The organism is Sphingomonas sp. GC_Shp_6, from assembly GCF_026540835.1.
In the GTDB taxonomy this organism is placed as follows: domain Bacteria; phylum Pseudomonadota; class Alphaproteobacteria; order Sphingomonadales; family Sphingomonadaceae; genus Sphingomonas.
Map to the genome: position 1 here is coordinate 55,100 of NZ_JALNUO010000009.1, position 54,991 is coordinate 110,090.

At 67.7% G+C, this 54,991-nt stretch carries 56 protein-coding genes and 1 tRNA gene (2 of these 57 cut by a window edge); 30 read left to right on the plus strand and 27 right to left on the minus strand.

What is annotated here, in order from left to right:
* The 8 genes from OXQ95_RS11815 to OXQ95_RS11850 all read left to right on the plus strand — a co-directional run.
* Positions 1-114 carry the end of an AtpZ/AtpI family protein gene (locus OXQ95_RS11815; protein ID WP_242096785.1) on the plus strand. It extends 171 nt beyond the left edge of the window, so the window shows 114 of its 285 coding nt (coding positions 172-285); the start codon falls outside the window, past its left edge; it ends in the stop codon at positions 112-114.
* 27 nt (positions 115-141) lie between these two features.
* Positions 142-927 carry a F0F1 ATP synthase subunit A gene (locus OXQ95_RS11820; RefSeq protein WP_242096786.1) on the plus strand — a complete coding sequence of 262 codons (786 nt, stop codon included), beginning with the start codon at positions 142-144 and terminating at the stop codon, positions 925-927.
* A 62-nt stretch (positions 928-989) separates the two neighbouring features.
* Positions 990-1,202, plus strand: coding sequence for a F0F1 ATP synthase subunit C (locus OXQ95_RS11825; protein ID WP_010164404.1), 213 nt, complete (start codon positions 990-992; stop codon positions 1,200-1,202).
* 19 nt (positions 1,203-1,221) lie between these two features.
* Entirely contained in the window at positions 1,222-1,716 is a 495-nt protein-coding gene (locus OXQ95_RS11830) for an ATPase (protein WP_267381696.1), read from the plus strand.
* The gene (locus OXQ95_RS11835) at positions 1,709-2,266 is read left to right on the plus strand and encodes a hypothetical protein (protein WP_242096788.1); all 558 of its coding nucleotides are present in this window, start codon (positions 1,709-1,711) and stop codon (positions 2,264-2,266) included. Before OXQ95_RS11830 ends, OXQ95_RS11835 begins: the two co-directional genes overlap by 8 nt.
* 41 nt (positions 2,267-2,307) lie before the next feature.
* Positions 2,308-2,628, plus strand: coding sequence for an SMR family transporter (locus OXQ95_RS11840; protein ID WP_242096789.1), 321 nt, complete (start codon positions 2,308-2,310; stop codon positions 2,626-2,628).
* Between the two features lie 98 nt (positions 2,629-2,726).
* The gene (locus OXQ95_RS11845; RefSeq protein ID WP_267381697.1) at positions 2,727-4,661 is read left to right on the plus strand and encodes an SPOR domain-containing protein; all 1,935 of its coding nucleotides are present in this window, start codon (positions 2,727-2,729) and stop codon (positions 4,659-4,661) included.
* Positions 4,658-5,821 carry a deoxyguanosinetriphosphate triphosphohydrolase gene (locus OXQ95_RS11850; RefSeq protein ID WP_242096791.1) on the plus strand — a complete coding sequence of 388 codons (1,164 nt, stop codon included), beginning with the start codon at positions 4,658-4,660 and terminating at the stop codon, positions 5,819-5,821. The genes OXQ95_RS11845 and OXQ95_RS11850 overlap by 4 nt, the downstream gene beginning before the upstream one ends.
* A gap of 18 nt (positions 5,822-5,839) precedes the next feature.
* Here OXQ95_RS11850 and OXQ95_RS11855 read toward each other — a convergent pair whose 3' ends face one another.
* Positions 5,840-6,139 carry a hypothetical protein gene (locus OXQ95_RS11855; protein WP_267381698.1) on the minus strand — a complete coding sequence of 100 codons (300 nt, stop codon included), beginning with the start codon at positions 6,137-6,139 and terminating at the stop codon, positions 5,840-5,842.
* Positions 6,140-6,329: 190 nt separating this feature from the next.
* On the opposite strand from OXQ95_RS11855, the gene argS reads away from it, so the two are divergent.
* The 8 genes from argS to tatC are packed head-to-tail and all read left to right on the plus strand — an operon-like array spanning position 6,330 to position 12,575.
* Positions 6,330-8,054 (plus strand): arginine--tRNA ligase, encoded by a 1,725-nt coding sequence (argS, locus tag OXQ95_RS11860; RefSeq protein WP_267381699.1) that lies wholly within the window; start codon positions 6,330-6,332, stop codon positions 8,052-8,054.
* Positions 8,054-8,779: an SPOR domain-containing protein gene (locus tag OXQ95_RS11865; protein ID WP_267381700.1), complete on the plus strand. Its 726-nt coding sequence runs from the start codon at positions 8,054-8,056 to the stop codon at positions 8,777-8,779. Before argS ends, OXQ95_RS11865 begins: the two co-directional genes overlap by 1 nt.
* A 52-nt stretch (positions 8,780-8,831) precedes the next feature.
* Positions 8,832-9,836 (plus strand): glycoside hydrolase family 3 N-terminal domain-containing protein, encoded by a 1,005-nt coding sequence (locus tag OXQ95_RS11870; protein WP_267381701.1) that lies wholly within the window; start codon positions 8,832-8,834, stop codon positions 9,834-9,836.
* A 4-nt stretch (positions 9,837-9,840) separates the two neighbouring features.
* Positions 9,841-10,569 (plus strand): ScpA family protein, encoded by a 729-nt coding sequence (locus OXQ95_RS11875; RefSeq protein ID WP_267381702.1) that lies wholly within the window; start codon positions 9,841-9,843, stop codon positions 10,567-10,569.
* Positions 10,566-11,129 carry an SMC-Scp complex subunit ScpB gene (scpB, locus tag OXQ95_RS11880; protein WP_242096797.1) on the plus strand — a complete coding sequence of 188 codons (564 nt, stop codon included), beginning with the start codon at positions 10,566-10,568 and terminating at the stop codon, positions 11,127-11,129. The genes OXQ95_RS11875 and scpB overlap by 4 nt, the downstream gene beginning before the upstream one ends.
* Positions 11,130-11,157: 28 nt before the next feature.
* Complete coding sequence (locus OXQ95_RS11885; protein ID WP_242096798.1) at positions 11,158-11,397, plus strand: Sec-independent protein translocase subunit TatA; 240 nt, start codon at positions 11,158-11,160, stop codon at positions 11,395-11,397.
* 33 nt (positions 11,398-11,430) lie between these two features.
* Positions 11,431-11,811 carry a Sec-independent protein translocase protein TatB gene (gene tatB, locus OXQ95_RS11890; RefSeq protein WP_267381704.1) on the plus strand — a complete coding sequence of 127 codons (381 nt, stop codon included), beginning with the start codon at positions 11,431-11,433 and terminating at the stop codon, positions 11,809-11,811.
* Positions 11,808-12,575 carry a twin-arginine translocase subunit TatC gene (gene tatC / locus OXQ95_RS11895; RefSeq protein ID WP_242096800.1) on the plus strand — a complete coding sequence of 256 codons (768 nt, stop codon included), beginning with the start codon at positions 11,808-11,810 and terminating at the stop codon, positions 12,573-12,575. Before tatB ends, tatC begins: the two co-directional genes overlap by 4 nt.
* A gap of 66 nt (positions 12,576-12,641) precedes the next feature.
* On the opposite strand, the gene OXQ95_RS11900 is transcribed toward tatC, so the two are convergent.
* The 3 genes from OXQ95_RS11900 to OXQ95_RS11910 form a co-directional block, all read right to left on the minus strand.
* Positions 12,642-12,782: an entericidin A/B family lipoprotein gene (locus tag OXQ95_RS11900; RefSeq protein WP_267381706.1), complete on the minus strand. Its 141-nt coding sequence runs from the start codon at positions 12,780-12,782 to the stop codon at positions 12,642-12,644.
* A gap of 271 nt (positions 12,783-13,053) precedes the next feature.
* Entirely contained in the window at positions 13,054-14,577 is a 1,524-nt protein-coding gene (locus OXQ95_RS11905; RefSeq protein ID WP_267381810.1) for a sensor histidine kinase, read from the minus strand.
* 98 nt (positions 14,578-14,675) lie between these two features.
* On the minus strand, positions 14,676-14,957 hold the full coding sequence (locus OXQ95_RS11910) for a NepR family anti-sigma factor (RefSeq protein ID WP_267381707.1): 282 nt from the start codon (positions 14,955-14,957) through the stop codon (positions 14,676-14,678).
* A gap of 131 nt (positions 14,958-15,088) precedes the next feature.
* Between OXQ95_RS11910 and OXQ95_RS11915 the strand changes: the two genes are divergently transcribed.
* From OXQ95_RS11915 to OXQ95_RS11925, 3 genes are all read left to right on the plus strand, one after another.
* Positions 15,089-15,895, plus strand: a complete 807-nt coding sequence (locus OXQ95_RS11915; protein WP_242096803.1) for a response regulator — start codon at positions 15,089-15,091, stop codon at positions 15,893-15,895.
* 70 nt (positions 15,896-15,965) lie between these two features.
* Positions 15,966-16,103, plus strand: coding sequence for a hypothetical protein (locus OXQ95_RS11920; RefSeq protein WP_242096804.1), 138 nt, complete (start codon positions 15,966-15,968; stop codon positions 16,101-16,103).
* Positions 16,104-16,196: 93 nt separating this feature from the next.
* Entirely contained in the window at positions 16,197-16,844 is a 648-nt protein-coding gene (locus OXQ95_RS11925) for a sigma-70 family RNA polymerase sigma factor (RefSeq protein ID WP_242096805.1), read from the plus strand.
* A gap of 9 nt (positions 16,845-16,853) precedes the next feature.
* On the opposite strand, the gene OXQ95_RS11930 is transcribed toward OXQ95_RS11925, so the two are convergent.
* Positions 16,854-17,030: a hypothetical protein gene (locus OXQ95_RS11930; protein ID WP_242096806.1), complete on the minus strand. Its 177-nt coding sequence runs from the start codon at positions 17,028-17,030 to the stop codon at positions 16,854-16,856.
* Positions 17,031-17,096: 66 nt separating this feature from the next.
* Here OXQ95_RS11930 and OXQ95_RS11935 point away from each other — a divergent pair, with 66 nt between their 5' ends.
* From OXQ95_RS11935 to OXQ95_RS11965, 7 genes are all read left to right on the plus strand, one after another.
* Complete coding sequence (locus OXQ95_RS11935; RefSeq protein ID WP_267381709.1) at positions 17,097-19,772, plus strand: bifunctional [glutamine synthetase] adenylyltransferase/[glutamine synthetase]-adenylyl-L-tyrosine phosphorylase; 2,676 nt, start codon at positions 17,097-17,099, stop codon at positions 19,770-19,772.
* Positions 19,765-20,220, plus strand: a complete 456-nt coding sequence (locus OXQ95_RS11940) for a peroxiredoxin (RefSeq protein WP_267381711.1) — start codon at positions 19,765-19,767, stop codon at positions 20,218-20,220. The genes OXQ95_RS11935 and OXQ95_RS11940 overlap by 8 nt, the downstream gene beginning before the upstream one ends.
* 208 nt (positions 20,221-20,428) lie before the next feature.
* Positions 20,429-21,178 (plus strand): M23 family metallopeptidase, encoded by a 750-nt coding sequence (locus tag OXQ95_RS11945; protein ID WP_242096809.1) that lies wholly within the window; start codon positions 20,429-20,431, stop codon positions 21,176-21,178.
* A 53-nt stretch (positions 21,179-21,231) separates the two neighbouring features.
* On the plus strand, positions 21,232-21,570 hold the full coding sequence (gene erpA, locus OXQ95_RS11950) for an iron-sulfur cluster insertion protein ErpA (RefSeq protein WP_267381714.1): 339 nt from the start codon (positions 21,232-21,234) through the stop codon (positions 21,568-21,570).
* Positions 21,571-21,578: 8 nt separating this feature from the next.
* On the plus strand, positions 21,579-22,349 hold the full coding sequence (gene xth, locus OXQ95_RS11955) for an exodeoxyribonuclease III (RefSeq protein ID WP_267381715.1): 771 nt from the start codon (positions 21,579-21,581) through the stop codon (positions 22,347-22,349).
* Between the two features lie 43 nt (positions 22,350-22,392).
* Positions 22,393-23,190: a transporter gene (locus tag OXQ95_RS11960; RefSeq protein ID WP_242096812.1), complete on the plus strand. Its 798-nt coding sequence runs from the start codon at positions 22,393-22,395 to the stop codon at positions 23,188-23,190.
* Between the two features lie 17 nt (positions 23,191-23,207).
* Complete coding sequence (locus OXQ95_RS11965) at positions 23,208-23,510, plus strand: hypothetical protein (protein WP_242096813.1); 303 nt, start codon at positions 23,208-23,210, stop codon at positions 23,508-23,510.
* Positions 23,511-23,711: 201 nt separating this feature from the next.
* Here OXQ95_RS11965 and OXQ95_RS11970 read toward each other — a convergent pair whose 3' ends face one another.
* Positions 23,712-24,863: an N-acetyltransferase gene (locus tag OXQ95_RS11970; protein ID WP_242096814.1), complete on the minus strand. Its 1,152-nt coding sequence runs from the start codon at positions 24,861-24,863 to the stop codon at positions 23,712-23,714.
* Positions 24,864-25,021: 158 nt separating this feature from the next.
* On the opposite strand from OXQ95_RS11970, the gene OXQ95_RS11975 reads away from it, so the two are divergent.
* Positions 25,022-26,122 (plus strand): fatty acid desaturase, encoded by a 1,101-nt coding sequence (locus tag OXQ95_RS11975; protein ID WP_267381718.1) that lies wholly within the window; start codon positions 25,022-25,024, stop codon positions 26,120-26,122.
* 19 nt (positions 26,123-26,141) lie between these two features.
* On the opposite strand, the gene lptG is transcribed toward OXQ95_RS11975, so the two are convergent.
* The 13 genes from lptG to hspQ all read right to left on the minus strand — a co-directional run bounded on the left by lptG (position 26,142) and on the right by hspQ (position 37,626).
* Positions 26,142-27,242, minus strand: coding sequence for an LPS export ABC transporter permease LptG (gene lptG, locus OXQ95_RS11980; protein ID WP_267381721.1), 1,101 nt, complete (start codon positions 27,240-27,242; stop codon positions 26,142-26,144).
* Positions 27,239-28,432 (minus strand): LPS export ABC transporter permease LptF, encoded by a 1,194-nt coding sequence (lptF, locus tag OXQ95_RS11985; RefSeq protein WP_242096817.1) that lies wholly within the window; start codon positions 28,430-28,432, stop codon positions 27,239-27,241. The genes lptG and lptF overlap by 4 nt, the downstream gene beginning before the upstream one ends.
* An 81-nt stretch (positions 28,433-28,513) precedes the next feature.
* Positions 28,514-30,451 (minus strand): ATP-binding protein, encoded by a 1,938-nt coding sequence (locus tag OXQ95_RS11990; RefSeq protein WP_267381723.1) that lies wholly within the window; start codon positions 30,449-30,451, stop codon positions 28,514-28,516.
* A 51-nt stretch (positions 30,452-30,502) separates the two neighbouring features.
* Positions 30,503-31,765 carry an aminotransferase class I/II-fold pyridoxal phosphate-dependent enzyme gene (locus tag OXQ95_RS11995; RefSeq protein ID WP_267381725.1) on the minus strand — a complete coding sequence of 421 codons (1,263 nt, stop codon included), beginning with the start codon at positions 31,763-31,765 and terminating at the stop codon, positions 30,503-30,505.
* Position 31,766: 1 nt separating this feature from the next.
* Positions 31,767-32,009 (minus strand): acyl carrier protein, encoded by a 243-nt coding sequence (locus tag OXQ95_RS12000; RefSeq protein ID WP_267381727.1) that lies wholly within the window; start codon positions 32,007-32,009, stop codon positions 31,767-31,769.
* 57 nt (positions 32,010-32,066) lie between these two features.
* Complete coding sequence (locus OXQ95_RS12005; RefSeq protein WP_267381730.1) at positions 32,067-32,966, minus strand: NAD(P)-dependent oxidoreductase; 900 nt, start codon at positions 32,964-32,966, stop codon at positions 32,067-32,069.
* Positions 32,963-34,063, minus strand: a complete 1,101-nt coding sequence (gene proB / locus OXQ95_RS12010; protein WP_267381731.1) for a glutamate 5-kinase — start codon at positions 34,061-34,063, stop codon at positions 32,963-32,965. The genes OXQ95_RS12005 and proB overlap by 4 nt, the downstream gene beginning before the upstream one ends.
* Positions 34,064-34,067: 4 nt before the next feature.
* Positions 34,068-35,114 (minus strand): GTPase ObgE, encoded by a 1,047-nt coding sequence (gene obgE / locus OXQ95_RS12015; protein WP_267381732.1) that lies wholly within the window; start codon positions 35,112-35,114, stop codon positions 34,068-34,070.
* A gap of 53 nt (positions 35,115-35,167) precedes the next feature.
* Positions 35,168-35,749: a TetR/AcrR family transcriptional regulator gene (locus tag OXQ95_RS12020; RefSeq protein ID WP_242096824.1), complete on the minus strand. Its 582-nt coding sequence runs from the start codon at positions 35,747-35,749 to the stop codon at positions 35,168-35,170.
* A gap of 49 nt (positions 35,750-35,798) precedes the next feature.
* Positions 35,799-36,320, minus strand: a complete 522-nt coding sequence (locus OXQ95_RS12025; RefSeq protein WP_267381734.1) for a GNAT family N-acetyltransferase — start codon at positions 36,318-36,320, stop codon at positions 35,799-35,801.
* A 185-nt stretch (positions 36,321-36,505) separates the two neighbouring features.
* Positions 36,506-36,775 (minus strand): 50S ribosomal protein L27, encoded by a 270-nt coding sequence (gene rpmA, locus OXQ95_RS12030; protein WP_242096826.1) that lies wholly within the window; start codon positions 36,773-36,775, stop codon positions 36,506-36,508.
* 14 nt (positions 36,776-36,789) lie between these two features.
* The gene (rplU, locus tag OXQ95_RS12035) at positions 36,790-37,128 is read right to left on the minus strand and encodes a 50S ribosomal protein L21 (protein ID WP_242096827.1); all 339 of its coding nucleotides are present in this window, start codon (positions 37,126-37,128) and stop codon (positions 36,790-36,792) included.
* Between the two features lie 117 nt (positions 37,129-37,245).
* Complete coding sequence (gene hspQ / locus OXQ95_RS12040; RefSeq protein ID WP_242096828.1) at positions 37,246-37,626, minus strand: heat shock protein HspQ; 381 nt, start codon at positions 37,624-37,626, stop codon at positions 37,246-37,248.
* Positions 37,627-37,748: 122 nt separating this feature from the next.
* On the opposite strand from hspQ, the gene OXQ95_RS12045 reads away from it, so the two are divergent.
* Positions 37,749-37,838, plus strand: a tRNA-Ser gene (locus OXQ95_RS12045).
* Positions 37,839-38,088: 250 nt separating this feature from the next.
* Here the strand turns inward: OXQ95_RS12045 and OXQ95_RS12050 are convergent.
* From OXQ95_RS12050 to OXQ95_RS12075, 6 genes are all read right to left on the minus strand, one after another.
* The gene (locus tag OXQ95_RS12050; protein WP_267381735.1) at positions 38,089-40,497 is read right to left on the minus strand and encodes a TIM-barrel domain-containing protein; all 2,409 of its coding nucleotides are present in this window, start codon (positions 40,495-40,497) and stop codon (positions 38,089-38,091) included.
* The gene (locus OXQ95_RS12055) at positions 40,494-42,743 is read right to left on the minus strand and encodes a glycoside hydrolase family 3 N-terminal domain-containing protein (RefSeq protein ID WP_267381736.1); all 2,250 of its coding nucleotides are present in this window, start codon (positions 42,741-42,743) and stop codon (positions 40,494-40,496) included. Before OXQ95_RS12055 ends, OXQ95_RS12050 begins: the two co-directional genes overlap by 4 nt.
* Positions 42,740-44,230, minus strand: coding sequence for a glucoamylase family protein (locus OXQ95_RS12060; protein ID WP_267381738.1), 1,491 nt, complete (start codon positions 44,228-44,230; stop codon positions 42,740-42,742). The genes OXQ95_RS12055 and OXQ95_RS12060 overlap by 4 nt, the downstream gene beginning before the upstream one ends.
* An 11-nt stretch (positions 44,231-44,241) precedes the next feature.
* Entirely contained in the window at positions 44,242-45,792 is a 1,551-nt protein-coding gene (locus OXQ95_RS12065; protein ID WP_267381739.1) for a tryptophan halogenase family protein, read from the minus strand.
* Positions 45,793-45,935: 143 nt separating this feature from the next.
* Positions 45,936-48,995 carry a TonB-dependent receptor gene (locus tag OXQ95_RS12070; protein WP_267381811.1) on the minus strand — a complete coding sequence of 1,020 codons (3,060 nt, stop codon included), beginning with the start codon at positions 48,993-48,995 and terminating at the stop codon, positions 45,936-45,938.
* 255 nt (positions 48,996-49,250) lie between these two features.
* Complete coding sequence (locus OXQ95_RS12075; protein ID WP_242096833.1) at positions 49,251-50,288, minus strand: LacI family DNA-binding transcriptional regulator; 1,038 nt, start codon at positions 50,286-50,288, stop codon at positions 49,251-49,253.
* A 399-nt stretch (positions 50,289-50,687) separates the two neighbouring features.
* On the opposite strand from OXQ95_RS12075, the gene OXQ95_RS12080 reads away from it, so the two are divergent.
* Positions 50,688-51,839: an MFS transporter gene (locus OXQ95_RS12080; RefSeq protein WP_267381740.1), complete on the plus strand. Its 1,152-nt coding sequence runs from the start codon at positions 50,688-50,690 to the stop codon at positions 51,837-51,839.
* 17 nt (positions 51,840-51,856) lie between these two features.
* On the opposite strand, the gene OXQ95_RS12085 is transcribed toward OXQ95_RS12080, so the two are convergent.
* Complete coding sequence (locus tag OXQ95_RS12085) at positions 51,857-52,759, minus strand: LysR family transcriptional regulator (protein ID WP_267381742.1); 903 nt, start codon at positions 52,757-52,759, stop codon at positions 51,857-51,859.
* Between the two features lie 88 nt (positions 52,760-52,847).
* On the opposite strand from OXQ95_RS12085, the gene OXQ95_RS12090 reads away from it, so the two are divergent.
* A complete protein-coding gene (locus OXQ95_RS12090) occupies positions 52,848-53,720 on the plus strand; it encodes an aldo/keto reductase family oxidoreductase (protein ID WP_267381744.1) in 873 nt (290 codons plus the stop codon).
* A 239-nt stretch (positions 53,721-53,959) separates the two neighbouring features.
* Here OXQ95_RS12090 and OXQ95_RS12095 read toward each other — a convergent pair whose 3' ends face one another.
* A protein-coding gene (locus OXQ95_RS12095) for an autotransporter outer membrane beta-barrel domain-containing protein (protein ID WP_267381746.1) crosses the window boundary here: on the minus strand, positions 53,960-54,991 show its end. It continues 4,905 nt past the right edge of the window; 1,032 of the gene's 5,937 nt are visible here — the last part of the coding sequence; the start codon falls outside the window, past its right edge — the gene reads right to left on this strand; it ends in the stop codon at positions 53,960-53,962.

A 54,991-nucleotide genomic window follows, 5' to 3' on the forward strand; every position in this document is an offset into this window, starting at 1 on the left:
GCGCTGGACCGGTGGCTGGGCACCTCGCCCTGGTGCCTGCTGGTGCTGGTCGTGCTCAGCTTCGTCGTGGCGTTCCGCAACATCTACCGCATCTCGAAGGAGCGCGCCGAATGATCGCGGCTCCCTGCACAGTACGAGGACATGGCCGTGGCCGGTAAGATCGATCCCATGGAGCAGTTCCAGGTCGAGCCCGTGCTCGGCCGGCACCTGATGATCGGCGGGTTCGACCTGTCGTTCACCAACTCCGCGCTGTTCATGGTCGTGGTGTTCGTGCTGCTCGCGGTCTTCGTCTCGGGCGGCCTCAAGCGCCAGCTCATTCCCGGCCGCTGGCAGGTGATGGTCGAGGGCGCGGTGGGCTTCATCGACGACATGATGCGCGTGAACATCGGGCCCGAGGGCAAGGCGTTCGCGCCTTATATCTTCTCGCTCTTCTTCTTCATCCTGTTCGCCAATTTCATCGGCGTGCTGCCGCTCGCGATCCTGCCGCACCTCCATACCTTCGCGGTCACCAGCCACATCACGGTCACCGCGGTGCTGGCGTTCGTGTCGTTCGCGATCGTGCTGATCGTCGGCTTCGCGCGGCACGGCCTCAAATTCTTCTCGCTGTTCGTGCCGCACGGCGCGCCGGCGTGGCTGATGCCGATCATCATCCCCGTCGAATTCGTGTCGTTCATGGTGCGCCCGTTCAGCCTCGGCCTGCGTCTGTTCGTCGCGATGACGGCGGGGCATATCCTGCTCGAGGTGTTCGGCAGTTTCGTGGTGCAGGGTTTCAACGCCGGTGGCACGCTCGGGCCCGTCGTCAGCGTGCTCAGCTTCGTGATGATCGTCGGCGTGTCGGCGCTGGAGCTGCTCGTCTGTGCGATCCAGGCCTATGTGTTCGCGCTGCTCACCTCGCTTTATCTCAACGACGCGGTGCATCTGCACTAGGTCGCGGTTTTCAATATCCATTCGGTTTCAACAGGAGTTTCGACATGACTGATCTTGGTGCAATGTACATCGGTGCCGGCCTCGCGGCGATCGGCGTTGGCCTGGCCGCGCTCGGCGTGGGCAACGTCTTCGGCTCGTTCCTCGAGGGCGCGCTGCGCAACCCGGGTGCCGCGGACGGCCAGCAGGGCCGCCTGTTCATCGGCTTCGCGGCTTCGGAGCTGCTCGGCCTGATCGCGTTCGTCGTCGCGATCCTCATCCTCTTCGTCGTCAAGTAAGCGAAGGGCGAGCGCTTCCATGCCGCAGCTATCCCAAATCGGTGCGATCTACGCCTCGCAGCTGTTCTGGCTCGCGATCGTATTCGGGCTGATCTATTTCGGGATCGGCAAGGCGATGGTGCCCAGGATCGAGCGGACGATCGACGATCGTTCCGCCCGGATCGCGGGCGACCTCGCTGCGGCGGAAGCGGCGCGTGCGGCGGCGCGTGCGGCGGACGAGGCCTATGAATCGGGCCTCGACGCGGCGCGGTCGACCGCGATGCATAAGGTCGCCGATGCCCAGCATGTGGCGACCGCCTCGCTCGAGGTGCGCATGAAGGCGAGCGACGCCGAGATCGCCGACCGGCTCGATGCCGCGACCGCGCGGATCGGCGACACCAAGCGCCAGGCGCTGGGCGAGATCGAGACGATGACGGTCGACGCGGTCGAGGCGATCGTCGCCAAATTGGCGGGCGTGACGGTCGATCGTGCCGCCGCCGAGCATCAGGTGAAGGCGGAATTGGCGCATGGCTGAGGCGAACCACCCGGTCACGCTGGCTACGACGAGGGGCACCGTGGAACTCCACACCGAACCGTCCGCCTTCGGCATCACCGCAGCGGGCTTCGTCGCGCTTTCCATGCTGGTGGTCATCGCCATCATCATCTGGAAGCGCGTGCCGGGCATGATCGCGGGCATGCTCGATGCCAAGATCGCCACAATTCGCGCGCAACTCGACGAGGCTTCGCGCCTGCGGGCCGAAGCGGAGGCGATGCTGGTCGCGGCCAAGGCGCGCGATGCGGCGAGTGCCGGCGATGCGGCGTCGATCGTCGCCCATGCCGAGGCCGAGGCCAAGGCGCTGATCGCCAAGGCGGAAGCCGACGCCAATGATCTGATCGCACGCCGTGGCCAGATGGCGGAAGACAAGATCGCTGCGGCCGAGCGTTCGGCGCTCGAAGAGGTGCGCACCACCGCGGCCGATGCCGCCGCGCGGGCCGCGGCGACGCTGATCGCGCAGGCGCATGGCGCCGACAGCGACCGCGTGCTGGTCGATCGGGCGATCGCCGGTCTCGGCCGTCCCAACTGACGCTCCGGTTCTGCGGAGCCGGGTGCGGATAAGGATCGATCATGCCCTGGCTGTTCCTCGGCATGGCCGTCATCTCCGAAGTGGCCTGGGCGCTCAGCCTGAAATGGGCGGCGATGCTGGGCACGTGGCAAGCCGCGAGCGCCCCCATCCTCATCAGCTTCGTCACCATGGGCCTGCTCGCGCTCGCCATGCGTGGGCTGCCGGCGGGCACCGCCTATGCGATGTGGACCGGATCGGGCGCGATCGGCGTGATCGTCGGCGGCGTCATCCTGTTCGGCGAGCGGGTGAGTCCGGTGCAAGGCGGCTTCATGGCGCTCACCGTGCTGGGCATCATCGGCACCAAGCTGTTCGCGCAGGGCTGAGCAGGTCGCCACTCGTCGTCGCTGCGTCTCACTTGGCCGCAGACCGGCGGCAGGGTCATTGCCGCTTTCCCCGCACTCGGGTCTAGGACGGGCTTCCGATGCCACCATCCTCATCCCTGATCGCGTTGGCGCTCGCGCTGGCCGCCACGCCGACCGTTGCCGGGGCACAAGCCATGGTCCAGCCGCTGCCGGCGCGCACGGACGCCGATCGGCTGGCCGACACGATGCGCCAGCTGGCGGTCAGCCCGCAGGACGTGAACACGCTGGCGACGGCCGGCGAATTGTCGCTGAAGCTCGACGATCTCACCGCAGCGGCGGGGTTCTTCGCGCGCGGCGACAAGGTCGATCCGCGCAACCCGCGGGTGAAGGCGGGCGAGGGCGCGCTGATGGTCCGCTCCGAGCGGCCGGGCGAGGCTTTGCGCTATTTCGCGCAGGCGGAAAGCTATGGCGGCGACGTGCGCGGCTTCGCGGCGGATCGCGGGCTGGCCTATGATCTCGTCGGCGATCAGCCGCGCGCGCAGCAGCAATATCGGATCGCGCTGAAAGCCGATCCACAGGACGACGAGACCGTGCGCCGCTACGCGCTGTCGCTGGGGATCGCGGGCAAGCGCGACCAGGCGATCGCCGTGATCGAGCCGCTGTTGCGCAAAAACGACCGTGCGGCGTGGCGATCGCGCGCGTTCATCCTGGCGATGGGCGGCGATCAGGCGGGCGCCGAACATATTGCGACGACGATGATGCCGCCGGGCATGGCGCAGGGGCTGTTGCCGTTTTTCCAGCGGCTGCCGACGCTCTCGGTGGTCGATCGCGCCTTCGCGGTCCATTTCGGCGAGGTGCGGGCGAGCGCGGAGCGGATCGCGGACGCGCGGATGGCACCGGCCGCGGGGCCATTGGCGCCCGAACCCGTGGTGCAGGTGGCGGCGCAAAGTGCGCAGCCCGTGCTCCAGCCCGTAAAGCCGAAAAAGGATCGCCGCTCGAAACGCGAGCGTGAAGCACAACCGGTTGCGATCGCCACCGCGACGACTCCGGTGCTCCCGCCGCCACCGGCCTATCGCGGCCAGAACGGCGTGGTGCTCGCGAGCACGGCGATGGCGCCGCCGCGCGCAGTGGTGCAGCGGCTTCCGCAGGCGACCGTCCCGGCGGTTCAGCCCTATCGTGCGCCCGTGACCACGGCGCCCGTCGTCGCACGGATCCAGCCGGTCCCATTCCAGCCCGTCAAGCCGTTGTCGGTGGTGGTGGCCAGCCAACCGGCGATTCCCGTGGCGCCCGTGGCGCCCGTGGCGATCGCCACGGCTTCGCCATCGGTGTCGCCGACGCCGGCATCGGAGGTCGCGGTGCCGCTGCCGACGCCCGGCTTCTCGAGCGTGGCGGCAGCGCCGGTGCGTTCCGTCTCTCCGACAGTGACGCCGCCCGTCCACCACGTCGCGCGCGCGAGCGAAGACACGATTCTGGCTCGGATCATCGCGGGGCTGTCGATCCCGGCGGCCGAACTCGACGCCGCCGCGCCGCCGCGGCCGGGTGCCGCCGCACCGGTTGCGGTAGCCGCCGCCGACGACACCGAGCGGCTCGCCGCGCAAGCCGAGGCCGAGAAGGTGGCCGCCGAACGCGTCGCCGCGGAGCGCAAGGCCGCGCTCGACAAAAAGGCCGCCGACCGCAAGGCCGCTGCCGACAAGAAGGCGCTCGCCGCCAAGAAGGCCGCCGCTGAAGAAAAGGCGGAAGCCGCCAAGGAAGCCGCCGAGCAGCGCAAGCTGGAGCGCGCCAATCCCGAGCGCATCTGGGTTCAGGTCGCCGGCGGTGCCAACGAGGACGATCTGCCCAAGGCGTGGAAATCGGCCAAGGCCAAGGCGCCCGACATCTTCGGCAGCCGCGGCGGCTGGAGCACGCCCCTGCGCGCGACGAACCGCGTGCTGGCCGGGCCGTTCAAGACGTCCGATGAAGCGCGCGATTTCGTCAACGATCTGAAGAAGAAGGGCGTCTCCGCCTTCACCTTCACCAGCGAGGCGGGGCAGCCCGTCGTCAAGCTGCCCAAGTGAGCGGCCACGCGCCCTGGGCTTCGGACCCGGCGCGCAGCAAAGGACGGCTTCACGAGGAACAGAACGGGACCAGGGGCCCGCGCGACTCGTTCCAGCGCGATCGCGACCGGATCATCCACTCGATCAGCTTCCGCCGGCTGCGGCACAAGACGCAGGTGTTCATGGCGCCCGATGGCGACCATTTCCGCGTGCGGCTCACTCACAGCCTGGAGGTGGCGCAGATCGGCCGGACGATCGCGCGCGCACTCGGGTTGAACGAGGATCTGACCGAGGCGCTGTGCCTGGCGCACGATATCGGCCACCCGCCCTTCGGCCATGCCGGCGAGGATGCGCTCAAGGCGGCGCTGGCGGACGCTGGCGGGTTCGATCACAACGGCCATACGCTGCGAACGCTGACGCGGATCGAGCGGCCCTATCCGCGGTTCGACGGGCTCAATCTCAGTTGGGAGGCGCTGGAGGGGTTGGCCAAGCATAATGGGCCGATCCGCCATCCGGGATGGGCGCTGGCCGAAGCCGATGCGGACTATCCGCTCGACCTGACGAGCTGGCCGAGCCTGGAGGCGCAGGTGGCGGCGATCGCGGACGATATCGCCTATGACAATCACGATATCGACGACGGTCTGCGCGCGGGCCTGCTGACGCTGGATCAATTGTTGGCCGTGCCCATCGTCGCGCGCGGATGGGACGCGGCGTGCGCGCGCTTTCCCGAAGTGGCGCCGAAGCGCCTCGCCAGCGAATTGGTGCGCGGGCAGATCGGCCTGATGGCCAACGATCTGATCGCCGAAACCCGGTCGCGGATCGCGCGGAGCGGCGTCGGCGACGTGGCCGACGTGCGTGCCGCCGGCGAATGTCTGGTCGGTTTTTCGGACGCGATGCGGCGCGAGGAGCGCGACCTCAAACGCTTCATGTACGCCAATCTTTACCACCATCCGGTGCAACTGGCAGCGGCTGAGGCGGCGCACGGCATCGTCGCCGGGCTGTTCGCCGCCTATCAGGGCGATCCGGATGCGCTGTCGGAGGAGTGGCGCGACCGGCTGCCCGAGGACGAACCCGGCCGCAGCCGCCACATCGCCGATTTCATCGCCGGCATGACGGACCGCTATGCGATTACCGCCTATCGCCGGGTGGTGGGGCCGATCGATCTGCCCGAAGGCTTTTGACGACCGGCCCAGATTCGCTCAGCGTGCCGAGATCTCGACGCCCGCGGCGCTGCTCTGCACATCGGCGAGGCGGAACGAGACGGGCATGCCGCCAGCCGTGCCGCTGACGCGATCGCCGCGCACGACCAGGTGGAAGGTGCTGCCCGTCGAGCTGCGGCCATCGATCACCTGCATCGCGCCGGTGCCCTTGGCCGCGGTATAGACATAGGTCTGGCCGTCGCGGGTGAAGCGCTGCTGGCCCTCGGGCGCATGCGCCATGCCGATCGTCGAGGTGAGCGCGGCAGCGGCAGTGGCGAGGATCGCGAGGGTCTTGCGCATGATCGTGTCTTTCGCAGGAGGGACGTTCCGCACCGGAACCTTGGGCTAGGAAATTATTGCGATGCAGCATCAGTTGCAAATGCAAACCCATCTTCGCTGCGTGCATTCGGTGCAATCGCGTGAGCGCATGATTTGAGTAGCGGTGGCGCTTGGGCTAGGGCGCACGCATCCTAGCCAGCCTGGAATTCGCATGACGCTCTACACCCGTTTCGCCGCGCACATCGATGCGGCGCTCGACACGCTCGTGACCGCGGGGGCGCTGCCCGCCGATATCGCGCGCCGGAACGTCACGGTCGAGCCGCCGCGCGACGCCACCCATGGCGACCTCGCCACCAACGCCGCGATGGTGCTGGCCAAGCCCGCGAAGGCGAACCCGCGCGCGCTTGCCGAAGCTTTGGCGGCCGAACTCGGCAAGCTGGACGAGGTGGCGAGCGTCAGCGTTGCCGGACCGGGCTTCATCAATCTCGTCCTCACCGACGATAGTTGGCGGGCCGAACTCGCCGCCATCACCGATGCCGCCGCCGATTACGGCCGCTCGAACGTCGGGGGCGGGCAGACCGTCAACATCGAATATGTCTCCGCCAACCCGACCGGGCCGATGCACATGGGCCATTGCCGCGGCGCGGTGGTGGGCGATGCGCTGGCGAACCTGCTGGAGTTCGCCGGTAATCGCGTGATCCGCGAATATTATGTGAACGATGCCGGCGGGCAGGTGGACGTCCTCGCCCGCTCGGTCCATCTTCGCTACCGCGAGGCGCTGGGCGAGACGGTGACGATCCCCGAAGGCCTCTATCCCGGCGACTATCTCGTGCCCCTGGGCCAGGCGCTCGCCGCGGAATTCGGCGATCGGTTCGTGGGCGAGAACGAGGGCGAGTGGCTCGCGCTGTTCCGCACGCGCGCGGTGGCGGCGATGATGAACCTGATCCGCGCCGATCTCGCGCTGCTCGGCATCCATCACGAGACCTTCGCATCGGAGGCCGCACTGCAGGCCGCGCGCAAGCCCGAGGCGGCCGAAGCCGTGCTGCGCGCGCGCGGGCTCGTCTATGACGGCGTGCTCGAAGCGCCGAAGGGCGAAACGCCCGACGACTGGGAGCCGGTCGAGCTGCCGCTGTTCCGCTCGACGCGCTTCGGCGACGATCAGGATCGCCCGATCAAGAAGTCCAACGGGCAATGGACCTATTTCGGGGCGGACCTCGCCTATCATTTCCAGAAGGCGGAACGTGCCGATGCGCTGATCGACATCTGGGGCGCGGATCATGGCGGCACGGTCAAGCGGATCGTCGCCGCGGTCGAGGCGCTGACCGAGGGGCGCACGCCGCTCGACGTCAAGCTCGTGCAGATGGTCCGCCTGCTCCGCGGCGGCGAACCGGTCAAGATGTCGAAGCGCGCGGGCAATTTCGTGACGTTGGCCGATGTGGTGAATGAGGTCGGCAAGGACGTGGTGCGCTTTACCATGCTGACGCGGCGATCCGATGCGCAGATGGACTTCGATTTCGCCAAGGTGGTCGAGGCGTCGAAGGACAATCCGGTCTTCTACGTCAATTACGCGCACGCCCGGATCGCATCGCTCCACCGCCGCGCCGCCGAGGCGGGGATCGCCGACGGCGCGCCCGACCTGTCCCGGCTTGATACGGAAGAGCTGGCGCTGGTGAAGCTGGCGGCGCAGTTCCCGCGCATCGTGGAGACCGCGGCCAATGCGCGCGAGCCGCACAGAATAGCGTTCTATCTATACGACTTAGCTGCCGCCTTTCACGCGCTGTGGAATGTCGGGAACGATCGGCCCGACCGTCGCTTCCTCGTCGTCGAGGATCCCGAGGCCACGCGTGCGCGTCTGTTCTTGGCGTCGGCCGTCGGACAGATTATCCGTAACGGACTCTCGATCATGGGCGTCGAGGCGGTGTCGGAGATGAAGTGATGGCCGAGGACATGCACCTGCGCGAGGAGGACCGGCTGCCCTGGCTCGAAACCGTCGAGCCGGACGATCACGCCGGGCCGCCGATCGGCCGCGTCGTCGGTCTGGTGATCCTGGGCCTCGTCGTGCTCGCTGGGATCGTCTTCGGCATCTACCGGCTGCAGCGCCATCCGGTGAACGGCAATGGCGAGCTGATCGCGGCGCAGGAGGGCGATTACAAGGTAAAGCCCGACGATCCCGGCGGGCTGAAGGTGGAGGGCGAGGGCCAGTCGGCGATCGCCACCAGCGCGGGCAAGGGCGCGGGCAACGGCGCGATCGACCTGAAGGCCGTACCCGAGGCGCCGGTGGCAACGCACCGCCCCGCCGCCAAGCCCACCGCCGTGGCCGAGGGCGGCCGCAACGCGGTGTCGCAAGTGCCCGAATCGCACAGTCGCCTCGTCGCCGCCGCACCCGTCACGGTGGTGCGTCCGCCCGCGGCCGGTGCGGGTGGCGGCGGTTCGCTCGTCCAGCTCGGCGCCTATCCGAGCGAGGCAGCGGCGAACGCCGCCTGGACGACGGTGTCGAAGCGGTTCGGCTATGTCGCCTCGCTCGGCAAGTCGGTGCAGCCGGTCGCCACCGGCGGGCGCACGCTCTACCGGCTGCGCGTCAACGCCGGCAGCGCGAACGCGGCGGCGGATATCTGCGGGCGGCTCCGCGTGGCGGGCGAAAGCTGCTTCGTTGCGAGCTGACCGGCACGCGGAAGAGGTGGCGGGGCGTTCGCCGGCGCGATAGACGATGGGCATGAAGCCCGTCATCTTCGGCCTGTCCGGCCCCGTCCTCACCGCCGACGAGCGCGGCTTTTTCGCCGAGGCGGAGCCGGCGGGCTATATTCTGTTCCGCCGCAACGTCGAAACGCGCGCGCAGCTTCGCGCGCTGACCGACTCGCTGCGTGCGCTCGCGGGCCGCGACGATCTGCCGATCCTGATCGACCAGGAGGGGGGCCGCGTCGCACGCATGGGGCCGCCCGAATGGCCGGCCTTTCCTGCGGGCCCCCGATTCGATGCGTTGTACGAGATCGCGCCGATGTCGGGCATCGAGGCGGCGCGCGCCAACGCCCATGCGCTAGGGCTGATGCTGAGCGAAGTGGGGATCAGCGTCGATTGCCTGCCGCTGCTGGATGTCGGCCAGCCGGACACGACCGACGCGATCGCCACGCGCGCCTATGGCCGCGAGCCGATGCGCGTGGCGGCGATGGGGCGGGCGACGCTGGAGGGACTGGCGGCCGGCGGCGTGGTGGGCGTGGTGAAGCATATGCCGGGGCACGGCCGGGCGCGGGTCGACAGCCATTATGCGCTGCCGACCGTGACCGCATCCGACGCCGAACTAGCGGTGGATTTGGCGCCGTTTCACACGCTCAATCAAGCACCTATGGGCATGACCTCGCACATCGTCTTCGAGGCTTGGGACGCCGATCGCCCCGCCACGCTGTCGCCGACCGTGATCGCCGACATCATCCGCGGGCGGATCGGGTTCGACGGGCTGTTGATGACCGACGATATCGACATGAAGGCGCTGAGCGGATCGGCCGCGGACAAGGCGGCAGGGGCGATCGCGGCGGGTTGCGACATCGTGCTCGATTGCTGGGCGCGGATGGACGAGATGGTCGCGATCGCCGATCGGCTGGGCGAGATCGCCGATCGGTCGCGCGAGCGCCTGACGCGCGCGATGGCGAGCGTCGGCGTAGGCCGGGGCGATTTCGCCGAACAGATCGCCAAGCGCGACGCACTGCTGGCGCTCGTACCCTAGCGCCATGGCGGCCACCGACGACAGGCTGACGCTGGATCTGGATGGCTGGGAAGGGCCGCTCGACCTGCTGCTGGCGCTTGCCCGCGGGCAGAAGGTCGATCTGCGCGCGATCTCGATCCTGGCGCTGGTGGAGCAATATCTCGGCTTCATGGAGCGCGCGCGGGCGTTGCAACTGGAACTCGCCGCCGACTACCTCGTCATGGCGGCGTGGCTCGCCTATCTCAAGTCCGCGCTGCTGCTGCCGCGCGATCCGGCGGTCGAGCCCGATCCGGACGAACTCGCGCTGCGGCTTCAGCTCCGGCTCGAGCGGCTCGATGCGATGCGCGACGCTGGGGCGCGGCTGATGGCGCGCGATCGGCTCGGTCGCGACGTGTTCGCGCGCGGTGCGCCCGAAGGACTGCACAACGTGAAGACTGCGGCATGGCAGGTCGGCTTTTTCGACCTTGCCACCGCTTATGGGCGGGTCGCGGCGCGCACCCGGCCGGTGTTCCACGTCGTCGCCGATCGCCAGGTGATGACGCTGGAGACTGCGCTCGAACGGCTCGTCGCGCTGCTGGGCGTCCAGATCGACTGGCAGCGGATCGAGCGCTTTCTTCCGGACGGCACCGATGGGCTGCGGCGATCGGCGCTGGCGTCGAGTTTTCTAGCCGCGCTCGAACTCGCGCGACAGGGCCGCGTGACGTTGCGCCAGGCCGAGCCGTTCGCGCCACTCTATCTCAAGGCGGGCGCATGACGTCGCCGGGTGATGCCGAGCGCGCGGTCGAGGCGGTGCTGTTCGCCGCGACCGAGCCGATGACCGCCGATGCGATCCGCGCGCATGTTGGCGTCGACGTGCGTGCGCCGCTGCTGGCACTGGCGGCGCATTACGCGGGGCGGGGGGTAAATCTCGTATGTCGCGGCGAGCGCTGGCATTTCCAGACCGCGCCCGATCTGGCGCATCTGCTGCGCCGCGATCGCGAGGAGCCGCGCCGCCTGAGCCGCGCCGGGGTCGAGACGCTGGCGATCGTGGCCTATCACGAGCCGGTTACGCGCGCCGAGATCGAGGCGATCCGCGGCGTGGCGGTGGCCAAGGGCACGCTGGACGTGCTGATGGAGGCAGGGTGGGTGCGCCCGGCGGGCCGCCGCGAGGTGCCGGGACGGCCGCTCGTCTATGCGACCACGCCGCATTTTCTGGCGCATTTCGGGCTGGCCTCGCGCCGCGATCTGCCGGGGATGGAGGATCTGCGCGCCGCCGGTTTGCTCGATCCGGTCGATCTGGCGTTGGAGGTGGAAAAGACGCGCGAGGAGGACTAGATAGACTTGAAGTTTCGGGAGAATTGTCATGGGCGGTTTCAGCCCCATCCACCTGCTCGTCCTCGCCGTCGTGGCGATCCTTCTGCTCGGCGGCGGCCGTTTCTCCAATTTGATGGGAGACGTGGCCAAGGGCGTGAAGAACTTCAAGAAGGGCATGTCGGAGCATGACGACGACGAAACCAAGCCCGCTGCCCGGATCGAAGCCAAGAAATCGGCCGATCCCGCGTTCGATCGCGATGGCAACCGCGTCCGCGACGATCGCCCTTGATCCGGCGCGCAGCGGTCGGCGGGGAAGGCTGAGATGTTCGATATCGCTCCATCCGAGTTCATGCTGGTGGCGTTCGTCGCGCTGATCGTGATTGGGCCCAAGGACCTGCCCAAGGCGATGCGGTTCCTCGGCCACTGGGTGGGCAAGGCGCGTGGCGTCGCCCGCCAGTTCCGGTCCGGCTTCGACGAGATGGTGCGGGAGGCGGAGCTTGCCGACATGGAGAAGCGCTGGGCGGCCGAGAACGAGCGGATCATGCGCGAGCATCCGGCGTCCGACGTCGCGGTGGCTGAGCCGGCGATGACGGATCACGGCATCGTCGATCACAGCGACGTTCCCGTCCATGTCGAAAAGCCGGCGATCGTCGCAGCGGCGCCCGGATCTCCCGCGCCGCATCCCGACGGGGCGCCGTCATGAGCGAGATCGACGACAGCCGGGCCCCGCTGCTCGATCACCTCATCGAACTGCGCCGGCGCCTGCTGTATTGTACGGCGGCCATCGCGGTTACCTTTTGCGCCTCGCTCTATTTCTCACGCGAGATCTTCGGCTTTTTGCTTCACCCGCTGAAGGCCGCGGGTCAGAATACGGTGATCTACACCCAGATCTTCGAGGCGTTTTTCGTTCAGGTGAAGGTCGCGTTCTTCGCGGCGATGATGCTGTCGTTTCCGGTGATCGCCAACCAACTGTGGCAGTTCGTGGCGCCGGGCCTTTATCGCAAGGAGCGCCGGGCGCTTCTGCCGTTCATCTTCGCGACGCCGGTGCTGTTCCTGTCGGGGGCGGCGCTCGCCTATTTCGTCGCGGTGCCGATGGCGCTTCACTATCTGCTCGGCTTCCAGGGCAGCGTCGGTGGCGTGACACAACAGGCGCTCCCGGCGATCGGCAATTACCTGTCGTTCATCCAGCAATTTCTCTTCGGTTTCGGTCTGGCGTTCCTGCTGCCGGTGTTGCTGATGCTGCTGGAGCGCGCTGGGATCGTCACGCGCAAGCAACTGGTGGGCGCGCGGCGCTATGCGATCGTGGCGTCGGTCGCGATCGCCGCGGTGCTCACGCCGCCCGATCTGATGAGCCAGGTGCTGCTCGCGGTGCCGCTCATCATTCTCTACGAGGCCGCGCTGATCGGCATCTGGTTCACCGAGCGCAAACGCGCCAAGGATGCGGCCAAGGACGTAGTCTCCGCCTGAACCGCATATGCGAAAAGGGCTCCCGCATCGCTGCGAGAGCGCTTGGTCATGCGCTCCGGTGTAGCCTTATTTGGCGCCCGAATCGTCGGCCGCCTTGGTGACCGTCTTGCCTGCCGAGCTGACGTCCTTGCCGGCGCCGGCGACGGTGTTGCACGCGCTCACCATCAGCATGCCCGCGACCATCGTCAATCCAACCAGTTTACGCATGTTCGATCTCCTAAAAGCGTGGGTAACCCCGCGAATTAGTGCACGGAACGACCGTCCTTCGTCAATCATGGCGAAGTCGTCGACGGGCGCCTGCTTTAAATGTGAAGACCCGGAAACGTCACCGGGGGGGAGGGTGGACGCTTCCGGGTCTATGGCTGGATAGCGAAAGCGGGGGGCATAAGGTCGCTATCCGAAGGTCATAACGGTGATCGGGAAAGGAGGTTCCGGCGGGGCAGGGGTTTTTCTCCGCGTTGCCGAAAACGCCCCGTCGTCAATCGCGCCCCGTCACGCTGATCGCGATCTCATAGGCGCCGACGAGCGGGTCATGGTGCAGGGGCGCGCGCAATTGGCGCGACAGGCCTTCCATTACGCGGCCATAGCGCGTGCCGGCGAGATCGCGGAGTTGATCGCTATCCACCAGCGACCGCGAGACGACGCGCAGCAGCGCCTTGCCGGGGTCCTCGGCGGGCTTCACGGCCACGCGGATCTGGGCGGATGGGTCGCAGTTGATCGCCAGCTCGATCGTCTCGGTCACGAGGAACGCCACGGCGACGGCGACGTCCTGATTGACGAGATAGGGGTCGATATCGATCGCGATACCGATTGCCGTCGATCCCTCGGGTGCGGTCGCGCGGATATTGGCGGCGAGTTCGCCGATCACCGCGCGCAGGTTCAGCCCGCGATTTTCCTCCATTTCCGCGAAATGGTTGCGATGGACGACCGCGAGCGCGTCGACGCGGCGCTGGATCGAGGAATAGGCCGCCGTCGCATCTGCGCTGCGCGCGCCGCGCGCATGGAAGTTGATGAGGCTGGAGATCACCTGAAGATTGTTCTTCACGCGGTGGTGCACCTCGCGCGTCAGCTTGGTCTGGCGGACGAGCCCCTCAGCCAGCCCAGCCTCGTGCAGCGCGACGGTGCGGCTGATCGCGCGGAACGTGTCGCCCAGCTCGCGGATCTCCTGCGCCGGCATCTGGTGGAGCGTGCCCGGATCGATCACCTCGCCCGGCGTGAACGCCGCGACGCTGGTGCGCAGCGCACGCAAGGGGCGGATCAGCAGCCGATCGACCACGAACCAGGCGATGCTCGCCGCCGCGGCCCACATCAGCAGCGGCAGCAGCAGGGCGATCACCAGCGGCGACGTGATCGGCGCGCTGCGAACGCTGGTGCGCAAGGCGAGCCCCGCGACCCCCAGGTCGATCCGCATCGTCTCCATGCGATCAAGCGGCTGGGCATCGGGGATCGACCCGAGGATCAGCGACCGCGACCCGTGGATCAGTTCGCTGCCATAGGGCGTCGCGTGCGCGGTCGGCAGGCCGATCCGCGCCAGAAACGCCTTGGGGAAGAACGCGCGAGCGACGGTCCGGCGTCCCGGTCCGGCCACCGCCATGACGAGGCCCTGGCCAGGCAGGATCTCGGCCACGATCGGCGTACCCATGGTGGGCAGGGCGACGCTGACCGCGACGGGCTCACCGCAGAGCACATGGCCGGCATGATCGGTGATGACGAAGCGGGTGCCGGCGACCGATTGCTGCGCGAAGACGCCCTGCGCGCGCGCGCAGCTCGGGGCGTCGGCGGGGTCGGCGCCGAGTGCGTTCACCGCGACGCGCAGCGCGGTCATGTCGCCCACCAGCTCGATCGCGATCGAGCGCGCGCTTTCGTCCGCGGAGACGCGCAACCGGGCGCGCATTTCCGCATCGGCGATCCGCGTCGTCTGCAGGGTGGCAAAGATCGCGATCAGCGCGAGCGGCAGCAACGCTGCGCTGAGGATCAGGAACAGTTTCGCGCCGGTCTGCATCCGGGCGAGTCGCGACACCGGACTGAGTGCCGTCAAGCGATCACGTGCGATGGCGGAATCGATGGAATTGTCTGAGGCCATGGCCGTTCGGCCGGCCGTCAGTCGAGCTTGCCGAGCAGGTCGAGCATCTCGTCGGGAACCGATTCTTCGACGGTTTTCTGATAGATCGACCGAAGCGCCGTGCCCATGTCGCGATCCTTGTTCTGGACCCTGGCTCCGGATGAATCGGGCTGCTTGGTCTTTGGCGTGTCGTGGCCCAAACTGAAAACATCCCCCTGCACGCCCGCACGTGAACGCGATAACAAACGATCTATCCCGAAGACCGGCCGGAAACCAGCCGGGCGCATACGCGATTTGGTGTCCCTGAAACCAAATTGCATCTCGATGGTTCCCGGTCAGACCGAAAAATCCGTCCTACGTCAACGCAGGCGGCCATTTCGCGGAAATGACATTGCAACGCGGCGGCCACCGGGACAGATGGAGGCCGCCATTCAGGGAGTATCCGTTACCCATGTCGCTCGGACAGCAACTCGCACCGCATCTCCCCTTCCTGCGGCGCTACGGCCGGGCCCTGACGGGCAGCCAGAATCATGGCGACAAATATGTCCGTGCGACGCTCGAGGCGATCGTCGCCGCGCCCGCCGAATTCCCGAAGGACGTCGATCCGCGTCTCGGCCTCTACAAGATGTTCCAGGGCATCTGGAATTCGACCAACTACGACGAGCTGGGCGACGAGGCGGCGGGCGACAGCCCGGAAGGCCATGAGGCGACCGCGCGCGCGCGGCTTGCCCGGATGACGCCGCTGTCGCGTCAGGCGCTGCTGCTGACGGCGATGGAGGGCTTCACGCCCGAGGATGCGGCTTATTTGATCGAGGTCGAGCCGAGCGAGCTGGATGATCTCGTCGCCGAGGCGATGCGGGAGATCGAGCAGCAGACCCGCGCGCGCGTGCTCATCATCGAGGACGAGCCGCTGATCGCGATGGATATCGAGACGATCGTCCGCGATCTCGGCCATGACGTGACCGGCGTGGCGGTGACCCGCGACGAGGCCGTGGGGCTTGCGATGGAGGATCGCCCCGGGCTGGTTCTGGCCGACATTCAGCTTGCCGACGACAGTTCGGGCATCGATGCGGTGAAGGACATCTTGGCCGAGTTCGAGGTTCCGGTGATCTTCATCACCGCCTTCCCCGAGCGGCTGCTGACGGGCGAACGGCCCGAGCCGACCTTCCTCATCACCAAGCCGTTCCAGCGATCGACGGTGAAGGCGGCGATCAGCCAGGCGCTGTTCTTCGACCAGAGCACGGTGCCGGCGGTATAAACGGGACCGTGCCCGCGGGATAAACAAGACAGTTACGGAGCCAAAACGGGTTTCGCGTGTTGGAACGATCATGGCTGATCCGAATGAACGCATCGAAGTCGAGGCACAGGACGCACGGGCGGGCGCGACGCCCGGCGTCACCCGCTATGTGCTCGGCATATCGCTGATATTGATCGTGGCGATCTTTGCGTTTCTCATTCTGCGCTGAGGTATCTCAGTGCATCCGCTGGCAAATGTCGGTGTCGAGTCTTATGTAGGCGACCGTGCGTGGAGCACGACGAGCGGGGTTGAAGCCATTTCCATGAACGATACGACGCCGCGCGACAGCGATGACGGCGAAGAAGAACTGGTCGTCGTCGAACACGTCTCGCTCTCCGATCCCGAGTTCAAGACTCAATTGGCGCAGGTCATTCCGCATCTTCGCGCGTTCGGTCGCTCGCTTTCGGGCAGCCGCGATCTGGCCGACGATCTCGTTCAGGAAACGCTGTTGAAGGCATGGGCGGCGCGCAAGCGCTTTCAAGCCGGCACGAACATGCGCGCATGGACGTTCATCATCCTGCGCAATCTGTATCTGTCGCAAATGCGCCGTGCGCGGTTCAAGGGCGAGTGGGACGATCTCGTCGCCGACCGCATCCTCGCGGCGCCTGCGAGCCAGGATCGCCATGTCGAACTGGGCGACATGCAGCGCGCGCTGATGCATCTGCCGCAGCCCCAGCGCGAGGCACTGATCCTCGTCGGCGCAGGCGGCTTCGCCTATGAAGAGGCCGCCGAAATCTGCAATGTGGCGGTCGGCACGATCAAGAGCCGGGTGGCGCGTGGCCGCGTGGCGCTCGAGACCATTCTGACGAACGGATCGCTCCCCTCGCGCCGCAGCCATGAGGTTGATGTCACGAAGACGGCGCTCGACACGATCATGGGCGAAGTCGAGGATCTGAGCCGCGGCCGCTAGCCGCCAGCGTCAGCGGCCGATCGGGATGCGGTCGAGCTGTTCGAGCGCGTGGCGCATGTCAGTCGGCAGATCGATGCGCGAGGAGAATGCACCCTTCAGCGCCGTGCCGACCGCATCGGTTTCGCGGGGCGAGCGGACGATGAAGTCGCCCCTGTTTCCCGCGTGAAGGCTGTGTGCATGATCCATGGCGTCTACAACCCCTGACACGAATATTTGTTGCGAGTCGGGGGCGAGAGGCGGAGCGGAAGCTGCATGAATGTCACCATCGCCCGTTCCAGCCTGGCGGAAGCGCTGCGAAGGGCACGCGCGGAGTCGCCGTTCCTCACGCTTCTGCTGACGCGCGAGCCGGAGATCGCCGCGCGGCTCGAGAGCGGCATGCTCGATCTCGCGGTTCATGACGCCACACCCGATATGCCGGTGGCACGGCAGTTGCGGCTGGAACGTCGGGCGCTCGCGCTGAACGTCGCGATCGGCGATCTGGCGGGGCTGCTCGATCTCGCGGCGGTCACGCAGGCGCTGAGCGATTTTGCGGACCGCGCGCTGGATCGTGCGATCGGGCAGGCGATCCGCGAACGGACTCCCGATGCCGAACCGCAGGGTTTCGCGGCGATCGCGCTCGGCAAACAAGGCAGCCGCGAGCTCAACTATTCGTCCGACATCGATCCGATCTTCCTCTTCGATCCGCAGATTCTCCCCCGTCGCCCGCGCGAGGAGCCGAGCGACGCGGCGGTGCGGATCGGGCGGCGGGTGGTCGAACTGCTCCAGGCGCGCGACGGCGACGGCTATGTGCTGCGCGTCGATCTTCGACTGCGGCCGTCGCCCGAAGTGACGCCGATCGTGCTGCCGGTGGATGCGGCGATCGGCTATTACGAGTCGCAGGCGCTCACCTGGGAACGCGCCGCCTTCATCCGCGCCCGCGCCGCTGCCGGCGACACGGGTCTCGGCGCGCGGTTTCTCGATGCGGTTCGGCCGTTCGTGTGGCGCCGCGCGCTCGATTTCGGTGCGGTTCAGGAAATCCGGGGCCTCACGCACCGGATCCGCGACCATCATGCGCAGGGCCAGGCGTTCGGCGCCGGTTACGATCTGAAGCGGGGCAGGGGCGGGATCCGCGAGATCGAGTTCTTCGCGCAGATCCACCAGTTGATCCATGGCGGCCGCGATCCGGCGCTGCGCGCGCCCGCGACACGCGACGCGCTGGCGGCGCTCGCCGCGGCCGGCCGGATCGATGCCGAGGATGCGGCCGTGCTGAGCGAGGCCTATACGCGGCTCCGCACGATCGAGCACCGCGTGCAGATGATCGACGACCGGCAGACTCATGCCCTGCCAGTGGCCGAAGCGCTCGATCGCGTCGCGCGGCTCCACGGCGTCCGTGACGCCGACGCGCTGCTCGACTGGCTGCGGCCGTCGGTCGGGCATGTCGGGCGGATCTACGATGCGCTGGACGGTGACGCGCAACCGACCCTGCCGCATGACCCCGAAGCGCTGGACGAGGCGCTCGCCTCGGCGGGTTTCGGCGATCCCGCCACGGCGCGGGTCCGGATCGCGGCATGGCGTCAGGGCGGCTATCCCGCGCTCCGCAGCCCGCCCGCGCGCGCCGCGCTGGAGGCGGTGTTGCCGACGCTGGTGCCCGCCTTCGCCGGCGTGCCGGATCCAAACGCGGCGCTGCTGCGCTTCGATGCGCTGCTCGAACGGCTGCCGAGCGCGATCAACATCTTTCGCCTGCTCGAGGCCCGGCCGGGGCTCGCGGCGCTGCTCGTCACGATCCTTTCGCATGCCGAACCCCTGGCCGAGGCGCTGGCGCGTCGTCCGGCCTTGCTCGACGGCCTGATCGACGCCTCCGCGCTCGATGCCGTCGGCAGCGTCGAAACGCTGGAGGCCGCGATGCGCGCGGGCGATGCCGGCGAGGATTATGGCGCGCGGCTCGATCACGTCCGCCGCATCGTCGGCGAGATGCGGTTTGCGCTCGGCGCGCAGATCGTGGCGGGTGCGGCGGATCCGCTGGTCGCGGCGGGCGGCTATGCGCGCGTGGCGGAAGCGGCGATCGGCGTGATCGCCACCGCGACGGTGGCGGAGTTCGCGCGCGCGCATGGCACGGTGCCGGACAGCGAGTTCGTCATCCTGGCGCTCGGCCGGATGGGCGGTGGGGCGATGACGCACGCGTCCGATCTCGACCTCGTCTATCTGTTCACCGGCGATTTCCGCAGCGAGTCGGATGGGGCGAAGCCGCTCGGTGCCACGCTCTATTACAACCGGCTGGCGCAGCGGATGACGGCCGCCTTGTCGGTCGCGACCGCGGCGGGGCCGCTCTATCCGATCGACACGCGGCTGCGCCCATCGGGTGCGCAGGGGCCGCTGGCGGTGTCGGTCGAATCCTTCGCGCGTTACCAGCGCGAGGATGCCTGGTCTTGGGAGCATATGGCGCTCACCCGTGCCCGCCCCGTGTTCGGCTCGGCCCGGGCGCGTGCGGACGTGGCGGCGGTGATCGCCGATGTGCTTCGGGGGCAGCGGCCCGCGCGCGATATCGTGCGGGACGCGGTGACGATGCGCGCCGATATGGCCGCGCACAAGCCGCCGCAGGGGCCGCTCGACGTCAAGCTGTCGCCGGGTGGGCTGGTCGATCTGGAATTCGCGGTGCACGTCACGCAACTCGTTCACCGTACCGGGTTCGATCCCGATCTGCGGCGCGCGATCGATGCGCTCGCCGACCAGGGATTGCTGCCGCGCACGATGCGGGCGGCGCATGACGACCTCACGCGTGCGCTCGTCGCGCTGCGGCTGCTGGCGCCGGGCTCCGCCATTCCCGACCGGGCGACGCAGGCGCTGATCGCCGACACGCTGGCGCGGCCCGACTGGCAGGCCGTGACGGCGGCCCTCGACGCGACCCGGGCGGCGGTGCAGGGGGTGTGGCACGAGGTGAGCCATGGATGACGGTGCGACGATCCCCGCGGTGCGGGTGACGATGACGGACGGACGCGAGGCGGCGCTGGCGGACCTCGCCCGGCCGCTGGTGGTCTATTTCTATCCCAAGGACGATACGCCCGGCTGCACGCGCGAGGCGCAAGACTTTTCCGCGCTGGCGGACGACTTCGCACAGGCGGGCGTGACGGTCGTCGGCATTTCCAAGGATCCGCCCGAGAAACACGCCAAGTTCGCGGCCAAGCACGCGCTGTCGGTGACGCTCGCCACCGATCCGGACGGCAGCGTCTGCGACGCGTTCGGCGTCTGGGGCGAGAAGAACCTCTATGGCCGCGTCTATATGGGTATCGAGCGGGCGACGTTCCTGTTCGGTGCGGACGGAACGCTGATGCGGCAGTGGCGCAAGGTGAAGGTGCCCGGCCATGCGCAGGCGGTGCTCGCGGCGGCCACCGGCGGCTGATTCGCATCGTCTCCGGCCCGCGACGCGCAATTTTTCAACGACTCGGCTTAACCATCAGGCATTCCGCCGCGCCGCGCCCACCATGGTCTTGCCGTCACGTCATAATGCTTGGCAAAGCACGATCGTCGGAAGCGCGGGGGGCCGTGGTTCGCGACGAAGCCGGAGCGCCCTGTCAGGGGCAGGCGCTTGCGAATGCAATTGGGGTCCGATGGCACAGTTCGACAAGGTTGGCGCCGCGACGATGATGCGGGCGAAGTGGGTTCTGCTCTCGGCCATCGCCTTCGGTGGCATCGCCCAGGCCGCCGAACCCGGCGCCTCGGCAGATGTGCAGAGCGCACAGATGGCCAATGTCGCGCAGCTTTCGCAATCGACGCTTCCCGGGTCCACCGTGGGCGGTGCGACCGAGATGGCGGGCGATCGGCAGTTCCGCAGCCTGTTCCTGTCGTGGAAGAAGCTCGACGCGGCACCGGGCGCGCGCATCGGCGGGATCGCCATCCCCTCCGTCCAGCCGGTCCAGCGGCTCGCCTTCACCAGCAATTTCGGCATCCGCAGCGATCCGTTCCAGGGCACCGCGCGGATGCATGCCGGCGTCGATATCCCCGGCCCGGTCGGCACGCCGGTCTATGCCACCGCCGACGGCACCGTCGACGAGGCGCAGCGCGCCGGCGGCTATGGCAACATGATCGAGATCGATCACGGCAAGGGCATCGCCACTCGCTACGGCCATCTCTCCAAGATCATCGTCGAGAATGGCGCGCACGTCGCGCGCGGCCAGTTGATCGGCCTGATGGGCTCGACCGGCCGCTCGACCGGCCCGCACCTCCATTACGAGGTCCGCATCGACGGCAAGGCGGTGAACCCCGCGCCCTTCCTGACCAGCACCGATTATCTGATCGCCGCGCAGGATCATGCGGTCCACGCGATCCCCGTCTCGACGGGCCCCGCCGCGCAGGATTGAGGCGTCGGCGCGGAGAGGTTGCCCGGCAGCTCGCGCGCGCCTATCTGATCGGCATGGCAACGCGCGCATCCGAGATCACGCTCACCCCCTCCGCCGCAGCGCGGGTGGCGACGATCGCCGCCAAACAGGGCAAGCCGCCGATCCTGCGCCTCTCGGTCGATGGCGGCGGCTGCTCGGGTTTCCAGTACAAGTTCGGTTTCGCCGATACGGTCGCGAATGACGACAGCGTGGCGGAAACCGACGGCGTGCGGCTCGTGGTGGACAGCATCAGCCTCGATCTCGTCCGCGGTTGCGCGGTCGATTATGTCGAATCGCTGGGTGGCGCGGCGTTCAAGGTCGAGAACCCTAACGCGGCGAGCGGCTGCGGCTGCGGCACCAGCTTCGCGGTCTGAGCCGGCGCTTGAAGCTCGTCACCTTCAACATCAACGGGATCAAGGCGCGCCTGCCGCGCCTGCTCGAATATCTGGCCGAAGAACAGCCGGAGATCGTGTGTCTCCAGGAACTGAAGACCAGCGACGAGACCTTCCCCGCCGACGATATCGAAGCCGCCGGTTATGGGGCGCTGTGGCACGGGCAGAAGAGCTGGAACGGCGTCGCCGTGCTTGCCCGCGGCCAACAGCCGATCGAGCGGCAGCGCGGCCTGGCAGGCGAGCCGGAGGACGAGCATAGCCGCTATCTGGAGGCGGACGTAGACGGCTTGGTGGTCGCCTCGATCTATCTGCCCAACGGCAATCCGCGCCCCGGCCCCAAATTCGATTACAAGCTGCGCTGGTTCGACCGGCTGGCGGCGCGGGGCCGCGAATTGCTCGCCGAGGAAGTCCCCGTGGTGCTGGCGGGCGATTACAACGTGATCCCCAATGATGACGACACCTATTCGGTGCGCACCATGGCGGAGGATGCGCTGATGCAGCCTGAGAGCCGCGCGGCGTATCGCCGGCTGCTGGCGCAGGGCTGGACCGATGCGCTGCGTACGCGCGCGCCGGGCGGCGGCGTGTGGACCTTCTGGGATTATCAGGCGGGCGCATGGCAGCGCGACGCCGGCTTCCGGATCGATCATATGCTGCTCAGCCCGCAGGCGGCCGACCGGCTGGTCGATGCAGGGGTCGACAAGGCGTATCGCGCGCGCGAAAAGGCCAGCGATCATGCGCCGACCTGGGTGCGGCTGCGCTAGCCGCATGCCCCGAGCGGCCGGGCGGGTCGAAGGGGAATGGATGATGCGACGTTGGATCTTGGTCGGCCTGGGGCTGGCGGCGGCGTCGCCGGCCTTGGCGCAGGACGAGCCGCGCTTCTGCCCCACGCGGCCGAGCATCGGCGGATCGAGCTGCACCACCGAGACCGGCCAGGTTCAATTCGAATATTCCTTCCTCGATTGGGAGCGGAACGACCAGCCCGACCAGCGCGAGGACCGCGTGATCGCCGGCGATTTTCTGGCCAGGCTGGGCATCGGCAAGGATACCGAGGTGCAGCTCGGCTGGACCGCTTACGGCCATGATCGCGCGCGCGACAAGGCGACGGGGCAGATCGACACGGTGAACGGCATCGGTGACGTGACGCTCGCGCTGCGCGAGCATCTTGCCGGCGCCGAGGGCAAGCCTTTCTCGGCCGGCGTTCAGGGCTTCGTCACGCTGCCGTCGGGGCGCTATCCGGTTGGCGCGGGAACGTGGAGCGCGGGCGCGATCGTGCCCGTGCAATATGAGCTCACCAAGAAGCTATCGGTGTCGTTCACCGGCGAGGCGGACGCGGCGGCGAACCAGTCGGGCGAAGGGCGGCATCTCGCGTATAATGGCATCGGCGGCCTGCGTTACAAACTGGCGGACAACGTCAACGTCTATGCCGAGCTCGAGCTCGAGCGCGACGACGATCCGCAGGGGCATGAAACACACGCGCTCGCGGCACTTTCGACCGCTTGGCGGCCCACCAAGCGGCTCCAGTTCGACGTGCTGGCGGTCGCCGGGCTGAACCATGATTCGCCCGATATCCGGCTGGTCACGGGCGGGGCGGTGCTCTTCTGATACTGCCGGCGGCCCTGATGCTTCAGGCGGTCGCCGGTCTACCGGCTTCACCGCCGTTGCCGCCCTTGTCGGTGACGGCGCGGCCATGCCCGGCTGGCGACGATGGCGAGATCACCGTCTGCGCGCGCAAGAGCGATCCGCCCAGGCTCGTGAAGCTGCCCGAGGAACGCGTCGCATCGCCGCAGGACCGGATGACCTTTCGCCTGCCGGGTCACGCCACCGGGAACGTCCATGCCTTTCAACGCGACCTGCAGGGCGCGACGTCGCAAGGCGCCGCGGTCACGATCAGGGTGCCGTTCGGCAAGGGTAAAAAGGACTAACGGACGTCATTCGGTCGCGAACGGTTCGGTGCGGGTTCGAAGAGCCTACCGAGCTATGGTGCGCCGAACAGAGGTCGATGACATCACTCTGACCCGTTCGCCCTGAGCTTGTCGAAGGGCATTCTCCGATTGCGAGGGCGCGAGTGCGGAGAGCGTACTTCGACCCGCTCAGCACGAACGGTCGATTCGACATCATCATGTTCAGAGCGTGCGCTCGTACACGATATAGGTCTTGTTGATCCGGCACTGGATCGTCTCGGCGATCGATCGCATGCCCTGATTGTCCTCCAGGATCCAGCCGATCTCGCCGCGGCTGGCGCCGTAGCGCGCGACCGAGGCCTTGCGGATATATTCGATCATCATGAAGGCGAGCTGGCTGGCCATCCGCGACGATTGCAGCTCCTTCACCACGCCCATCAGCGGCACGCGCATCGTCTTCACCTTGGGCGCGCGCAGCCACAACAGCAGCTTGGCCCAGCCGAACGGCAGCAGCGATCCGTTCAGCGGCTTGATCGCCTCGTTGAGGTCGGGAAGCGTAATCATGAACGCGACGGGCCTGCCGTCCAGTTCTGCGATGCGGATCAGGTCGTTGAACACGATCGGCTTCAACTTTACGCCCACATCCTTGATCTCGGGCGGGGTGAGGGGAACGAAGCCCCAATTGTCGGACCAGGCGTCGTTGAGGATCGAGAGGATGATCGCCGCCTCCTCCTCGAACTTCGTCTTGTCCACCTGGCGGACGACGATCCGCGGATTGTTCTCGCCCGATTTGATGATCCGCTTCACGATCGGCGGAAATTCCTGGGTGATATCAAGATCATAGGTGTAGAGTTCGCGCACCGGGGCATAGCCCGCGCGTTCGATCCAGCCGCGATATTCGGGCTTGGCATGGCCCATCATGATCGTCGGCGGATGGTCGAAGCCGTCGACCAGCAGGCCCGGCTCTTCCCAGATCGACATGCTGATCGGGCCGAGAGCACGCGTCATGCCCTGATCGCGCAGCCATTGCTCCGCCCGGGCGAGCAGCGCGACGAAGATGTCCTCGCGCTCCGCATCCATCAGCCCCCATTGGCCCACGCCCGGGCCGAAGCCCTGTTCGGCGGGCATGGTGAGCGCGAGCGTGTCGATATGCGCCGAGATCCGCCCGACCACGCGTCCGTCCTCTTCGGCCAGGAACAATTGCGCCTTCGCATGGCTGAACCAGCCGTTCTTCTCGGGCGTGAGGAGCCCCAGCGCCTCACCCTTCAATGGCGGCACCCAATGGGGATCGTCGCGGTAGAGGCGGAACGGCAGGTCGATGAAGGTCTTGCGGTCTCGCTTCGATTCGATCGGGCGGATGGTCAGGGTTGCCAAGGCGGCCTCCGGTTTCGTTGCGCAGACGGTATGCCGCGTCGTTACGCCAGCAATATGGCCATTGGCGAGCGATGTTTGCACCGCCGGCGACGGGGCGCGTGCGGGCGACCCCTGTAATGCCATGCCGTCGCCACTATCTGCCGGTAATGGACAGCCTCATGGATACCTCGCTACGCCTCGATCGCGGCTCGGCCGTGCCTGCCGCTCCCGCGCCCCGTGCCGCGCCGCTCAAGGTGGCGGACGACAAGGCGATGCTGCGTGCCGCCGCCGATCTGACGCGGGACCTCGTCCAGCCGCGCCCGCGCGTCTACTGGGCGGATCTGATCGCCTCGGCGGCGGTCGGCTATGGCGCGCTCGCGGTGTCGGTGAGCGTCGCGTCCACCGGATGGGCGATCGCCGCGGCGGTGGTCGCGATGCTCGGCCTCTATCGTGGCCTGAGCTTCATTCATGAGGTGAGCCATATGAAGCATGCGGCGCTGCCGGGCTTTCGTCATGGCTGGAACGCGCTGATCGGCGTGCCGATGCTCACGCCGTCGTTCATGTACGAGGGCGTGCACAATCTCCATCACGCCAAGACGCGGTATGGCACCATCGAGGATCCCGAATATCTGCCGCTCGCGCTCATGAAGCCGTGGACGCTGCCGGTGTTCATCTTCATTTCCGCGCTCGCGCCGATCGCGCTGCTCTTCCGCTTCGCCGTGCTGTCGCCGATCTCGCTGCTGTCGGCGCGGCTGCGCACCGCGGTGGTGGAGCGGTATTCGGCGCTTGCGATCAACCCGCAATTCCGCCGCCGCGCGCCCGAAGGCGAGGCGCGGCGCTATTGGGATCGCGTCGAGACGGCGGCGAGCCTGTGGGCGCTCGCGCTGATCGCGATGACCGTGACGGGCGTGCTGCCGCTGCGCGCGTTCCTGACCTTTCTCGGTGTCGCGTCGGGCGTCGCGGTGGTCAACCAGGTGCGCACGCTGGTGGCGCATCTGTGGGAGAATGACGGTGAGCCGATGAGCGTCACCGCGCAATATCTCGACACGGTGAACGTGCCGCCGCCGGCGCTGCTGCCGGCTTTGTGGGCGCCGGTGGGCCTGCGCTACCACGCGCTCCACCATCTGCTGCCGGGGCTGCCCTATCATGCACTGGGTGAGGCGCACCGTCGCATCTCGGCGGTGCTCGACGCGCAGTCGGTCTATCACAAGGCGAGCTATCCGGGATTGCCCGGCCTGGTCGCGCGGATCGCGCGCAGCACGATGGTGGTGCGCCGCTGAAGCCGTACCGGCGCCGCGCCTATTCCTCGGATCGGAACAGCACCGCTTCGCCGATCAGGAAGAACAGCAGGAACGGCGCCCAGGCCGCGAGGAACGGCGGGTAGGCGCCCAGGCTGCCCATCGCGAGCGCGAAATTGTCCGCGACGAAATAGGCGAAGCCCAGCATCATCCCCGCGACCGCGCGGATGAACAGCTTGCCCGAGCGCGCGATGCCGAACGCCGCCACCGCGCCCAGCAGCGGCATCAGGCAGGCCGAAAGGGGCCCCGACAGCTTGTGCCACAAGGCGCCTTCCAGTGCTTTCGTGGGACGGCCCGCGCCGGAAAGATCGCCGATCGCCGCCTTGAGCGCGCCGAAGGACAGGCCGTCCGCGTTCACCGTGGCGAGCGTCAACTGATCGGGGCGCACCCCCTTGCCGACCACGATGGTCCCCAGATGCGTCAGCGTTCCCGCGCGCACGTCGAAGCGGGTCGCATCGGGTCCGATCGACCAGCCGTTCTTCGCCAGCCGCCCCCGGGGCGCGCGGATGATGCCGGCGAGATTGCCCCCCGTGCGATCGTAGAGCGTCACGCCCCCCAGTACGGCGCCGGCCCCGCGGCCCCGCACCTGGTCCACCTCGATCAGGTCGTCGCCGTCGCGCACCCACACATTGGTGCGGTCGCCGCGGTCGATCGGGAGGGGGCCGTAACCGACCTTTTCCCATTGATCGAGCGTGGCCTGGGCCCGGCTGACGATCCGGTCGTTGAAGGCGAAGCTCAGCACCGCGATGCCGAAACTGGCGACGATCAGCGGCGCGAGCACCTGATGCGCCGACATGCCGGATGCCTTCAGCGCGATGATCTCGCTATTCTGGTTCATCGTCATCAGCGTCAGGATCGTGCCCGGCAGCACCGAATAGGTCAGGCCGAACGCGATCAGCTCGGGCCCGCGCAGCGACACATAGCGCCAGATCTCGGCCTGGCCGTTGCCGTGATAGGCCAGGATCTTGCTGGATTCGGACAGAAGGTTGAGCGTGAGCAGCACGAGCACCAGCCCGCCCAGGATGCCGAACGTCCGCACGAGGAACAGCCGCGCCATATAGGCCGCTACGGTCGGCGACGGGAAGAGGCCCTTCAGGGTCATCGCGACGCCTCTCTGCGCTGGCCGGGCATGCGGCGGGTGACGGCCTTCGCGATCTTCGAAAAGCCGCGTTCCAGCGCACCGATCGGCTGGCCGCCGGGCACATAGGCGATGGTATAGTACATCCACAGCACCAGCCCGGCGAACACCGCGAACGGGCCCCACAGCGCGATCAGCGGATCCACCTTGCCGAGATCGCCGACGCCGGCAGCATATTGGTTCACTTTGAAATACACCACGATCATCACGATCGCGACGAACACGCCGAGCGCGGACGACGATCGCTTGGGCGGCACGCCGAGCGCGAGAGCCAGAAGCGGCAGCAGGAACATCGAGGCGACCTCGGTCAGACGGAAATGGAATTCGGAACGGCTGCCGTTGCGCTCCTGAAGGCTTTGCGCGTGATGGCCGGCGCGCGCGAGTTCGGGCAGCGTATATTCGAGATTGCCGCCGCCGCGCTGGCGGAAGCTTTCGAATTTCGGGAGATCGATCGGCAGGTCGTGTTGGCTGAAGGTCAGCACGCGCGGCACGTTGAACCCGATCCGGTTGTGGATCAGCGTGCCGTTGGTCAGGCGAAAGATGATGACGTTGGGATCGTCGGTCGCGAGGAACTGGCCGCTGGCGGCGGTGACGCCCAGCCAGTCGCCCTTGGCGGTCTGCGCGTGCACGAAGATGCCGGAAAGTTTGCGCCCCTCGTCGCGACTCTGCTCGATCCGCATCGTCATCCGGTCGCCCAGATGGGTGAATTCGCCCACCTTGATCGACGCGCCGAGCGCCCCGGTGCGCAGTTCGAAGCGAAGCTGTTCGTACGCGTAGCGCGAGGTCGGCTGGACATAGCCGACGATGCCGATGTTGATCGCCGCGAGCACGATCGCATACATATAGGGCACGCGGAGCAGCCGGCCGTAGCTCATGCCCACGCCGCGCATCACGTCCAGTTCGGAGGTCGTGGCGATCCGGCGAAAGGCGAGCAGCACGCCCAGCATCAGGCCGATCGGAATGCCGAGCCCCAGATATTCGGGCAGAAGATTGGCGAGCATCCGCCACACCACGCTGATCGGGCCGCCTTCGGTTGCCACGAAATCGAACAGCCGCAGCATCCGGTCGAGCACCAGCAGCATCGCGGCGACGATCAGCGTGGAGAAGAGCGGGACCGCGATGAGCCGGGCCATGTAGCGGTCGATGGATTTCATGGGGCTGGAAACGCGGCTCCGCTGGAATGGCGGCCACGTATAGAGGGGCAGGGGGCGAGCGTCAGCCGAAAAAGGCGGCGGTCATTCGGCGGCGATCTGCTGCTGCGCGGGCGTCGCGGCGACGGCGGCGGCGATCGCCTGTTCCAGCGCGGCGAGCGTGAACGGCTTGCGCAACACGCCGTGCTCGCCGAACTCGCTGGCGTTCACCTCGCCCGCAAAGCCCGTGACGTACAGGACGGCGACATCGGCGATCCGGTCGCCGAGCGCCGCGATCATCTCGGGCCCCGTACGCCGCGGCATCAGCACGTCGGACAGGATGATGTCGATGGCATGCGCGTCGATCAGCGCGCCGGCCGCGAAGGGATCGTCGCAGGGCACGACATGATGGCCGAGCTCGACGAGCGCCTGGCTGGTCGCGGCCAGGACGCGCGGATCGTCCTCCACGACCAGGACGCGAAGCGCGGCGCGAGCACGCGGGCTGCCCGGATCGGCGATCGCGCTCGATACTTCGGCGGCGTGCGCGGGAGCGGATTCGCGCGGGATGTAGAGCGTCACCGTCGTGCCCACGCCCGGCGTGCTGGCGATGTCGACATCCCCGTCCAATTGGCGGACGAGTGCGAAGATCTGGCTCAGCCCCAGTCCCGTTCCCTTGCCGACGGGCTTGGTGGTGAAGAACGGCTCGAACACCCGCTCGACGATCTCGGGCGCCATGCCCTCGCCGCTGTCGGCGACCGCGATGGTGACGTGATCGCCCGCGGCGCACGCGCCCACTTCGCCCGCGGCGAGCGTCGCGCATGCGACCGCGATGCCGAGCGTGCCGCGCCCATTCATCGCGTCGCGCGCGTTGACGGCCAGATTGAGAATCGCGTTTTCGAGCTGGAGCCGGTCCGCGCAGACCCGCCAGCCCTGCGATCGATCGTCGGTGGTGACGGTGATCGCATCGCCCAGCGTCCGGTCGAGCAGATTGGTCATGCCGCCGACCAGCGCGCCGACGCCGATCGGCTCGGGCTTCAGCGATTCCTCGCGGCTGAACGCGAGCAGGCGGCGGGTGAGCGCGGCGGCGCGATCGGCGCCCTCCCGCGCGCTGTCGAGGTGGCGGCGTGCGGTCGCGCCGTCGTGCAGGCTGCGTTGCGCAAGCTCGAGTCCGCCGAGCACGACCGCGAGCATATTGTTGAAATCATGCGCGATCCCGCCGGTCAACTGGCCGACGGCATCCATCTTCTGCGCCTGGCGGAGCTTGGCCTCCTGCGCGCGCAGGTCGTCGGTCGCCTGGGCCACCGCGGCGGCGAGTTCGGCGGCGCGCTGCTGCGCCGCGTCCGCATCGGCACGGGCAAGGGCGCGCTCGCCGATCGCCTTGATCGTCAGCCAGCCCAGCGCGATCGCGCCCAGCACGATCAGGATGCCGAAGATCGCGAGCACGCCCGCGATGCGGCTAGACCGATCGACCGAGGCCATCGCCGCGGCCGTACGCTCGTCGAGCAGGCTGTGTTCGCGATCGATGATCTCGTCGAGCTCGGCGTTGATCTCCGTCAGCGAAGCGGCCTTGCGCGCCTTGTAATAGCGGGCCAGCGCCTGCTCGTTGAGCTTGTAGTTGGTCGAGAGCGCGATCAGCGACAATTCCTTGCCGCGCGTCTCATAGGCGTCGCGCAGCCGGTCGATCCGCGGCTGCTGCTCGACATTGTCGTCGGTGATCTGGTCGAGCCGGTCGATCTGGCCGCCCGCCTGTTGCCACTCGTCGAAATAGAGCTGGCCCAGCTGCTTGTCGCCGCTGATGACATAACGGCCGAGCGACGCCTCGGACCGGGCGATCGTCCCCGCCAGCGTGCGCGCGAGGATCATCACGTCATAGCTGTGCGTCTGCCGCCGGAGCGCGGCGTCGCGTTCGCGATTGGCGCTGCCGAGCGTCAGGATCAGCGCGATCAAAACGGCCGCGCCCAGCAGCGCCATCGCGACCAGCGTGATGGTGCGCCAGGCTGGCCAGCCTCCGGGGGCCGGTGCGTCCCGCTCGTCCCGCGTCATGACGGCGATCCTATCGGATGCCGATTGGCGTGAAAAGCGCCCCCACGCGCTTCAGCCGATGACGCCCACGGCCTGGCCCGCCGCGCGAAACATCGCCGTGATCCGCTCGATCTGTGCCGGTGTATGTTCGGCGCACAGCGAGCAGCGCAGCAGGAAGGTGCCGGCCGGCGTCGCGGGCGGGCGGGCCATGTTGACGTACAGCCCCGCCTCCAGCAGCGCCTGCCACATCGTGACGGCCTGTTCCTGATCGTCGAGGATCACCGCGATGATCGCCGATTCGGGCGTCTGCGTGCCCAGCCGGAATCCCATGTCGGTCAACGCGCCATGCAGCGTGCGCGCGTTGCTCCACAGCCGGGCGCGCTTGTCGTGCGCGACCGCCAGCTTGCGGATCGATTCCGCAGCGGTGGCGACGACCGAGGGCGGCAGGCTGGCGGTGAAGATATAGGCGCGGCAGGCGAGGCGGATCGCCTCGAACTTCGGATGGTTCGAAACGCAGAAGCCGCCGACGGTGCCGACCGATTTGGAAAAGGTGCCGACGATGAAATCCACCTGATCGGCGAGCCCCTGATCCTCGTACACGCCGCGCCCGTTGGGCCCGAAAAAGCCCATCGAATGCGCTTCGTCGACCAGCACCATGCAGCCATGTTTCTTGGCCACCGCGACCATCTCGCGCAGCGGGGCGATGTCGCCGAGCATCGAATAGACGCCCTCCAGCACCACCAGCTTGGCGGGTTCCTTCGGCAGGCGCCCGAGCCTCTTGTCGAGATCCTCCACCGAATTGTGGCGGAAGCGGACGATCTCGGCATTCCCTTGCGCGCACCCGTCATAGATCGAGGCATGGCTGTCGGCGTCGAGGATGACATATTCGCCCTTGCCGGCGAGCGTCGAGATCATGCCCAGATTGGCCATGTAGCCGGTCGAGAACACGATCGCGCCGGTCATCGCATAGAAATCGCGCAACGCCTGCTCGACCTCGATGTGGTCGGCGAAGGTGCCGTTGAGCATCCGGCTGCCGTTGGTGCCCGAACCGAACCGGTCGAGCGCGGCCTTGCCGGCCGCCACCACGTCGGGATCGAACGTCATGCCCATGTAATTATAGGTGCCGAGCAGGATCGTGTCCTTGCCGCGGATCACCGCCTCGGTGGGCGATTTCACCTCTTCCATCACGATCGCGAACGGATCGCGCACGCCGGTGTCGAGCAAGGCGCGGCGTTCGGCGATCAGGCCGTCGAACTTGCTCATCAGGTCGCGTTCGGGCGCGACCGTCGGCGGATCGATCGGCAGGGCCTCGGCCTGGAATCCGGTCTCGGTCATCTCAGCCCCTCAGCTTTTCGACCGCGTCGACCAGCTGGCCGACCGTCTCGATATCCGCCTGCATGTTCATCGTGATGATGATGTCGAACTCGTCCTCGATCGCGGCGACGAAATCCATGACCGTCAGGCTGTCCCATTCGAGATCGCCCTGGAACGTCGTGGCTTCGGACAGCGCCACGCCCTTCTTGTTGAAGGGCGCGATCTGCGCGGCGACGGTGTCGAAGATGGTCTCGCGGTCGCTCATGATGGTCCTTTGCGGGTGCCGAGGCTCTGGCAGCCAAATGCGGCGGCTTTTCGACGCCTATAGCAGGCGGTGTGTGCGATACCATGCGGCGGTCGCGGCGAGCCCCGCCGGCGTGAGCGTCCGCGGCGTCCAGAGCGACGGGGGCGGGTGCTTCGCCGGATCCGCCGTCCAGTCGGCATGGCAGAGATAACGGGCGCGGTCCGCGGTCAGCTTGGCACCCGACCCACGCAGCCGTCCGTCGATCGCGGCGCCGACGCGCAGCAACGGCGCGGGCAGGTGGATCGGCCACACCCGCCGCCCCACCGCAGCGCCGATCGCATGGGCGAGTTCGGCATGCGTCATCCCGGTGCCGCCATCGTCCACCTCATAGACGGTGCGTGCACCATCGGTGGCGGCAAGCGCGAGCAGCAATTCGGCCAGATCCTCGACCGCGACCACCGACACGCGCCCCGGCGGCGGCAGCAGCGCGAGCCCGTATCGGGCGATCCGGAACATGTCGCGCATCTCGGTGTCGCGGGGGCCATAGATGCCGGTGGGGCGCACGATCGTCCAGGCGAGCGCGCTCGATTCCACCAGCCGCTCCGCCTCCGCCTTGGACCAGCCATAATCGGAAAGATGCGGCTCGCGCGCGGACAGCGACGAGACATGGACGAAGCGGCGCGTGGCGGCGCGGGTCGCCGCGGCGATCACCGCGCGCGTGCCCTCGACATTGCCGGCGACGAAACCCGCACGGTCGGCCGCGTTCACCACGCCCGCGACGTGGACGACGGCGTCGGCGCCCTCGACCAGCGCGGCGAGGGCTGCGGCGTCGTCCAGCGCGCCCGCGATCCACGTCACGCCCTCGCGCGCCGGCTGCGGCCGCCGGGCCAGCGCGCGGACATCATGCCCCTTGGCCAGCGCCTGGTCGATCAGATGGCCGCCGACAAAGCCGGTGCCGCCGGTGAGCGCTAGGATCACAGCAGCGCCAGATGGTTGCGGTGGACCAGCGCGGCGCGGGGCTCGTGGCCGAGGATCGCGGCGTGCTCGTCGCTGCGCTTGCCCAGCAGCCGCGCGGCATCGGCCGAATCATATTCCGCCAGCCCGCGCGCCACCATGCCATCGGGGCCGGCGATCACCACCAGATCGCCGCGGACGAAATCGCCCTCGATCGCGGTCGCCCCGGCCGAGAGCAGGCTGCCCCCCGCCGCCAGTGCCGCCGCCGCGCCGGCATCGATCCGGATCGTGCCCCGCGCGGTAAGCCCGCCCGACAGCCACGCCTTGCGCGCCGGCGCCGCGCGTTCGGGGACGAAGACCGTGTGCCGCGCCTCGGTGGAAAGCGGCCGGTCGACCCGCCCGGAGGCGATGACGAGCCCCACGCCCGCGCCCGTCGCGATCCGCGCCGCTGCGATCTTCGAAACCATGCCGCCCGATCCCATGCCCGACGCCGAACCCGCGCCCGCCAGCGCGGCGATCGAATCGATCCGGTCGACGCGGGGAATATGCCGTGCGGCGGGGTTCTGATGCGGATCGGCATCGTAGAGTCCGTCGACGTCGGACAGCAGCACCACGCCCTGTGCGCCCGCCGCCTGCGCCACGCGCGCGGCGAGCCGGTCATTGTCGCCGAAGCGGATCTCCGCGGTCGCCACGCTGTCATTCTCGTTGATGACGGGCACCGCGCCCAGCCCAAGCAGCCGCCCGAGCGTTGCTGCGGCATTGAGATAGCGACGGCGATCCTCCAGATCGTCCAGCGTCACCAGCATTTGCGCGGCGACGAGCCCCTGCGCGGCGAGGAGCTCGGCCCAGACATGGCAGAGCGCGATCTGCCCGGTCGCGGCGGCCGCCTGCGCGTCCTCCAGGCTGGCGCGGCCACCTTTGCCCAGCCCCAGCCGCCGCGCACCCAGCGCGATCGCGCCCGACGACACGATCGCCACCTGCTGTCCGTCGCGCACGCGCTCCGCCACATCGGCGACGAGCCCGCCCAGCCATTCGCGCCGCACCCCGCCATCGGGATCGACGAGCAGCGCGGAGCCGACCTTGACGATCAGCCGCGCACAATCGGCGGGGGCGAAGATCATCGCGTCAGACCGGCGACCACGCGATCTCGTCCTCGCCCTCGTCATCGGCCGCGACCACTGTCGCCTTGCTGCCGATCGCCTCGAGCAACCGGTCGAGCACCTCCTCGACGCCGTCGCCGCTCGCGCCCGACAGCGGCAAGACCGGCGCGCCGCTCGCCTCGGCCAGCTCGGCCGACAGGGCGGCGATCAGCTCGGCATCGAGCATGTCCACCTTGTTGAGCGCCACGACGACCGCCTTGTCGGTCAGCCCGGCACCGTAATTCTCCAGCTCGTCGCGCACGATCCTGTACGATTCGGCGACGTTCGCATCATTGGCGTCGACCAGATGCAGCAGCACGCGGCAGCGTTCGATATGGCCGAGGAACCGGTCGCCGATGCCTGCGCCATCTGCCGCGCCCTCGATCAGCCCCGGGATGTCGGCCACCACGAATTCGCGCGCCTTGTGGCGCACCACGCCGAGCTGCGGGCGCGTCGTGGTGAAGGCATAGGCGCCGACCTTCGCCTGCGCGTTGGTCACCGCGTTGATGAAGGTGGATTTGCCCGCATTGGGCAGCCCCACCAGCCCGGCATCGGCGAGCAGTTTGAGGCGCAGCCACACCCAGGCCTCCTGGTACGGCCAGCCGGTGCCGTGCTGGCGCGGCGCGCGGTTGGTCGCGGTCTTGTAGGTCGCGTTGCCGCGCCCGCCGTCGCCGCCGCGCAGGAAGATCTTGCGCTGCCCGGCCTCGGTGAAATCGAGCAGCACCTCCTCGCGATCCTCGGACAGCACCTGCGTGCCCACCGGCACCTTGATGACGAGATCGTCGCCGCCCGCGCCGGTGCAGTTCTGCCCCGATCCGCCATGGCCGCGCGGCGCGCGGAAATGCTGGGTGTAGCGAAAGTCGATCAGCGTGTTGAGCCCGGCGACCGCCTCGAAGATGATGTCGCCGCCCTTGCCGCCATTGCCGCCGTCGGGGCCGCCATATTCGATGTACTTCTCGCGACGGAAGCTGACGGCGCCGGGGCCGCCGGCGCCCGAACGCGTGAAGATCTTGGCCTGGTCGAGAAAATGCATGGCGCGTCCCGTAACGGCTTAGCGGTCTTAAAGCGACGGTTTAACGCCGGGCGTCACCGCTTGGCCAGCAGCGCCTCGGTCGCGAGCGCCCGCGCGGTGTCGCGTGGCAGCCCCAGCGCGCGCGCCATCGGCCGGCCGAGCAGCGCGTCGCCCAGCGCCATCAGCACCAATTGTAGCGTCTCTTCGTGGATCGGCTTTTCGTCGGGCATGTGCCCCTCGGCGAGTTCGTCGACCAGATCGTGGATCGCGGTCAGGATCGGATCGAGCGCATCCTCGTCGCCGCTGAGGATCATCCAGCTCGCCAGCGCGCCCGCGCCGCCCTTGCCGAACGCGTCGAACGTCAGGTCCACCACGTCGCGCGGCTGCTGCTCGCCGGCGCGGACGCTGAGCACGGCGGCGCGGATCATGGCCACGATCCCCATCGCCATCCGTTCGATCAACGCCTTCTGCAACCCTTCCGCCGAGCCGAAATGGTGCAGCACATTGGCGTGCGTCCGCCCGATGCGCGCGGCCACCGCCTTCAGCGTGACGCTCGAGGGCCCCTGTTCCACCAGCAGCGCGCGCGCCGCCTCCAGCGCGGCATCGCGCGATTCGCCGGGCGGGAGACGGCGGCGGGGCGGGGTGGCGGCGGGCATGGGGGCGTTTCGGCGCAAAACCGGGCGAAGGCAATCGTGCAGGCGCCGGCTAGGCTGCGATCGGCACGGGCTCGCTCCTTCGCCCGTCCAGATCGAGGACATAGGCCGCGGACGGAAACTCGCCTTCGCGCGCTGCCGACGCCTTCGCCATCACCGCGCCCGTGGGCCGGAAACCGAGCTTGTGCAGCACGCGGCCCGATGCCGGATTGTCGAGGAAATGCCACGCGCCCAGCTTGCCGATCGGCAGGGCATAACGCGCCATGTCGATCACCGCGCGGCCGGCTTCGGTCGCATAGCCGCGACCCCATGCGTCCGGCTTCAGCCAATAGCCGAGCTGCGGCATGCCACCTTCGTCGCTGATGCCGATCCCGCCCACCAGTTCGGGCGCGTCGCCCTCATGCGCGAACACCAGGAAGCGTGCGTCATGTGCGCTGCGGGGCAGGGCGACGAAGGCCTGCGCATCGGCCAGCGTGTAGGGATGCGGCACGCGCGTCAGCATCCGCGCGACCCTGGCCTCGCCGATCGCGGCGGCCAGCGCGGGCGCGTCCTCGGGCCAACTTGGCCGCAACATCAATCTCTTGGTCCGTGCGAACACGTCGGCATCCTCCTTTTGCGGGCGCTGGCACGTCCGTGTGACGGGCCGGCGACAGATGGAGGGAGGCACGAAAAAAGGGAGCCGGGGTGACCCTGCTCCCTTGTTCGGTATCGCTTTCGCGAACCCGGGTCACCCTGGTGGGCAACCCGGCCGGTTGCCCGTTATTCGGCGGCGTTCGCCATTTGCTCGATGAAGCAGAATTTGCGGCCGAGACGGCCTTCCTTGAACGCGACTCGGCCGTCGACCAGCGCGAAGAGCGTATGATCGGTGCCCATGCCGACGCCGGCGCCCGGATAGAATTTCGTGCCGCGCTGGCGCACGAGAATGTTGCCCGCGATCGCTTCCTGACCACCGAACTTCTTCACGCCGAGGCGGCGACCGGCCGAATCGCGACCGTTGCGCGACGAACCGCCTGCTTTCTTATGTGCCATGTCGAATTCGCTCCTTACGCCTGGGCGGCCGGGGCGTCGTGCCCGGCTGCGGTTTGACCGCCGACGCTCACGATCTTCAGGATCGTGTGCTGCTGGCGGTGGCCGTTCTTGCGGCGGTAGTTGTGACGGCGGCGCTTCTTGAAGACGATGACCTTGTCCGCCTTCGCCTGCGCGATGATCTCGGCGGCGACCGTGAAACCCTCGACCGAACGCAGCTCCGAGCCTTCGCCCGCGAGCAGCACATCACCGAGCGTCACCGACGCGCCGGCTTCGCCGTCGATCTTCTCGACGACGATCTTGTCTCCGGCGGCGACGCGGTACTGCTTGCCGCCCGTGCGCACGATTGCGAACATGGCTCTCTTCTTTCCAAAAACACCTGTGCCCCGCGCAGGCGAGACCCGGCGGGAAGAAAGCGCGAGCTAGGCGAGGGGGGGCGGAGTGTCAACCCAAACTAGCAGGCGATTGGCGCCTCAGTGGCGATGCTGCTGGCGCAGGCGGTAGCGGCCATCGGCATAGCCGACGAACAATCCCGATATCGCGGGATGGTCCACCGGCTCGTCGCTTTCGTCCGCCACCAGATTCTGCTGGCTGACATAGGCGACGTAGCTCGATTCCATGTTCTCGGCGAGCAGGTGATAGAAGGGCTGGTCCTTGCGGGGCCGCACGCCTTCGGGAATCGCGTCATACCATTCCTCGCTGTTGGCGAAGACCGGATCGACGTCGAAGATCACGCCGCGAAAATCGAACATCCGGTGACGCACCACGTCGCCGATCGAAAACCGGGCATGCGCGATCGGGGGCGCCTTCACCTCGGTGGCGGCGGCGTGTTCGGTGATGTCGTGACGGGGCATGCCTGCAATCTAATCATTGTTTCGCAGCGCACAAGCAGCCCCTTGTATCCCCCAAATGATTGCGTTAGGGCGCGCCCCTCGACCGGCCGACCCCGCATCCAGCAGGGCCGTAAGATCCTCGCGGAGAGGTGGCAGAGTGGTCGAATGTACCGCACTCGAAATGCGGCGTGCCCTCACGGGTACCGTGGGTTCGAATCCCACCCTCTCCGCCATTTACCCGCCCGTTGGCATTGGTTCTGGATGATCTAGGCGGATGTTTCCTGCCAGATGCTGACACGCAGGTGGACAGATGTGCTCACCCCAATCCGAGCATACGGTAGATGGCGTTCTGGTCATTCCTGAACGTTAGAGTTGATAGAGGTAAGTTGGTGGCTTTATCGCTCGACAGCGATGGCAGCCGCGGCTCTGCAACCCGGGGCCAGTTTCTGCTCGGTCCGCAACCCGGCTGGCAAAGCCCTCGTGTCAGCCGCCGATCGTCACGGTCGTGGGGTGCGGCATGTCCGGTATCGTGAAGAGCAGCGTATGCGCGTTGGCATCGACCCGCGCCGGCACTGGCCCGCCCGCCACGGCGACGTGCGGCAAAGCAGACGTCCACGCGTGTACCGTCACGTCGATCGCATGCCACCAGGGGTGGAAACGACCGTCCCGTGCCGCGAAGACCAGGTGGGTGGCGTCGCACGTCACGCGCTGCCGCAGATAGTCCCCGCGCCGATAGGCAAAGCTCACGCCGTCGTCGAGGTACAGCGAGCCGCGGCAGTCTGCGCCGGGATAGACGCCAAGCGCCAAATTGCCCTTCGGCACCTCGCCCGTCGCCTGCACCAGCGGCTGGCGGGGAACGATCGCGCCTGGCCGCACGAACACGGCGAGGCGGTCGAGCGTCGGCTTCTCGTTCGTGGCCGCGGCCGAGATGCGCTGGCCGGTCCAGTAATCATACCAGCCGGAGTCGGGCAGAGGGTTGGTATAGGCCGCCGGCGATTCGGGCGTCGGCGGCGGCGCCACGAGCAGATCGTCGCCCAGCATGAACTGCTGTTCGGTGCCGCCGAGATGGTCGCCCTTGGCCACCACCCCGGGATAGTCGAGAAACACCGGCCGCATCAGCGGCAGGCCGGTACGGCTGATCTCGTCCGCCAGCGCATAGAGATACGGCAGCAACCGGTAGCGTTCCTCGATGTAGCGGCGGCGGATCGCTTCCTGCTCCGGGCCATGGACCCACACCTCCTGCGCCGGCTTGTCCTTCTGGTAGTGATCGCGGAAGATCGGATTGAAGGCGCCCACCTCGATCCAGCGCGTCAGGAGTTCGGGCGATGGCGCATCGCCGGCGAAGCCGCCGATGTCGTCGCCCGCATAGGCGAAGCCGGACAGCCCCAGGCTGACGAGCTGCGTCGTCGACAGATTTAGATGCGCCCAACTCGATAGGTTGTCGCCGGTCCAGGTCGCGGCATAGCGCTGGCCGCCGGCATAGGAGGCGCGCGTCATCACGAACGGCCGGCGGTCGGGCGCGAGCGCGAGCACCCCCTCATAGGTCGCGCGCGTGTTGAGCAGACCATAGACGTTGTGCATCTCGGCATGCGTGGCCGTGCGGGATGCGAAGCCGGGTTCCTCGATCCGGTGGCGGACATCGAGCGGCATGGTCTTGGTGGGCGTATCGAACACCGAGGGCTCGTTCATATCGTTCCAGAAACCCGAGACCCCCATGCCGACGAGGGCGTGGAACTGGTTGCCCCACCACGCCCGCGCCTTGGGGCGGCTGAAATCCGGAAACATCGAAGGGCCTGGCCAGACCGGACCGACATAGGGCCGTCCGTCGGGCCGCTTGACGAAGATGTCCGCCGCGCTTCCGCTGTCATAGGCGGCATAGCCTTGGCCGGGCGCATCCGCGATGTGGAGGTCGGTGATGGCGACGAGGTGAAGGTCCTGCGTCGCGAGCGACCGCACCAGGCCGGGCAGATCCGGGAACGCCTTCGTGTCGACGGTGAATGGACGATCACGATCCTGATAGTCGATGTCGAGCCATAGCGCGTCGGCGGGGATGTGGTCGCGGCGCAGGCGGTCGGCGATGCCCTGCACCTCGCCCTGCGTCATGTAGCTCCAGTGCGATTGCTGGAAACCCAGCGCCCAGAGCGGGGTGAGCGGCGGCCTTCCCGTCAGATAGGTGTAATCCTGCACGATCGCCTTCGGCCCTGCTCCGGCCATGACATAATAGTCGAGCGGCCCGCCTTCGGCACCGAACGACCAGGTGTCGCGCTCCGCTTTGCCGAAATCGAAGTTGCTGCGCCACGTGTCGTCGAGGAACAGGCCGAAGCTGGTGCCGCCGTCCTGCAGCCCGATCACGAACGGCACCGACTTGTAGAGCGGGTCCGTCGCCGGGCCGAAGCCGAACGAGTCGCTGTTCCACAAGGTGAAGGCGCCGCCCCGCCGGTCGAGCGGACCGGTCTTGTCGCCCAGGCCGAAGAAATGTGCGTCGCTCGGCATCGCCTTGCGGACGTGGAAACCGCCTGCGGTGTCGAAGGCCAGCGCGTCGCCCGGCGCGTCGTCGAGCAGCACGTGACCGGCCCGGTCCGCGATCGTCATCCGCAGATGCGTCCGGTCGAGCGTGACGGTGATCGCGGCGGTGGTCAGCCGCGTCTCGTCGCCCGATTCCACGACCGTGAACGGCACGCGGTGCGCCCGCACATCGGCCGGCACCGCCCATGACGCATCCTCCGGCAGCGCGGGATGGCCGGCGCGTACGCGCACGATGTCGTCCCGCGGCGCCGTTATCTCCAGCACCACGCCGCCCTGCGCGACCGTGTAGCGATCGGTCGTCCGCGCGGAGGCGCCGGCCGCCGTCAGCGCCATGGCCGCGAGCAGCACGATATGCCGGCCCCTCATGCCAGAACGAAGCTTGCCGGCGTGCCGCCCGTCGCCGACGGCGCGATCACGACGTCGAAGGCGCCGGGATCGGGGTAGCTCGTCAGATCGGCATGGACATAGCCCAGATCGGCCGCGGTCAGCGTGAAGGCGACGGTCGCGCTCTGGCCGGGCGCGAGATCGAGATGCCGGATGCCCTTCAGCACGCGGATGGGCTGGGTGATGCCCGCCACCCGGTCATGAATGTAAAGCTGCGCCACCTCGTGGGCCGGCCGATGGCCGGTGTTGGTGACGGTGGCGGTAACCGTCAGCGCGCCGCCGGCCGCCATCCGCGCCGGCGCGACGGTCGAACCATAGGCGATCGTCGAATAGGTCAGGCCATGGCCGAACGGATAAAGCGGCGCGTTCGTCACTTCACGGTATCGCGCCTTATAGGCTTTATCGTCGGTCAGCTGCGGCCGCCCGGTCGGCCGGTGGTCGTAGAAGAACGGCTCCTGCCCCGAGGCCTGGGGAAAGCTGACCGGCAGGCGTCCCTGGGGTGCGGCGTCGCCGAACACGAGGTCGGCAAGCGCATGGCCGGTTTCCGACCCCAGGAACCATGTCGCCATGATCGCCGGTGCGGCGCGCACCGCGCCGGTCAGCGCGAGCGCGCGGCCGTGGCGCAGCAGCACCACCATCGGCTTGCCGAGCGCGGCGAGCGCCTCGGCCAGCGCGAGCTGGGGCGCGGGCACGCCGATATCGACGCGGGCCTGCGCTTCGCCCGACATGCTCATGCTCTCGCCCACCACCAGCACGATCACGTCGCTCGCCCGCGCGGCCGCCATCGCCGCCGCGATCCCGCCGGCGAGCGGTGCCTCGTAATCCGATCCGCGCGCGACGTGCAGCCGCGCGCCCGATCCGAGCGCGGCGCGGAAGCCTTCCTCGATCGTGACGTGGTTGGCGACGTCGGGAAACACCGCCCATGGGCCCGGCAGGTCGGCCCGATCGGACACGGCAGGCCCGATCAGGGCGATCGCTCCGGTTTTGGCCAGTGGGAGGAGCCCGCCGTCGTTCTTCAACAGCACGACCGACTTGCGCGCCGCTTCCCGCGCCAGCGCCACCGTCTCGGGTCGGCGTATGTCCGCCGCCTCGCGCGCCGGGTCGAGCGAGCGATAGGGATCGTCGAACAGCCCGAGCGCTTCCTTCACCGCGAGCACGCGGCGCACCGCCCGGTCGATCACGGCCATCGGCACCCGCCCGGCCCGCGCCAGATCGGGCAAATGCTTCCAGTAGAGGCCGCTCTGCATCGAAATGTCGCAGCCCGCGGTCAGCGCCTTGACGACCGCATCGGGTCCGTCGGCGGCGTAGCCGTGCAGGATCAATTCCTCGTCGCCGGTATAATCGGACACGACAAGGCCGTGGAAACCCCATTGGTCGCGCAGAACCTCGGTGAGCAGATAATGGCTGCCGGTAGAGGGCACGCCGGCGATGTCGTTGAAGCTCGCCATCGTCGACAATGCGCCCGCGTCGAAGGCCGCGCGGAACGGCGGCAGATGGACCTGCCACAGCGTCGTCAGCGGGATGTCGGCGGTGTTGTACTCCATGCCACCCTGCACCGCGCCATAAGCGGCAAAGTGTTTCGGGCATGAGAGCATGCTCGTCGGATCGCGCAGGTCCTTGCCCTGAAATCCTTTGACGCGTGCGACGCCGAACTGCGCGCCGAGCCACGGATCCTCGCCCGACCCCTCGGCCACGCGTCCCCAACGCTCGTCGCGCGCCACGTCGACCATCGGCGCGAAGGTCCAGTGGAGCCCACGTGCGGTTGCCTCGATTGCGGCGGCACGCGCCGTGCGCTCGGCGAGCGATGGATCGAAGCTCGCCGCTTCCCCGAGCGGGATCGGAAACTGGGTGCGGAAACCATGGATGACGTCGCCAGCGAAGATCAGCGGGATCTTGTGCCGCGTCTGCTCGACCGCGACCTGCTGCAACGCGCGCCCGAGGGCCACACCCGAGCCGTTGAACAGCCCGGTCAGTTCGCCACGCGCGATCCGCGCCTTCAGCTCGACCAGCCCCTGGCGCTGGAGACCGGGATTGACCGCGGCGCCATCGTTGCGGACGGGATCGCTGTAGATCGAAAGCTGCCCGGCCTTCTCCTCCAGGCTCATGGCTGCGATCAGCGCATCGATCCGCGGCGCGATCCGGCCCGGCCGGGCGAGCAGCGGCCCCGTCGCCACCGTGACGGCCAGCGCGGAAGCGCCCTTCAGGATCGCGCGGCGTGAAAGGGTCATGCAGATGCTCCTCGAGAATGGCCGAGCCACGCGCCAGCCGCTGCGACGGGGCGAAAGCCGGCGGCGTGAAAGCCGCGACGGATGATGGGGCCGCTCGCGGCGCTTCGACAGAACCAGTCCCAAACGAGTCCGGACCGATGATTTTCCAGCCCGATCAGGATCGGTCCCTGATCGATGCCCAGATACTCGCCGCATACCCAGCCCGCGCGCGGATCGTGGGCGCCGGTCTTGGTCGGCATGTCGGCGGGGAAGCTGGGATTGAACGCGTCGACAAAGCCATAGTCGCGGTAGATCGCAGCGCCGTACCGCGCCCGCAGCGCACGGATCAGCGGCACGCCCAGGTCGGGCCTGAACATCACCGAACCGATCGCAGCCGTGGGCGCGATCGTACCGTCGTCGAACGACTCGCCGTCGCCGTCCTGGATGCCGCGCGCGCCATATTCGCGGAACAGCACGCGCCGGCCGCGCACCGCACCGGACGCGTCTGCCGGCCCCTGGCACGCTGTCAGGCCCCAGCAGTCCGCGCCATAGCCGACGAAACCGCCGGGGTTAGCGATCGCATAGGCTCGCTGCGCCGCCGTCGCGCGCTGCGAGTTGATGAAATAGTCGATGCCCTTGCCGCGCATGAAGCCATCGGCGACCCCGCGGAAGTCGTACCAGCCATGGGAATATTGGTGGCCGAACATCGGCGAGAAGCCGAGCCGCGGTTCACCGAAGTCGCTGCGCCAGCTTGTCCCGACCGTCGCGCTCCAACTCGCCCATGTCTGGGGCGGAAGCGGGTGCGTCGGCGAGGCGAGACCGAGCAGATAGATCAGCATGCCCTCGTTGTAGCGATCCCAGTTGCGGTCGATCAGGCCGCGCGCATCATGGTCGCGCAGGCCCGGCTCCGGATGCCAGCCCATGCTGACGAGCCCGTTGTCGCGCGCCATGAAGGTCCAGTCGACTCCTTCGTACAGGCGGAGCGCTGTCGCGCGCACTTGCGCCTCGATCGGATCGTCACGGTCGAAATAGCCCGCCGCCGTCAGCGCGCCGCCCAGGAAGAGCGCGGTGTCGACGCTCGACAATTCGCACCGCCCGAACCGCGTGGCGCCGGCCATGTCGAGAAAATGGTAGAAGAAGCCCTTGTGACCGATGCTGCCGGTCGGCTCGGGCCCCTGTCGACCCCGCGCGAAGGTGGCCAGCGTCGTCAGCGCACGGCGTGCCGCCGCGGCGCGCGCGACATAGCCACTCGCCGCGCCGATGCAGTAGGCGGTGAGCGCGAAGCCGGTCGCCGCGATCGAGGCGAAATTCGGTGACGGCCAGTTGTCGGGTGCCAAGCCGGTCACCGGGTGCGCGGTGTCCCAGAAATAGCGAAAGGTGCGCCGGTGAAGATCGGCGAGCACCGGGTCCAGCGATCCCGCCCTTTCCGCCCTGACGGCAACGCCGCCGCCGAGTGCAAGGCCGAGGGCGACACCCCCGCGAAGCAGACCACGCCGATCCATATGCATCGCTTCGCTCCTCAAGACCGGCGCCCGCCCGCCGCGCCGTGACCGGGCGCAGCGCAACATCGCGCGATGAACTGCTCGTGCGACGGCATCAGCGACACGTTCGAGGCGATCACCTTTCCGACATGATCGATCAGCGCGTGCAGATCGGCGTCGGCGACCCAGTCGACCGCCGGGTGATGGGTGCGCGGGTTCAAGCCCTGGCCGAGCATCACCTGTACCCAACTCGCCAGCCCGAACATCTCGGAGCCATCGCGGAAGAATTGGCCATCGGCACCGAACAGGTCGATGTTGCGCTGCAGCGCCTCCGGCACAGTCATCATCCGCATATGGTTCCAGAACGGCGAATCATCCCGCTGCGTGACGTGGTAGTGCAGGATGAGGAAATCGCGGATGCGCTCATATTCGAACGTCGATTGCTCGTTGTAGACGTCCTGCAATGCGACGTCGCAGTCGGCGTGCGGGAACAGATGCATCAGGCGGTTGATACCGGCCTGGACGAGATAGATCGCGGTCGATTCCAATGGTTCGAGAAAGCCGCCGGCAAGACCGATGGCGATGACGTTGCGATCCCACAACTTGCGGCGCTTCCCGGTCGTGAAGCGGATCGGCTTCGGATCGGCCAAGGGCTTGCCGTCGAGATTCGCCAGCAGAATATCCGCTGCGCGGTCGTCGGTGGTGAAGGCGCTGCTGTAGACATGGCCGTTGCCGGTCCGATGCTGCAGCGGGATGCGCCACTGCCATCCCGCCTCGCGCGCGGTCGAGCGGGTATAGGGGGTCGGCGGGCCCGTCTTTTCACACGGCACCGCCAGCGCACGGTCGCACGGCAGCCAGTGCGTCCAGTCGTCGAACCCGACCTTCAGCGCATCGCCGATCAGCAATGCGCGAAAGCCGGTGCAATCGAGAAACAGGTCGGCGCGGATGCGCTCGCCGCTTTCCAGTTGTACGCTGTCGACGAAACCGCGGTCTCCACCCCGATGCACGGCGACGACCTTGCCCTCGACGCGTCGCACACCCTGCGCCTCGGCACGGCGGCGGAGGAAACGGGCATAGAGCACCGCATCGAAATGAAAGGCATAGGCGATGTCGGCGAGTGGCGAGCCCTTGGGGGCGTCACTCGGCGCTGCCATGAACTTGCCGAGTGGCGCGGCGACCGTGTTCAGCGAATAGGCGCCGATATCCTTCGCCTGCCCCCGGGCCCGCGCCTTCAACCAATATTGGTGGAACGGCAGCAGCCCCAGATCGCGGCCGATGGTGCCGAAGCCGTGGACGTAGCTGTCGCCGATCCGGCCCCAGTCGTCGAACCGGATGCCGAGCTTGAAGCTGCCCTGCGTCTCGCGGACGAATTCCGCTTCGTCGATCTCGAGCATGCGGTTGAAGGCGGAAAGGTGAGGGACGGTCGCCTCGCCGACGCCGATCAGCCCGATCTCCTCCGATTCCACCAGCGTCACGTCGATCTTGCGACCGAACATCTTGGAGATGGCGGCCGCGCTCATCCAGCCCGCGGAACCGCCGCCGATGATCGCCACCGACCGGATCGGCGCCGCGCCTTGCTGTTCCGTCATCGATCACCGTTCAGGGTTTGAGTGCCGCGATCCAGGCACGCCTCGCATACCGGAACCGGTCAGGAAACGGGTGGCGTCGGGGCTGCGCGGCACGACGGCCGCGACCCGGGTAGGCGCCCGGACCGCGGCTGCCGCCGAACCGCCTAGAAGTGCAGGCCCGCCGAGAACTTCACCGTGAAGGGCAGGCCGGTCGAGGTCGAGCGGTTATACTGCGCCGGTGCGAGCAGGTTGACGTTGCCATACGGCAGCCCTCCCGTGACGCCGGCCGGCAGTTGGGTGTTGTAGAAGATCGCGTTGGGATCGTAGTTCTTGAAGTTGAACAGGTTAAGGATGTCCGCGCGGACGAAGCCGCCGACCGACTTGTAGAACGTCACGTCCTTGGACACCTGAAGATCGATGTCCTTGTAGCCGAGGAAGCCGTTCGGCCGCCGGCTGTAGAACAACGACTCGCCGCCATAGGAGTTACAGGCCGCCGAGCAACCGATGATGGTGGTGGCGTATTGCGGCGTCGCCAGCGTGACCTTGGTCGCGGCCGAGATGCCCCAGAACAGATCGCGCGTGTAGGTCGCCACGATCCGGTGCGTCGGCACTGCGGTCGCCCGGACATAGGGATACAGGTAGCTGTACGGCAAATCGAACAGATACTGGTTGCTGTTGATCGAATAGGGGTTGGCCCCGCCCGCGAGATTGTTCTGTTCGGCATAGGACAGCGTGTACGAGATCGTCGCGCTCCAATGCGAATCCCGCGTGTACGCCTTCTGTGCGCCGATGCCGAGCTGCAGCAGCCGGTCCTTGGCACCGTTGTCGAACAGGATGAGCGAGCCCGCGCCGGGCACCCCCGATGCGCCCCATGGGATGCCGTTCTGGAAATAGGAGCCATCGCTGTAGCGGTTGCCTAGCCGGCCGACGATGCCGTCGAAGCTCTCGATGTACGACAGGGTGACTTCGGTGTTCCAGTCGCCGATCTTGTTGCGCATGCCGAGGCTGAACTGGTCGGAATGCGGCGTGCGGATGTTGTTGTGCAGCAGATCGATCTCGTGGGAGCTAGGCGCGATCGGGATCGTCGCCAGCCCCGCCGCCGTCAGATAGCTCGGATTGTAGGCATAGCAGTGGTTCGCCGAGTTGACGTCGTTCGCGGTGGCGCAGGCGCCAAACGAATCCGTGGTCTGCGCAGACGGGAAATAGACCTGCGGGTTGCCGTTGAGCGCAATCTTCAGCTGCTCCAGCGCCAGCGTGCCGAAGAGGTTGCGGTTGTATGCGCGGGCATAGCCGCCGAAGATGACGTGCCGGCTGTCGCCATAGACGTCGTAAGAGAAACCGAGGCGCGGCGAGAAATTGTTGGGCGCGTGGCGGTTGGTGCCGGTGCTGATATAGTCGTTGATGTTGTAGCCGGGCGTGTTGCCGTTACCCTGCGCAAGGACGGAGGCGTAGCTCTGCGACACGGTCGAGGAAAACGGCCCGTTGATGCCGGCCACGACATAGCCGGGCGTCACATAGTTCAGATAGGCCGGCACCTCCTCGCGATCCCAGCGCAGGCCGAGGTTCACCGTCAGGTTGCGATTGATGTTCCAATCATCCTGCACATAGGCGCTGTACTGCTTGTCGGTGGTGGTCACGCTCGGCGACGCGACGCCGGCCGACAGCAGCGGGTACTGCACCTCGAACGGCGCGGCGGCGACCCCGTTGGGGGTAACGGCATAATAATAGGTCGCGCTGTTCAGGTCGTTGCTCGCATTCTGCGAGGTCAGCTTGATCGAGTTGAACGTGAAACCCACGCGGAACGTGTGGTCGCCTGCCAGCTTGACGTTGGGTACCGTCAGGTCGTCCTTCGCGGTCCAGCCGCGCTGACGGCTGATCGCGCCGATCCCCGATCCCGCACCGCCGACGACGATCAGCGTCGTTTGCTGCCCGTTGATCGTGCCGTCCGGATAATAGACATATTGCTGCTGCGGCGTGATCGTGGTCGCGATCGTCGACGTGTTGGTATTCTGGTAGCCGACCAGCGCTTCGTTCGTCCAGCTCTCGGCGTTGTGCTGCCAGCGGAAGTCGGCGCGGCGGTCGTCGTTCTTGAACGGCGCGCGAGTCGAGGCGGCCGCCTGCCCGGTATTGCCACTAAGCGAGTTTTCGAGGCGAAACTTGATCGTGCCCTCGAACCGGTCCTTGTCGGTCGGCTCCAGGTCGATCTTGCCGAAATACAGATTTTCGGTGAACGGGTTCGTCACTGGGCCATATTGGCTGGCGATATTCGCCGGGAGCACCGCCACCGCCTGGGCCGGCGAGATACCGGAACCGGGCACGACGCTGTACTGGTTCGACAGGTCCTTGTGTTCCCAGGTGAAGAAGAAGTGCGCGATATCCTTGAGGATCGGGCCGCCAAGCGCGACGCCATACTGCTTGCTCGGCACCTTCGCCTTGGCGGTGTCGCTCGCTTCTTCGGCTATCGTGCGCGCGCGCAGATTCTGGTTGGTGTACTCGAAGAACGAGTCGCCGTGGAACTGGTTCGTGCCCGACTTGGTCTGCGCGATGATGACCGAGCTGCCGGCGTCGCCATAGGCGGCGCTGTAGTTCGACGTGACGACCTTGTATTCGCCGATCGCAAGCTGCGGGAACGGGTTGCCGGGATCGCCATTGCCCTGCGGGCCGCCGCTGCCGGTAATGCCGGAGCCGCCGTTGATGAAGTCCTTCTGGCTGACGCCGTCGATATAGACGTTCACCGACGAGGCGAGCTGTGCGCCGCCGCGGAGCGATGTGTTGCCCTGCGAATCGACCTGGAACTGGACGCCTGGAACCGTGTCGGCGAATTCGAGGAAGTTGCGCGTGATCTGCGGTAGCGCGGCGATGTCGTGCAGCGTTACGAACTGGTTCACTTCCGACGAGTGTACGTCGGTCGTCGGGCGCGTGCCGCGCACCACGATGTCGCCTGCCGCCGCTGCGTTCGCCGCATCCAGGTCCAGGACCGACGTCGATGCTACCGTGACGACGACATCCGCCGCCTGCGCACCGGCCACGACGTGGTAGTTGCCGGGCTGGAGACCGGCGATGACATAGGTGCCGTCAGCCCCCACCGTCGCACGACGAACCGAGCCGGTATTCACCTCGGTGGCCACGATCTCGACGCCGGCCTGGGCATGGCCGCGAAGCGTCGCCTGGGCGAGCTGGGCAAACGCCGCCGTCGGCGCCACGATTCCGCCGGCGGCGGCCATCGCCACCGCGGATGCTCCAAGCCGCGCAAGGACGGCCGCCCGCTGAAGACCCTTAACTTTCATGTTCCACCCCCTCATCCAGACTGCCAATCCAGTCCGTACGGCCCTCTGCGAGACCTCGTTCATCCGTATGTATCCGGTTACATTTGAAACGCAAGCAGGCGCATCGAGGACGACCACTCGGCTTTCGGAGTGTGGCATCGCCGCCACAATCGCTGGCGGCCGCTCGATCGGGATCGGTATACGGGGCGGCGTCTATCCTGGCCGCGTGGCGGCATGGGGATCGGCAGAACCATCATTCCCGTCGCTGCTGGCCCTGACGATCAGGTCGGGGCAGAATTGCTGAAGCAGGGGCGGCGCGGGTCCATCGCCGAGCATCGCGATCAGCGCACGCAGAGCGACTTCCCCGATGTCTGCGGCCGGCACGCGGAGGGTCGTCAGCGCAAGGTGGCGCGCGAGTGGAATATCGTCGAACCCGACCACCGCGACATCCAGCGGCACGCGCACGCCGCGGGATCTCAATGCCTGCATGGCGCCGAATGCCATCATGTCGTTGGCGGCAAACACCGCGTCGAACGCGACGTTCGACGCGAATAGCCGATCGATCGCGCGCGCGCCTCCGTCGTCGCGAAAATCCCCCTCGATCAGCACCGGCGGATCGCCGCCGAGCGCGTGAAGAGCCGCAACGAACCCTTCGCGCCGCTCATCCGCATCATAGTTTCCCCGCGGCCCCGTGATGTGGACGATGCGCCGTCGACCGATCGCCAAGAGATGACGCGCGGCGGCGTGAGCACCCTCGCGATTGTCGACGCCGATCGTCGGCCGTTCGCTGTTCGGTTCGCAAAAGACCTGGAGGCAAGGGTGGTCGGCAGGGACGAGTGCGTCGATCTCGTCTGCGCGCAATTGCGGCGCCATGACGAGCAGCCCGTCGACACGGCCGTGCATGGCGCGAAGCGCCTGGCCGGCCAGCACCGGATCGGCATGCATGGTGGAGAGCAGCAACAGATATCCCGCCTCGCTCGCTGCGCGATCGAAACCGCGGATGAGTTCGGAGAAGAATTCGCCGTGAAGGTCGGGTACGACGATGCCGATGGTGTGCGTCTTGGAGCGGGACAGCGACCGGGCGGCGGCGTTGGGGACATAGCGCAACGCGGCAACCGCTTTCATCACCCGCTCGCGGGTAGCGGTCGTGACGTTGTCGAGGTCGTTGAGCGTGCGGGAAACCGACGCGACCGAGACATTGGCCGATCGGGCAACGTCACGAATGGTCGCAGCGCGTGGCTTCAATCCCATAGACCGTTCCTTGTCGATCGCCTGACCGGGTCGAACGCGTTTGGGGGGACATCAGCCATTCGCCATCCTTGCAGCATCGCCTGATGATGACGTGAGTCCCGGCTTTTATCCAGCCAAAGGAGAGACAGGGTTCCGCGCGGACGCCCGGGAACAGGCTGCCGGAGCGGGGCGAGCGCGGAGCACTCGCGCCCGGTGTAAAGGGTGGACGGCGGAAAGAGGCGATTTCCGGACTCGTCGGTTGCGATCGAAGGCGCTCGCACCGCGCGGGGTCGCCACGGCTTCGTAGGCGGGACGATGAAGCCGCCTGACCTGTTGTCCGGGCCGGTGGTTGGGCGCACATGGGGACGGCTAATGTCCGCTTCCTCGCCCACGATTGATCGGCGCTCGAACGCCTTTCTGATGATCTATGCGCTCGCCAATGCCGGCGGGGTAATCGGCTATCTGCCGCTGCTCACGCTCTTGCTTCCGCTGAAGATCGAGCGGATCGCGGGCAATGCGCGGCTTGACCTGCTGGCAGCGACCGCAGTCGGCGGCGCGTTGGTGGCAAGTGCGGCGAACATCGGCTTTGGCTGGCTCAGCGACCGGTCGGTCGTTCGCGGCAATGGCCGGCGACGATGGATGGCCGGCGGCCTCGTCGCGATCGCCGCGTCCTATCTCCTGCTCATCGGGGCGTCCTCATGGTTCGCGCTGGTCGCCGCGGTGCTGTTGTTTCAGGTCGCGATCAATGCGCTGCTCGCGCCGATGGCCGCGCTGATGGCCGACGAGGTGCCCGACATCCAGAAAGGCGTTGCGGGCGGGCTGACGGCGCTAGCTGGCCCGGTGGCGTCGGGGATCGGCGCGGTGCTCGTCGGTCTCGCCATGCTCGGTGAAGACGCCCGCATGGCCATCATCCCGGCCGTGAGCGCTATGTTCGTCGTTCCGCTGCTGATGACGCGGGCACGGCCGGCCGACGACCCCGTCATGCCGCTTCCGCCAAGGCCGGCACGTCGCGACATCATCGTCGCCTGGGCAGCGCGGCTGCTGGTGCAGATCGCGGGGATCGCGCTGTCGCTGTACTTCTTCTACTATGTCGAGAGCCTGGTACCGGAAATGCCCAAGGCCATGCTGTCCCGGTCCGTCGGCCGCCTCATCGCGCTCGCCGCCGTGGCGGCCTTGCCGGTCGCGGTGCTGCTCGGCCGCCTCTCCGACCGCGTCGGGCGCCGTAAGCCGTTCCTGCTCGGGGCGGCGGCGCTGGCGGCAACAGGTCTCGCCGATATGGCGCTGGTCCATGCCTGGCAGCCGGCCGCGGTCGGCTTCGTCCTGTACACGATCGGGGCAGCCGTGTTCCTGGCCTTGCACGCCGGCTTCACGATGCAGCTCCTGCCCGATCCACGGCACCGCGGGCGCGACCTGGGGCTGGTGAACCTCACCAACACGCTGCCGTCCGTCCTTGGCCCTCCGCTCGCGTGGCTCTTGGCGACGCCGCGCGACTTTTCTGCGCTCCTGCTGGCCTTGGCGGCGCTGACGATCGCGGGCGGCGCGACGATGCTGGGGGTGCGGGGCCGCCGTTAGATGAGGTGGCGCTGCCTTCAGGTCATGGAACGTATGTGGTCGATAAAAGCCTTGAGGGGCGGCGGCACAAGCCGGCGGCTGGAATGATAGAGAAAAGGTCCCGAGAAGGGTTGCCACCATTCCTTGAGAACGGGTCGTAACGCGCCGCTCGTCAGATGAGGCTCCAACCAGCCCTCGAACAGGTGGATGACGCCAACCCCTGCGATCGCGGCCTCGACGGCCAGATCGATCGCGCCACCGATGCCGACGGTGAGCCTGGCCTGGGGATCGATGCGGATCACCTCTCCCGCGCGCTCGAACTCCCAGGGAGAGGTCAGCCGACCGCTGGCGAAGCGACCGAGGATGCAGGGGTGGGCAAGGAGGTCGCGCGGGTGCGCGGGGAGGCCATGCCTGTCCAGATGCGCTGACGAGGCGGCCGTGGCGAAACGCTGTACGCGCGGACCGATCGGGATCGCGATCATGTCCTGCTCCAGCCGCTCGTCATAGCGGATGCCCGCGTCGCAGCCCGAGGCCAACACGTCGACGAAGCCGTCCTCGGCGACGATCTCCACGGCGATGCCAGGGCGTGCGGCGAGAAAGCCGGGCATGATCGTTGGCAGCACCAGCCGGGCGGCGCTGACCGGTACGTTCAGCCTGAGCGTGCCGGTCACCCCCTCTCGCAGGTCGTCGACGGCGCCCAGCGCCGCAGCCACCTCGTCGAGCGCTGGCGCGAGCCGCTCGAGCAAGCGGGCACCAGCCTCGGTAGGCGTCACGCTGCGCGTGGTTCGGTGAAGCAGGCGGACGCCGAGTGACGCCTCCAGCCGGCGCACCGCTTCACTCAACGTGGACGCGCCGACGCCTGCCGTGCGTGACGCCTCGCGAAAGCCGCGGGCGCGTGCCACGGCCAGGAAGGCATTCAAGTCGGCAAGGTCAGGTGTCATTGTTCGTCTTTCCGCACGGCCTGTGCCGATCATGCCGGATTATCACCGGGGCCACCAAGCCCTAGCTAGCCCGGGAAGGAGACGATCCATGACGACCATCAACCAGGCAGGCAGCTTCACCCTCGGCGATCGCGGGGTCACCCGGATGGGCTATGGCGCGATGCAGCTCGCCGGACCGCATGTGTTCGGACCACCGAGCGACCGCGATGCTGCGCTGGCCGTGCTGCGCGAGGCGGTGGCAGCGGGCGTCACCCACATCGACACCAGTGACTTCTACGGTCCGCACGTCGTCAACGCGTTGATCCGCGAGGCGCTCGCCCCTTATCCGGATGACCTCGTCCTGGTGACCAAGGTCGGCGCGGTGCGCGGGCACGATGCCTCCTGGAACATCGCGGCGTCCGCCGACGACCTGCGCCGTGCGATCGAGAACAATCTGCGCAACTTGGGGCTGGACGCACTGGACGTGGTCAACTTCCGCGCGATGCTCGGCGGCGGCAACCAAGGCCCGACCGAAGGGTCGATCGCCGCACCCTTCGCAGCACTGGCGGCGATGCGCGAAGAAGGGCTGATCCGTCATCTCGGCGTCAGCAACGTCACGGAGCGCCAGGTCGCAGAGGCGAGGGGGCTCGCGCCGGTCGTTTGCGTGCAGAACCAGTATAATCTTGCCCATCGAAACGATGACGCGCTGATCGACGCGCTGACCGCGGACGGCATCGCCTATGTGCCGTTCTTTCCACTGGGCGGATTCAGCCCGCTTCAGTCGTCGCAGCTGGACGAGGTCGCCGCCGAGCTCGGCGCGACGCCGATGCAGGTGGCGCTCGCCTGGCTGCTGCGGCGTTCGCCCAACATCCTGCTGATCCCGGGCACATCGTCGATCGGGCATCTTCGCGAAAACCTGAAGGCCGCGTCGCTGCAATTGTCTGACGAGGCGCTGGCGAAGCTTGACCGGATCGGCAGCTAGCCGGCGTGAAGGTCAACCTGAACGCGCGGCCGTAATCGGGCGCTCGTTCAGGCGCAGTGAATGGCGGTTCGTGGGTCTGATCTGCCGCTGCCCCGGTCAACGGCGATTTTCGATCGTCATCACACAGCATCCAGTTTTACGGACGTTCTTTCCGCGATTTACCCTTCAAAAAAGCCTTGTCTTATGTTCATCTCTAATCCCGAAGAGGCGCAACGGACTGGGTTTGAGATCCGACATCTCTAGAACGCCAGCCGCAGGCCACCCTGTGCCGATGCCCGGCGATCGGAGTCGCCGCTTTCCCCCGACACCGCGCCGAACAGCGCAAGTCGCGGCGACAGTGCCACGTCCGCCCCCAACTTCGCGGTGGCGAGGAGCGGTGCGCGCGGTGCCCCCGCCGCCAGCAGGGCGACTGCGCCGCCGCCGAACCCGGCCAGCGCATAGGGCGTACGCCCCTCGGCCTGATAGCGCGCGCCGATCGTCAGGTACGGCCGAACGCCCGCGGTGCCGAAACTCACGTCTCGGGCGAACGTCACGCCCCCGTCGACGAACGTCGCGGTGGTGCGCCGCCCGGCGACCGTGAGCGCGAATGCGGAGCTGCCCGTTTCGGTTACGCCGTCGCGCGTGGTGCGGATCGCGGTGCCGCCGACGCTCGGGCGCATGCTCCACCCTCCTGCCAGCGCAAGCGTCGCATCGATGCTGGCGTCCGCAACCCAGCTATGCAGGGCGTAGCGTGCGCTCTCTGTGCCACCGGGCACGACGCGGCGCGTGCTGGCATGGGCATCGTCATAGGCCAGCGTCGCCCGAATGCCGATCGCGCGATAGTGCGCGCGTCCGTGGACGCCCGCAACCGCCCCGTCGGCCATCGTTCGCGCGCCAAGGCCGGCCAGCGACTGATGGTCGTTCAGATAGCCGCCGAACGCGCCCAGCGACCAGCCGGCGCCCGCCACGCCGATTCCGCCCAGAAAGCCATAGCCGTTGGTCGTGGTCCGTGCGGTGCCCCGCTCGTCATTCACCTCCAGCGTGCGCGTGCTGCCCAGCGCACTGGCAAAGGTGTAGAGGCCCGGTGTGTCGCGGTTCGGCGCGAATGCAGCGCCACGGGCGGCGTCCGACAGCGTCAGGCCGTTCTCCGTGCCGATCTGGCGCGCGGCGGCATAAGCCTCGGGCGTAAGCTGCGCAAAGGCGGCGGCGTTGGTGCCGCCCGACGTGGTGACCAGCAGCGGCACGGCGGCGAGCAGCGCGGCGCTCGACCGGCCGCCGACCAGCGTGTCGTT

What these genes read in the sequence shown, in the direction of transcription:
- OXQ95_RS11820 (WP_242096786.1), top strand. Translation starts at nt 142, where the DNA reads ATGGCCGTGGCCGGTAAGATCGATCCCATGGAGCAGTTCCAGGTCGAG.
- OXQ95_RS11825 (WP_010164404.1), top strand. Translation starts at nt 990, where the DNA reads ATGTACATCGGTGCCGGCCTCGCGGCGATCGGCGTTGGCCTGGCCGCG.
- OXQ95_RS11830 (WP_267381696.1), top strand. Translation starts at nt 1,222, where the DNA reads ATGCCGCAGCTATCCCAAATCGGTGCGATCTACGCCTCGCAGCTGTTC.
- OXQ95_RS11835 (WP_242096788.1), top strand. Translation starts at nt 1,709, where the DNA reads ATGGCTGAGGCGAACCACCCGGTCACGCTGGCTACGACGAGGGGCACC.
- OXQ95_RS11840 (WP_242096789.1), top strand. Translation starts at nt 2,308, where the DNA reads ATGCCCTGGCTGTTCCTCGGCATGGCCGTCATCTCCGAAGTGGCCTGG.
- OXQ95_RS11845 (WP_267381697.1), top strand. Translation starts at nt 2,727, where the DNA reads ATGCCACCATCCTCATCCCTGATCGCGTTGGCGCTCGCGCTGGCCGCC.
- OXQ95_RS11855 (WP_267381698.1), bottom strand. Translation starts at nt 6,139, where the DNA reads ATGCGCAAGACCCTCGCGATCCTCGCCACTGCCGCTGCCGCGCTCACC.
- argS (WP_267381699.1), top strand. Translation starts at nt 6,330, where the DNA reads ATGACGCTCTACACCCGTTTCGCCGCGCACATCGATGCGGCGCTCGAC.
- OXQ95_RS11865 (WP_267381700.1), top strand. Translation starts at nt 8,054, where the DNA reads ATGGCCGAGGACATGCACCTGCGCGAGGAGGACCGGCTGCCCTGGCTC.
- OXQ95_RS11870 (WP_267381701.1), top strand. Translation starts at nt 8,832, where the DNA reads ATGAAGCCCGTCATCTTCGGCCTGTCCGGCCCCGTCCTCACCGCCGAC.
- OXQ95_RS11875 (WP_267381702.1), top strand. Translation starts at nt 9,841, where the DNA reads ATGGCGGCCACCGACGACAGGCTGACGCTGGATCTGGATGGCTGGGAA.
- scpB (WP_242096797.1), top strand. Translation starts at nt 10,566, where the DNA reads ATGACGTCGCCGGGTGATGCCGAGCGCGCGGTCGAGGCGGTGCTGTTC.
- OXQ95_RS11885 (WP_242096798.1), top strand. Translation starts at nt 11,158, where the DNA reads ATGGGCGGTTTCAGCCCCATCCACCTGCTCGTCCTCGCCGTCGTGGCG.
- tatB (WP_267381704.1), top strand. Translation starts at nt 11,431, where the DNA reads ATGTTCGATATCGCTCCATCCGAGTTCATGCTGGTGGCGTTCGTCGCG.
- tatC (WP_242096800.1), top strand. Translation starts at nt 11,808, where the DNA reads ATGAGCGAGATCGACGACAGCCGGGCCCCGCTGCTCGATCACCTCATC.
- OXQ95_RS11900 (WP_267381706.1), bottom strand. Translation starts at nt 12,782, where the DNA reads ATGCGTAAACTGGTTGGATTGACGATGGTCGCGGGCATGCTGATGGTG.
- OXQ95_RS11905 (WP_267381810.1), bottom strand. Translation starts at nt 14,577, where the DNA reads ATGCAGACCGGCGCGAAACTGTTCCTGATCCTCAGCGCAGCGTTGCTG.
- OXQ95_RS11910 (WP_267381707.1), bottom strand. Translation starts at nt 14,957, where the DNA reads ATGCAATTTGGTTTCAGGGACACCAAATCGCGTATGCGCCCGGCTGGT.
- OXQ95_RS11915 (WP_242096803.1), top strand. Translation starts at nt 15,089, where the DNA reads ATGTCGCTCGGACAGCAACTCGCACCGCATCTCCCCTTCCTGCGGCGC.
- OXQ95_RS11920 (WP_242096804.1), top strand. Translation starts at nt 15,966, where the DNA reads ATGGCTGATCCGAATGAACGCATCGAAGTCGAGGCACAGGACGCACGG.
- OXQ95_RS11925 (WP_242096805.1), top strand. Translation starts at nt 16,197, where the DNA reads ATGAACGATACGACGCCGCGCGACAGCGATGACGGCGAAGAAGAACTG.
- OXQ95_RS11930 (WP_242096806.1), bottom strand. Translation starts at nt 17,030, where the DNA reads ATGGATCATGCACACAGCCTTCACGCGGGAAACAGGGGCGACTTCATC.
- OXQ95_RS11935 (WP_267381709.1), top strand. Translation starts at nt 17,097, where the DNA reads ATGAATGTCACCATCGCCCGTTCCAGCCTGGCGGAAGCGCTGCGAAGG.
- OXQ95_RS11940 (WP_267381711.1), top strand. Translation starts at nt 19,765, where the DNA reads ATGGATGACGGTGCGACGATCCCCGCGGTGCGGGTGACGATGACGGAC.
- OXQ95_RS11945 (WP_242096809.1), top strand. Translation starts at nt 20,429, where the DNA reads ATGGCACAGTTCGACAAGGTTGGCGCCGCGACGATGATGCGGGCGAAG.
- erpA (WP_267381714.1), top strand. Translation starts at nt 21,232, where the DNA reads ATGGCAACGCGCGCATCCGAGATCACGCTCACCCCCTCCGCCGCAGCG.
- OXQ95_RS11960 (WP_242096812.1), top strand. Translation starts at nt 22,393, where the DNA reads ATGCGACGTTGGATCTTGGTCGGCCTGGGGCTGGCGGCGGCGTCGCCG.
- OXQ95_RS11965 (WP_242096813.1), top strand. Translation starts at nt 23,208, where the DNA reads ATGCTTCAGGCGGTCGCCGGTCTACCGGCTTCACCGCCGTTGCCGCCC.
- OXQ95_RS11975 (WP_267381718.1), top strand. Translation starts at nt 25,022, where the DNA reads ATGGATACCTCGCTACGCCTCGATCGCGGCTCGGCCGTGCCTGCCGCT.
- lptG (WP_267381721.1), bottom strand. Translation starts at nt 27,242, where the DNA reads ATGACCCTGAAGGGCCTCTTCCCGTCGCCGACCGTAGCGGCCTATATG.
- lptF (WP_242096817.1), bottom strand. Translation starts at nt 28,432, where the DNA reads ATGAAATCCATCGACCGCTACATGGCCCGGCTCATCGCGGTCCCGCTC.
- OXQ95_RS11990 (WP_267381723.1), bottom strand. Translation starts at nt 30,451, where the DNA reads ATGACGCGGGACGAGCGGGACGCACCGGCCCCCGGAGGCTGGCCAGCC.
- OXQ95_RS11995 (WP_267381725.1), bottom strand. Translation starts at nt 31,765, where the DNA reads ATGACCGAGACCGGATTCCAGGCCGAGGCCCTGCCGATCGATCCGCCG.
- OXQ95_RS12000 (WP_267381727.1), bottom strand. Translation starts at nt 32,009, where the DNA reads ATGAGCGACCGCGAGACCATCTTCGACACCGTCGCCGCGCAGATCGCG.
- proB (WP_267381731.1), bottom strand. Translation starts at nt 34,063, where the DNA reads ATGATCTTCGCCCCCGCCGATTGTGCGCGGCTGATCGTCAAGGTCGGC.
- obgE (WP_267381732.1), bottom strand. Translation starts at nt 35,114, where the DNA reads ATGCATTTTCTCGACCAGGCCAAGATCTTCACGCGTTCGGGCGCCGGC.
- OXQ95_RS12020 (WP_242096824.1), bottom strand. Translation starts at nt 35,749, where the DNA reads ATGCCCGCCGCCACCCCGCCCCGCCGCCGTCTCCCGCCCGGCGAATCG.
- OXQ95_RS12025 (WP_267381734.1), bottom strand. Translation starts at nt 36,320, where the DNA reads ATGTTGCGGCCAAGTTGGCCCGAGGACGCGCCCGCGCTGGCCGCCGCG.
- rpmA (WP_242096826.1), bottom strand. Translation starts at nt 36,775, where the DNA reads ATGGCACATAAGAAAGCAGGCGGTTCGTCGCGCAACGGTCGCGATTCG.
- rplU (WP_242096827.1), bottom strand. Translation starts at nt 37,128, where the DNA reads ATGTTCGCAATCGTGCGCACGGGCGGCAAGCAGTACCGCGTCGCCGCC.
- hspQ (WP_242096828.1), bottom strand. Translation starts at nt 37,626, where the DNA reads ATGCCCCGTCACGACATCACCGAACACGCCGCCGCCACCGAGGTGAAG.
- OXQ95_RS12050 (WP_267381735.1), bottom strand. Translation starts at nt 40,497, where the DNA reads ATGAGGGGCCGGCATATCGTGCTGCTCGCGGCCATGGCGCTGACGGCG.
- OXQ95_RS12055 (WP_267381736.1), bottom strand. Translation starts at nt 42,743, where the DNA reads ATGACCCTTTCACGCCGCGCGATCCTGAAGGGCGCTTCCGCGCTGGCC.
- OXQ95_RS12060 (WP_267381738.1), bottom strand. Translation starts at nt 44,230, where the DNA reads ATGCATATGGATCGGCGTGGTCTGCTTCGCGGGGGTGTCGCCCTCGGC.
- OXQ95_RS12065 (WP_267381739.1), bottom strand. Translation starts at nt 45,792, where the DNA reads ATGACGGAACAGCAAGGCGCGGCGCCGATCCGGTCGGTGGCGATCATC.
- OXQ95_RS12070 (WP_267381811.1), bottom strand. Translation starts at nt 48,995, where the DNA reads ATGGCCGCCGCCGGCGGAATCGTGGCGCCGACGGCGGCGTTTGCCCAG.
- OXQ95_RS12075 (WP_242096833.1), bottom strand. Translation starts at nt 50,288, where the DNA reads ATGGGATTGAAGCCACGCGCTGCGACCATTCGTGACGTTGCCCGATCG.
- OXQ95_RS12080 (WP_267381740.1), top strand. Translation starts at nt 50,688, where the DNA reads ATGATCTATGCGCTCGCCAATGCCGGCGGGGTAATCGGCTATCTGCCG.
- OXQ95_RS12085 (WP_267381742.1), bottom strand. Translation starts at nt 52,759, where the DNA reads ATGACACCTGACCTTGCCGACTTGAATGCCTTCCTGGCCGTGGCACGC.
- OXQ95_RS12090 (WP_267381744.1), top strand. Translation starts at nt 52,848, where the DNA reads ATGACGACCATCAACCAGGCAGGCAGCTTCACCCTCGGCGATCGCGGG.